The sequence below is a fragment of the Ferrovibrio sp. genome (assembly GCF_002796975.1).
Lineage (GTDB): Bacteria > Pseudomonadota > Alphaproteobacteria > Ferrovibrionales > Ferrovibrionaceae > Ferrovibrio.
The window spans coordinates 137,158-192,550 of the sequence record NZ_PEKV01000012.1; the positions used below are offsets into that span (position 1 = coordinate 137,158).

Sequence of the window (55,393 nt, forward strand, 5' to 3'; positions counted from 1 at the left end):
GGGAAGCTGCGCCAGCAGGCGCGCGCAGGTCTCGTGATCTGGATCGCCGGCGGTGATGAAGGTGACGAGGCCGGCGCGGCCTTGGGCCTTCAGGTCGGCGAAGCGTTTGTCGATGCGGCTCACAGCGTGACTCCCAGGGCTTTCGCCACCGTGTAGATATCCTTGTCGCCGCGGCCCGACAGGCAGACCGCCATCAGATGATCCTTCGGCAGCTTCGGCGCCAGCTTGATCACCTGCGCAATCGCGTGGCTGGATTCCAGCGCGGGGATAATGCCCTCCACGCGCGACAGCAGCTGGAAAGCTTCCAGTGCCTCCTTGTCGGTGGCCGATACGTAGTTCACGCGGCCCATGTCATGCAGCCAGGCATGCTCCGGACCGATGCCGGGATAATCGAGGCCTGCGGAGATGGTATGTGCCTCGGTGATCTGGCCGTCGTCGTCCTGCAACAGGAAGGTGCGGTTGCCGTGCAGCACACCGGGTACGCCCTTGGCCAGCGAGGCAGCATGGCGCGCGGTATCCAGGCCCTCGCCGGCAGCTTCGACCGCGTAGATCTGCACGCTGCGGTCATCCAGGAAGGGATGGAACAGGCCCATCGCATTCGAGCCGCCGCCGATGCAGGCGACAAGGCTGTCCGGGATGCGTCCCTCGCGCTCGATCATCTGCTCGCGGGTTTCCTCGCCGATAATGCACTGGAAGTCGCGCACCAGCTGCGGATAGGGATGCGGGCCAGCCACCGTGCCGATAATATAGAAAGTGTCGTGCACGTTGGTGACCCAGTCGCGCAGCGCCTCGTTCATCGCATCTTTCAGCGTTTTCGAGCCGGACTTCACCGCGCGCACCTCGGCGCCCAGCAGGCGCATGCGGAACACGTTCGGCTGCTGCCGTTCGATATCCACTTCGCCCATATAGATCACGCAGGGCAGGCCGAAGCGGGCCGCCACGGTGGCCGTCGCCACGCCATGCTGGCCGGCGCCGGTCTCGGCGATGATGCGCTTCTTGCCCATGCGTTTGGCCAGCAGGATCTGGCCGATGCAGTTGTTGATCTTGTGCGCGCCGGTATGGTTCAGCTCTTCGCGCTTAAGATAGATCTTGGCGCCGCCCAGATGCTTGGTCAGCGGCTCGGCGTAATACAGCGGGTTGGGCCGGCCGACATAATCCTTCAGCAGGTAGTCCATCTCGGCCTTGAAGCTCGGATCGGACTTGGCCTGCTTGTAGTGCCTTTCCAGGTCGAGGATCAGCGGCATCAGCGTCTCGGCGACGAAACGTCCGCCGAACTTGCCGAAGTGGCCTTTCTCGTCGGGGCCGGTGCGATAGGAATTGATCGCGGTCATGTGGTCAGAACCTCAATACGCATTCACAAACATTACAGGCGGCGCGCAGCATCAAGGAAGGCGCGGATTTTCGCCGGATCTTTCTTGCCCGGCGCGCTTTCCACGCCCGATGACACATCCACCGCGGTNNGCCGTTGCCGCCGGGCAGCGCGCCATCGGCAGCCGAGCGTGCGTCGAACATCAGCCAGTCGACGGCGTCCTCGTAGTCTTTCGCGGCCTTCAGGTCGGCCTTGGTCGCAACCTTGATCGCCTTGATGATCGGCAGGCCGAAATAGACGCTGATGGCGCGACAGCGTTCTGGCGTCTCGTCGCCATGCAACTGCAGCAGGTCGAGCCGCGCCTTGGCGAGAATCTGGTCGAGGAAATCGGTTTCCGGATCGACGAACAGCCCGACACGGTCGATGCCGCTCGGCACGTTGCGCAGCAGGTCTTCCGCCTGTTCAGCGCTGACATTGCGCGGCGAACGCGGATAAAAGACGAAGCCGACCATATCGGCGCCATGCTCCACTGCCGTGTCGACGGCAGTTGCATCGGTCAGGCCGCAGATCTTGGTGAACAAAGCCATCTTACGCGGCCCCCGACATGCTTTCTGTCAGTTCCTGCGCGATAGCCTGTGCGCTGGCTTCGGGATTTGGCGATTCGGTGATCGGGCGGCCAATCACCAGATGGTCGGCGCCCAGTTTCAGGGCTTCGCCGGGGGTCATCACGCGCTTCTGGTCGCCGGCCGCCGAGCCCTTGGGACGGATGCCGGGCACCACCAGCTTGAAGTCCGGGCCGCAGGCCTTGCGCAGCATGTCGATCTCGGTGGCGGCGCAGATCACGCCGTCGGCACCGTTGGCCTGCGCCATCTTAGCCAGCCGCACGACATAACTGCTGACATCTTCGTTCACACCGATCGCCTGCAGGTCGGCGGTATCCAGCGAGGTCAGGGCGGTGACGGCGAGGATCCAGGGACGCTGGCGCGCCTGATGGGCGGCATCCACGGCCTGACGGATCATGGCCGGACCGCCCGAAGCATGCACGGTCAGCATCATCGGACCCATGGCGGCGGCGGCCGAGCGCACCGCGCCGGCGGCGGTATTCGGGATGTCGTGGAATTTGAGGTCGAGGAACAGCGGCGTGCCGGCCGGCAGGATGGCGCGCACTTCCGTCGGGCCATGGGCGGTGAAGAATTCCTTGCCCAGTTTCACCCCGAAACCGGCGGCGGCGGCGGCGCGGGCGCAGCGCGCGGCGAAGGCCAGTTCAATCGTGTCGATGGCGCAGAAAACCGGAGCGATGCGGCCGGAGAGGGATGTCTTGCTCATGGGCCGGGCTTATAGCGCAAAGTGTTGCGGAAGTCTCCCCCCGGCAGTGCCGGCAATCTCCGGATTTCGGCTCAATTCCCGCGGGAAACCGCGGCTTTAATCCCGGCCCTGTCGACGGCCCGGCCCAGGGACTGCCCCAGCGCCGCCGCCCAGCAGGCATAGCCCAGATCGTTCATATGCAGGCCGTCGGGCGTGACCATATCGGCCATCTGCAGGCTTCCGTTGCGCAGCCAGCCGCGCATGATGTCGAACCGGCGGAACAGGCCGACTTTGGTTTCGGCTGCCAGTTCGGCGAGGATTTTCTGCATCGCCTTATGGTCGGGATCCTGCAGCACCTTGGGCGCATATTGCAGGTCGATCAGCACGACATCGATTCCGGCCGCCTGCAATGTCGCGATGCCCTGGCGGATATGGGCGCGATACACCTCGACGCCCTGGGAGCGCAGCACGGCATTGGTGCCGAGCTGCCACAGCACCAGATCTGGTTTCAGATCGACCGCATCGGCGTGCAGTCGCTGGTTCATCTGGATGACATCCTGGCCGTTGATGCCGCGGTTATGGATCACAGCATCGCCGCCGACCAGCTGGGTCCATCGTCTGCCAAGCTGTGCGGGATAACTATAGGCCGGATCACTGGCGCCGGCGCCGCCCGTCGAGGATGAACCGAGGGCGACCACGGTGACGGTTTCCCTGCGCGCCAGCCGCGCAGCCACGCGCGGAAGCGGCTGCCCGAGATCGATCAGCTTTGCAGACGTGACGCAGCGGTCTGTCGCGCCGGCGACAGCGGTTTGCGGTGCGGCAGCCAGCAGCGCCAGCAGGATCGCGACGACGATGGAGCGCATCACGGTCTGGTTTTTCGGGCTGCAGCGGCGATCATGTCCGCCATCTGGTTCGCCAGGCAGCGGTTCTGTGCTTCCGCCTCGTGCATCTGCTTGGCCTGGTCGGCGGTGCGGGAATCGAAGCGGTCCTCTTCCGCCCAGTGCCGCATGATCTCGAAACGCGGAAACAGCACGACATCCTCGGCCGAGGCGATCTGCTGCATCACATTGTTATAAGGCCCGACATCCACCATCACCGACAGCCGCAGGCGATATTGCGGTGCCACCAGCAGGATGTCGGCGCCATAACTCTGCAGATGCGCCAGTCCGTCTTTCAGCGCCTCGGAGAAGCTGTTGATATCGACCTTCTGGGCGGCATCGACATTGCCGGTCTGCCAGATCACCAGGTCCGGCTGTTTCGATGGCAGGCTCTGGATGATGTCGGCCATCTGTGCCGCCGTCAGTGTCCGCTGCGACAGATTCTCGATCTGCAGCTGGGCGCCGTCGAGGCGGACGGCCAATGCGTCGTGCAGTCCGGCCGCATAAGAGCGCGGCAGGCCCTTGGCGTTTTGCAGGGATGACGAGCTGCCGAGCACCACGATGCGCAGCGGCTGGCTGGCCGCAAGCTTGCGCGCCACGCGCGGCATCGCCTGCTCGGTATACAGCATGTCGCCGGGCACATTGCAGCGCTCGTCGGCGGCACGGGCACTCGCCGTCCAGAGCAGCAGCATGGCGATGCCGGTCAGAAGCCGACGGGATATCATGCTTTCACCTCGCCGGCCTTTCGGCCGCTTTCCACCGCCTTGTACCATGTCATCAGCGCGGCCAGCCCGACCAGCAGGGCCATGCCGGCCAGGCTCACGGCAAATTGCGCCGCCAGTCCGGGGGCGATTTCGCTCAGCACGAAATGGCCGGCGAAAGACAGGAAGATGCCGGCGCAGAAGACATGCAGGGAATGCTGGCCGCACAGGATCAGCAGGCTGCTCGCGCGCCAGCGTAAGAATCCCGCATCGGGCGGCACCAGCTGTACGACCAGCCAGGCCAGGGCCAGGAAATGCAGCAGCCGCCAGGTGTCCATCTCGGTCTTGTCGATCGGGTAGAGCAGGCGCTCGATCACATCCGGCACGCGGCTCGACCATTCCGGCCGCAGCCAGCTCAGCACGATCACCAGGGCAAAGATCACATACAGGATGGCGGCGGCGGTAATGGCTTTCCGCGGCAGACGCCGCCACGGCGCCTGCTGGCGATGCATGGCGCACCAGGCGCCCAGCACGAACAGGAACTGCCAGGCCAGCGGGTTGAAGAACCAGCGTCCGGCCGGATAGGCCGGCAGATTCCAGTGCGTGAACTGCACGGCGCACCACAGCGCAAAGGACGCCGCCAGCACGATATGAGGGCGCCTCTGCATCAGCCACATCACCGGCGGGAAGGCGCCCATCAGCGCGATATACATCGGCAGCACGTCCATGTTGACCGGCCGGAATTTCAGCAGCAGCGCCTGCAGCATCAGGATATGCGGCTCCTCGAACAGCGAACCGATATTCATTTCCTCGGCGAGGTCGAGATTGTAGCGCGTGGCGAGCCAGGCGATCTGCGCGATGAAGATGATGAACAGGAAGACATGCGCGGTGTAGATCTGCCACACGCGCCGCCAGATCCGCGCCGTGCCGATCACAAAGCCCTGGCTCTGCATGGCGGCGCCGTAGGCCAGCAGCACCGAATAGCCGGAGATGAAGACGAAGGTCTCGGTGGCGTCGGAAAAGCCGTAATTGCGGTTCGACAGCCAGCTGACGGCGTTATTGGGAATATGGTTCAGGAAGATGAACAGCAGCGCCAGGCCGCGGAAGAAATCCAGCCGCAGGTCGCGCAGCTTGGCCGCCGGTTTGCCGACAGCAGAAATTCGATCCGTCGCGGTCATCGCAGGCGCCATCCTCCTGTTCCCCATTATCGGGAGCCGCTAGGATCGGGGCAATCCCTCCCAACGCCTGTCCGAGCGCTCATGTCCCGTTCCCGACGCCTCCTTCCTTTTGCCGGGCTCCTTCTCGCCCTCTCGGCCGGCCCGGCCGTGGCCCAGGACGCCGCTTCCCTGACCGGTGCCGGCATCCTGATGTACCACCGCTTCGGCGAGAATACGGTGCCGAGCACCAATATCCGGCTCGAACAGTTCGATGCCCATATCGCCGAGCTGAAATCCGGGCCCTACCATGTGATGGGCCTGCCCGAGATCGTGGCCAAACTGAAATCCGGCGAGAAACTGCCCGACCGTGCCGTCGCCGTCACTGCCGACGATGCCTATATCTCCGCCTTCACCGAGGGCTGGCCGCGGCTGAAAAAGGCCGGCATTCCCTTCACGCTGTTTGTCGCCACCGAGCCGGTGACGTCGAAACTCCGGGGCTACCTGACCTGGGACCAGATCCGCCAGATGAAGGCGGAAGGCGTCACCATCGGCGCGCACAGCCATCGCCATCCCTCGCTGCCCGCCCTCGGCCCCGACAAGGCGCGCGAGGATCTCGAAACCTCGATGGCGCTGTTCGAGAAGGAACTGGGCGAGAAGCCCAAACTGTTCGCCTGGCCCTTCGGCGAATGGGATGCGCCGACGCTGAAGCTGGTGAGGCAGTTCGGCTACAGCGCAGCCTTCGGCCAGCATTCCGGCGTGGCGCACAGCCAGCACGACATGTTCTGGCTGCCGCGCTTTCCGATGAACGAGCATTTCGGCAGCGTCGAGCGCGTGCGCCAGGCGCTGAACTCCCTGCCGCTGCCGGTCAGCGATATCGAGCCGGCCGACGTGCTGGTGAAGCTGGGGCAGACGCAAAACCCGCCAGTTTTACGCTTTACTGTGGCGCCGGGCGTCGAACGGCTGAACCAGATGGTCTGCTACACCGGTGAGGGCAGGCAGCTGACGCCGAAGCCGATCGGCGAGCGCCGTTACGAGATGCACGCGCCCGAAGCGCTGAAACCGCCGCGCGACCGCATTTCCTGCTCGGTGCCGTCCAGCCAGCAGGGCCGGTTCCGCTGGTTCGGCATCCAGTTCACCGTGGCGAAATAGACTGGGCTGCCTAAAGCCCTGTTCGCCAAGGACTGTTGAACGTTCGGCTGGATTTTGGCGGGCCAGTTCGCGCCCGTTCGAGCCCATTCAGGGGCCAGTTTAGTCCCATTCAGAACCTGTTTCGTCCTGTTCCGTCCCGTTAGAGCCTGTTTGAGCCTGTCAGAGCCCGTTACAGCCAGGCACGGCACATACAAAGGTATTCACATTGTCCAACAACAAATGAGAACATATAGTGTACATGAGGCGTGGCCGAATGTCCACCGGCTTGCTAAAAGCGCGGGGCCTGCGCATGGAAAGACATGACCCCGCTCCGAAAAACCTATCGCATCAACGGTTACGACCTCTCGGTGCTGGAGGCCGGCGAGGCCAGCGCCATCCCGCTGCTGCTGGTGCATGGCTCGCTCTGCGACCAGCGGATCTGGACCGCGCAGCTGGCGGCCTTCGCCGGGCACGCCCGCGTGCTGGCGCTCAGCCTGCGCCATTGCTGGCCCGAGACATGGGACGGTCGCGGCGATGGCTATGATATCCGGCAGCATGCCGAGGATATCGCGGCGCTGATCCGGCAACTCGATGTCGGTCCGGTGCATCTGCTCGGCCATTCGCGCGGCGGCCATGTCTGCTTCCGTGTTGCCCAGCATCACCCCGACAGTCTTCGCACGCTCATCCTGGCCGAGCCGGGCGGTCAGCTCGATCCGGTGCTGGCCGATCATGGCGCGCCGCCGCCGGGTGCTGACCTCGGCCAGATGTTCGAAGACTCCGCCAGGCTGATAGCAGGCGGCGAAACCGATGCCGGGCTGGAGCTGTTCGTGACGGCCGTCGGCGGGCCGAAGGCGTGGAAATATGCCAGCGAGGGCTTCAAGGCGATGGCGCGCGACAATGCCGCCACCATCATCGGTCAGGCGCGCGAGGCGCGGCTCACTTTCATGAAAGCGGAAATCGAAAGCATCGATCTGCCAGTGCTGCTGATCGGCGGCGCGCTGACGCGCGGGCATTTCCCCAAAGTGCTGGACGCGATGCAGCGGCTGATGCCCGATGCCGAGCGTGTCACCATCGCCGGCGCCGCCCATCCGATGTACGAGCAGCGCCCGCAGCCGTTCAACGATGCAGTGCTGGGGTTTCTGGCGTTGCGCTAACCAGATTCAGCCCGAGGAAATTTATTCGGAATTTCAAATTCTATCGGCAGTTCGGGCGGATTGCGATTGTTGGCTACGGCAAGGTAATAAAAGTGAATTTCGTGAAGGAAGGATGTGAGCTGCAATATATTGTGCTCAATTTTGACTAGATCAGCAACGCTAGCTAACGATCCCGTATGTCCACTTGGGCCTTTTGAGGCGGTACGACGCCACTCAAACATCTTGTTGTCGCGCTGTTCTATGCTGTGAGAGTGCATCAATATATTTCTAATTTCGCGTAAACGATTAAATGCCTTGGTCGCAAATTCAATCTTCTTGATGATGGCTTTGTTTTCTTCAAATTTATTTACCAAATCCATCAATAAGTCAGCGCGCGATTGATTTCCCAAATTCGCAGTGACGGCCATGCCTTTTTTGTAGTCGCCAAAATGAGGCCAGATCAATACCCCTAAAATATGCTCGCAATAATTCCAGACTAAAGAAATCTTTCCCAATTGATAAACAGCAAACATTGCCTCTTCAGTGTTGTGAAAATCGATGTGTGGATTGTGCGATGCTAAAGGCAAGCCCGATTTTCCAAGCTTAACTTTGGTTGGTTTTTTCATAGAATCCCCCCGCGGACTATATTCTCCAGCGATGGGAAGTTTTTACCCCCGCGTCACATGCGCAGCAACGCAGAGCCAGCTGCCATTCGACTGCTTCATCCAGATATCGGTATAGCGCCCGCCGCCGCGCTGGCCGTCGGGTCTGGTATAAGCCGTGCGGGCATGGATCAGCGCTGTGTCGTTGAGGATGCGGATCTGCACATCCTCGCAGACGAGATCTGGCACCGTGGTCGGCCTGGCGATCTGCGCCAGAAAGCCGGTGCGGTCGACCAGCGTGCCATCCGGGTTGGAATTGAGGAAATCCGTCGAGAGATATTGCTCGAACCAGCCGGTGTCCGACTCCCGCACGGCGCGGATGTAATTCTCGTTCAGGGTCTTAAGCGCGGCGTGGTCGGATGTGGTCATGCAGTTTCCTCCGTTTGGCCGGTTGATCCTCGGGCCGCGCCTGCGGTTCCGCAAGATTTATCAAATCGCCCCATGCTAGCGTCCGTCTTGTCAGAAACAGACAGTATCCCGGACCCGCAATGGCCAACGTCCACAGTACCGACTCTCTCAGCCAGGCGAGCTATCTGCGCCGCTTCACGCGCGTGATCGAATATATCTATGCCCATCTCGACGAGGCGCCCGATCTCAACACGCTGGCCGAGGTGGCGGCGCTGTCGCCCTGGCACTGGCATCGCACCTGGCAGGCCGTCTATGGCGAGTCCGTCGTCAACACCGTGAAGCGCCTCCGGTTACAGCGCGCCGCCGCCGATCTGGCGCATGGCGACCTGGCGCTGGAGGCAATCTGGCCGCGTGCCGGTTATGGCAGCCTTGCCGCCTTCAGCCGCAGCTTCAAGGACTCTTACGGCATGACGCCGAGCGACTATCGCAAGGCCGGCAGCCATACGCATTTCAGATCATCCCAGACCGCAAAGGAGGGCGCAGCGATGCCCGAGGTCACCATCCGTCATATCCCGGCCGCCGCAATGGCCGTGGTGCCGCATCGCGGCTCGTATATGGAAATCGGCAAGGCCTTCGAGACGCTGTTCGGCACGCTCGGCGCCCGCGGCCTGCTGCGCCCGGGCCTCTGCATGAAGGGTATCTATTATTCCGACCCCACCGCGACTCCGGAAACCGAATTGCGCTCGGCCGCCGGTATCCTATTGCCTGATGCCGATTTCCCGGTCGCGCCGCCGCTGGAACGCGCTGAACTGCGCGGCGGCGATTATGCCGTGTTGCGCCACAAGGGGCCGTATACCGACATGCGGCCGGCCTATGACTGGCTCTATGGCGAATGGCTGGTGCAGTCGGGCCGTGAAGCCGCCGATGCGCCATGCTTCGAGGATTACCTGAACAATCCGCGCGAAGTGGCGCCGAGCGAATTGCTGACCGACATCTGCCTGCCGCTCAAATGATATCGTGACGCTTGCCTGCCAGCCGGAGGCGCGCGTTAGGATAAGCTGTCGCCATCAGACATCAGCGAGGACATATGGAATTCCGCACCGCCACAGAACTGGTCGCCGCGCTACGGTCCCGGCAGGTTTCCTCGGTCGAGCTGACGGAGGCGGCGATTGCCGCCATCGAAGCCGGTGATGGCGTGCTGAATGCCGTGGTGGTGCGTGATTTCGACCGTGCCCGTGCTGCGGCCAAGGCAGCCGATGCGGCGCTGGCGAAGGGCAGCGAGAAGAGGGCGCTGCTCGGCCTGCCGATCACGGTGAAGGAAAGCTTCAACGTGGCAGGCCTGCCTACGACCTGGGGCATCCCGAACACGCAAAAGATTCCGGTGACGCAGGATGCCGTCACCGTGGCGCGGCTGAAAGATGCCGGCGCAGTCGTGCTCGGCAAGACGAATGTGTCCTACCTGCTGGCCGACTGGCAGTCCTTCAACGATGTCTATGGCACCAGCAACAATCCGTGGAGCGCCGGCCATACGCCCGGCGGATCGTCGGGCGGTTCGGCAGCGGCGCTGGCGGCCGGCTTCGTCTCGCTCGAACTCGGTTCGGACCTCGCCGGATCGTTGCGCGTGCCGGCACATTTCTGCGGCATCTATGCGCACAAGCCGAGCAGCGACATCATCCCCCGCCGCGGCCAGAATCCGCCGGGTGTGCCGGCGCTGTCGCTGGCGCCACGGCTCGATCTTGCGGTCTGCGGCCCGATGGCGCGATCCGCGCAGGATCTCATGCTCGGCCTCGACGTGCTGGCCGGACCCGACGATTACGAGGCTGCGGCCTGGCAACTGAAACTGCCGGCGCCACGTCATGCGGCGCTGAAGGACTATCGCGTCCTGGTGATCGACCGGCATCCGCTGACGCCCACCGACGCTTCGGTGCGTGATCCGCTCAATGATCTTGCCGAACGCCTGGCGGCGGCGGGTTGCAGGGTGGGGCGCAGCAGTGAGGCATTGCCCGATCTCGCGCTGATCGGCCGCATGTATCTGCAGGCACTGATGGCTTTCATCGGCAGTAATATGCCGCAGCCGGATTACGAAACGGCCGTGGCGCGTGCCGCTGCCCTGCCTGAAGGCGCAGATGATCTGCGCAGTCTGACCCAGCGCAGCCTGGTGACGAGCCATCGCGGCTGGGTGCAGGCCGACTTTATCCGCACCGGCATCGCCGATGGCTGGCGGCGGTTCTTCCGCGACTGGGACATTCTGCTTTGTCCGGTGATGCCGACCCCGGCGCTGGCGCATGACCATCGTCCGGTGGCCGAACGTACGGTCATGATAGATGGCCGCGCAGTGCCCTATGGCGAGCTGCCGCTATGGTCCAGCATTGCCACACTCACCGGCCTCCCATCGACGGCGTTTCCGGTCGGGATCAGCGCGCAGGGCCTGCCGGTCGGCGCGCAGGCCATCGGGCCCTTCCTGGAAGACCGCACGACGATCACCTTCGCCGATCTGGTGGCGCAGGCTTTCGGCGGGTTCAAACCGCCGCCGGCCGGATGATGACACGGCGATGACGAGCTGGTCCGACAAACTGCGCGACGGCAAACCGCATCAGGTGAAGCCGGTGCCGGTGAATATCGCCGGCATGAAGAAAGGCCAGGTGATGCTGGTGCCCTCGACGCGCATCGTCGCCGCCTTTATCCGGCGCCTGCCGAAAGGCCGGCTGCTGGAGACCCGCGAATTGCGCACACGGCTGGCGCGCCGCTACCGCGCCGAAGTGACCTGTCCGATTACGATGGGCTTTATCCTGCGCAGCCTGGCCGAAGCGGCCTGGGAGGCACGGCAGGCCGGTGCGGCCGAGGCCGTCATCCCGCCGGTCTGGCGTGTGCTGGAGGACGACAGCCTGACCTTGAAGAAGTTGCCGCGTGCGGCGGTGGCTTTCTTCAGGGCGAGGCGGGCAGCGGAGGCGAGAGACTAAACCCCTCCGTCATGGCCGGACTTGTTCCGGCCATCCACGTCTTACGCCTTGCTGTCTGAAAGGCGTGGATACCCGGGACAAGCCCGGGTATGACGACTTTGGTGTGGGCGTGGTTATGCGCAAATTGCACCCCGCCAAATTTCCGGTTGACCGATCACCGGCCCCGCATTACCGTCCGCGTCACCATGCAGAGCATTATTCTCACCGTAGCTACCATTAAGGTTACCGTCGTCGGCGGTGCCCTGGGTCGTTGCGCGTAGAAAGATAACGCAAAGCAGACAAACCCAGAGGCCCCGCCGGCGACGGACGGGGCCTCGGTGTTTCTGGGGCTTCGTTCATCGCCGGTCGCTTCGCAGACCGGAGAGCGACATGAACAGTTTCAGTCCCAGATTGAACGCCGAAGCCGACCCTTATGACCATCGCGTGCTGGGCACGCGGCTGGACCTCTTCCACCAGCAGGAGGAGGGCCCCGGCATGGTGTTCTGGCATCCGCGCGGCTTTGCGCTGTATCGCGTGATCGAGGATTACGTGCGCCGGCGCATGCGCGAGGTCGGTTTCGCGGAAATCCGCACGCCGCAGCTGCTCAGCTACAGCCTGTGGGAACAGAGCGGCCATGCCGACAAGTTCGCCAACGAGATGTACCGGCTCGACAGCCGCTCGTCGGGCGGCAACCGCCAGTTCGCGCTCAAGCCGATGAGCTGTCCCTGCCATGTGCAGGTGTTTTCCAAGAGCTTGCGCTCTATACGCGACTTGCCATTACGCTACTGCGAATTCGGCGCCTGCCATCGCGACGAACCCTCGGGCGCGCTGCAGGGCCTGATGCGGACCAAGAGCTTCACGCAGGACGATGCGCATATCTTCTGCACGGAGGCTCAGGTCGAGGGCGAGGTGCAGCGCTTCTGCGAGCTGCTGCGCAGCATCTACAGCGATTTCGGCTTCGGTGCGCCGCTGGTGTTCTTCTCGACGCGGCCGGCCAAGCGTGCCGGCGACGATGCCACCTGGGACCGCGCCGAGGCGGCTCTGGCGATGGCGGCGCGCCGTGCCGGGCTCGATTTCGGCATCAAGAGCGGCGATGGCGCCTTCTATGGCCCGAAGCTGGAATTCCACCTGCGCGACAGCCATGGCCGGGCCTGGCAGTGCGGCACGATCCAGCTCGATTTCGTGCTGCCCGAGCGGCTGGGTGCCGATTACGTGGCCAGCGACGGCAGCCGCCAGCGGCCGGTGATGATCCATCATGCCGTGCTGGGCAGCATGGAACGCTTCATCGGCATGCTGCTGGAGCATCACAAGGGCCAGCTGCCGCTCTGGCTGGCGCCGGAGCAGATCACGGTGGCGAGCGTGACCGATGCGCAGGAGGCTTATGCCCGCAAGGCGGCGGCCGCGCTGGGTCGTGAGGGCTATCGTGTTGCCGTCGATGGCCGGACGGAACGGATCGGCCGCAAGATCGCCGAGGCGCATGACCAGGGCCTGCCGCTGCTGGCGATTGCCGGCGAGCGCGAGGCTGAGCGCGGCACGCTCACCTTCCGTCGCAGCAATGGCCGGCAGGAAGAGCTGACGCTGGCCGATGCGGCACGGCGCTACCGCGAGGAGGCGTTCCGGTAGGGCACGTAAAAATTGTCATGCCCGGACTTGATCCGGGCATGACGGATGAGGTGATGCCAGATGTTCCGCGATGTTCTCCCCGAATCGCTGAACATCGCGATAAATGCATCTGCGTTCGGTTGCGTCACCGGACAGCGCGCCCTATTTAGAAAGTATACGAGAATTTTATTCTGAGGGGACCCCGCCGGGATGCCGCATCACACGCCGCTGATCGCTATGATCGTCATGGGGCTCGTCCTCGCTTTCGCCTTCGGCGCTGTCGCCAACCGGCTGCGGATCTCGCCTCTGGTGGGTTATCTGCTGGCGGGTGTGCTGGTCGGTCCGTTCACGCCGGGCTTTGTCGGCGACCAGAATCTGGCCAACGAACTGGCCGAGATTGGCGTCATCCTGCTGATGTTCGGCGTGGGCCTGCATTTCTCGCTGAAAGACCTGATGTCGGTGAAGGCGATCGCCATTCCCGGCGCGGTCGGCCAGATCGGCGTCGCCACCCTGCTCGGCCTCGGCATGGGCTGGGCGCTGGGCTGGCCGGTCTTCACCGGTTTCATCTTCGGCCTTGCGCTCTCGACTGCCTCCACCGTCGTGCTGCTGCGCGCCATGCAGGAACGACGCCTGATCGAGACCGAACGCGGTCGCATCGCGGTCGGCTGGCTGATCGTGGAAGATATTGCCATGGTGCTGGCGCTGGTGCTGCTGCCGGCCATTGGTGGCCTGTTTGCGAGCGAAGGCGGTGACGCCGCCGCATCGATGTCGCTGCCCGACTTGCTGATCGCGCTGGGCATCACGCTGGGCAAGGTGGCTGCCTTCATGGTGCTGATGGTGGTGATCGGGCGCCGCGTCATTCCATGGGTATTGCATTACATCGTCCATACCGGTTCGCGCGAATTGTTCCGTCTCGCGGTGCTGGCGATTGCGCTGGGCGTGGCTTTCGGCGCGGCCAAGCTGTTTGGCGTGTCGTTTGCGCTCGGCGCCTTCTTCGCCGGCATGATCATGAGCGAGTCGGAACTGAGCCATGAGGCGGCCAATGAGACCCTGCCGCTGCGCGACGCTTTCGCCGTGCTGTTCTTCGTCTCGGTCGGCATGCTGGTCGATCCCAAGATCATTATCGAAAATCCGCTGCCGGTTTTCGCCACGCTCTTCATCATCGTGATCGGAAAGTCGCTCGCCGCTTTCGCGATCGTCCTGCTGTTCCGCCATCCGGTGGGCACGGCGCTGCTGATTTCCGCATCGCTGGCGCAGATCGGCGAATTCTCCTTCATCCTGGCGGCACTCGGCACCGACCTGAAGCTGCTGCCGGCAGAAGGCCGCGACCTGATCCTGGCCGGCGCCATCCTGTCGATTATGCTCAATCCGCTGGTCTTCGTCGGCGTCGACCGGGTCAGACCCTGGTTCGAACGGCATTTCGACAAGAAGCGCAGCAGTGCAGCTGGCCTGACGACTCCGGTGCCGGATGCTTCGATGAATGTGAGCGCGGCGGTCCCTGACGACGACGCCACGCCGCATCCCACAACACTGACAGATCATGTCGTGCTGGTCGGTTACGGCCGGGTCGGCAGCCTGGTCGGGGCGGCGCTGCGCGCGCGCGGCCTGCCTTTCCTGGTGATCGAGGACGTCGACAAGCGCGTGGCCGAACTGCGCAGCCAGGGCATCGAGGTGATCGCCGGCAACGCCACGCGCGGCGGCGTGCTGGCGGCGGCGAAGCCGGGCGAGGCGCGGCAGCTGATTATCGCGATTCCGAATGTGTTCGAATCCGGCGTGATCCTCGATCTGGCGCGCAAGGCCAATCCCGGCCTCGAGATCATCGCCCGGGCCCATGCCGATGCCGAGGTCGACCATCTGATGACTCACGGCGCCACCACCGTGATCATGGGTGAGCGCGAAATCGCCCGCGCCATGATCGAACGTTTTCCGCAGGCACCGGCACCGGCCAACCCGACCCCGGCTGCGCCGGCAGCCTGAGCGACGACAACCGGCACCGCCCGGCGATCCGGGCGGTGCCGGCGCTGCCTTACGCTCTGCCGAGATACGGAATGGTGCCGGCCAGATCAGTGTTGTCGATCATCTGGAAGCGGCTTTCGCTGCCGGCCCGGCGCGCGGCGAGATGCGGCGCATAGTGCGGGTCGGCTATGAAGGCCTCGGCGAAATCCGCGGATGGAAAGGCGATGATTGCGATCAGGCTGGTTTCCAGCGGCTTGCCCTCAAGAGTCTTCACATTGCCGCTGCGCGCGAGATACTGGCCGCCGTGCTTGTGCACAAGTTCGTGAACGGATGCAGCATAGGCGGGAACCCAGGCATCGTTCGTCACCTTGATGTCGGCAATTACATAAACAGTCATAGCGTTGACTCTCCTGACAGATTGACCGGCCGGGTGGATTCCTGCGGCCGGGGCGCAATCTGGCCGGGACGGCCCGGCTGTCTCTAGTCCGCCGGCTGTAGCGGACCATACAGATTCTGTACTTGTTGCCGGACCGGCGCGCGTCTAAGGCTCGCGCGCCACCGATGGAAAGCCACAAGCATGACCCAGCCCGGATATAAACAATTCTGCCCGCTCGCCATGGCTGCCGAACAGCTATGCACGCGATGGACCATGGTGCTGCTGCGCGAACTCGTCGCCGGCACGACACGGTTCAACGATCTGCGTCGCGGCGTCCCGAAAATGTCGCCGACCCTGCTGTCGCAGCGCCTGAAGGAACTGGCGGCGGCCGGCATCGTCGAACGCCGGATGCTGAAGGCGGAAAAGGGGGTATACGAGTATCACCTCACGGATGCCGGCCGCGATCTGCGCAGCGTGGTCGAAGCCATGGGCTTCTGGGGGCAGAAATGGGTGGAGGCCAGGCTGTCGCTGCAGAATCTCGACGTGTCGCTGCTGATGTGGGACATGCGGCGCAATCTCAATCCGTCGCCGCTGCCGGCCAGGCGCACCGTGATCCAGTTCATCTATGTCGATCTTCCGGCATCGAAGCGGGTTTGGTGGCTGGTGGTTGAGGCCGACGGCTGCGTCGACCTGTGCTGGTCAGATCCGGGTTTCGAGGTGGATCTCTATGTGTCGACCGACCTGTGCACCATGACGGCCATCTGGATGGGGCTGACAACGGTCGAGAAGGAGGGTCGGAAGATCGAGTTGAGCGGAACCCGCGGTATTGCCCGCAGCATGCAGACCTGGCTTGGACTCAGCCCCTTTGCGGTAGAACGCAAACGCGCGGCGGCGTAGAGCCGGGCGCAGGCCCTCTCAGTAGCTGTAGCTAAACACCATCTGGCCGAGCCAGGTGGTGCGGTCGGTGGCATCAGCCGTGCCGAGCGACTGGCGCAGCCCGCGGCCGGCGCGCGCTGCACCCAGCACCGCGGCGATCTCCAGCCCGGGCAGCGGCGTGGACCACACGGCATAGAAATTGACTTCATCCTGCAGGCGGTCGGACGTCACGCCATTGACGGCATCGGGTTTGTCGTAGCTGTGACGGTAGAGAATGGCGCCCAGGCTGAGCGCATCGTCGGGCTGCAGCTTCAGATGCACCATATGGCTGTTCAGGTTCGAATTGCCGCCGACATAGCGGGCGTAGATTTCGCCCAGATCCCAGGTTCCGTAGCCGCGCGGGCCGCCGGCGGTGAACAGCGGATCCCAGCCGCAGCTGATAGTGTCGCCGGTATTGCCGTCGCCGCTGAAATGCATGTAGCGGTACGAGAGGCGCGGCTGCCAGGGCAGGGCGGAGAAAGTGTATTGCGGCTCGACATACCAGGCCTCGGCGCGCAATTGCCGGCCGGCTGTGTCGTTGCGCTGGCGGGCGAATTCGCTGTAGAGCGCGGCATCCTGCCAGCCGTCGCCCAATGTACTCAGCAAGGCGCCGCCGCTGCGGATGGCATAGACGTTCATGCCGTCGCGTGTCGGGCTGATCGCCTCGTCGGCATCGGTGATGTTCAGCAGAGTGGCGCCGAGATACCACTGGCGCGCTTCGTAGTTCTGGCGCCCGTCATCGCGCTGGGTCGAGGCAAACCATTCGACATTGGCGCCGTGCAGCGCCGTCGCTGCACTGTCCTTGCCGCGCATGTAATTCTGGTCGGTATTGCTTTCGAGACGGAACAGGTCGGCGCGCACCGGTTCGGTATTCAGCCGCAGGATGGCAGTGCGGTCGAAGGCTGCGCGCGGCCCGACGACATGATTATTGCGGCGGAAACTGTCGAGCGTGCCGTCGGCGATCAGGAAGCCGTCGCCAATGACAAAACCCTGCCGTCCGGCGGAGAGGTCGACGGCATCTTCGCCCAGTGCGCCAAAGCTCTGGCCGGAGCGCCAGCCGAGATAGGCCTCGCTCAATGACAGCGATTCAGGGCGCATGTCGGTGACGGAATTGCGTTGCGCCTCGCCGTCGCCGCGCGTGGCGCTGGCGGTGGCACGCACGGCGCCATACAGCGCGCCAGCGTTCAGCAGGTAATCGGCTTCCAGGCCGGGCGTGACAAAACCTTCTGCCCAGCGGCGACCGCCCTGGCGTACGCCATGCGAGGACAGGCTGCCCAAACCATTCTGCGCATTGGTCACGCCGAACAGGCCAAGTCCGGCATCCAGCGTCAGGCCAAGTTCAAGATCGCCGAAAGTCTGGCGCTGTCCTGGTTTCTCGGGTTCGTCGTTACCAGCGAACGCGGCTGGCGCGGCAAGCCAGACCGCAACAAGAAGGCAAAGCGGACGACGCATGGTATTTCCCCTCACCCGCAGGCGGCCGGTTGCTGGCCCGGTCAGTCGCCTTGGGGTATCCTGCCGGTGTATTGCATTGTCGGTATCAGTCAAGCGCGTGCCTTGTCGGGTATCAGGATTTCAATTAGAAAAGCCGCTGCTTTTCAGACTTATTCGCGAGGATAGCCATGCGCCCCAGTGGCCGCAAACCCGACCAGCTGCGCCCGATCCGTCTTGAGCCGGGTTTTGCCAAATATGCCGAGGGCTCCTGCCTGATCAAATTCGGCGAGACCCATGTGCTCTGCGCCGCGACCGTCGAGGAAAAGGTGCCGCCTTTCCTGCGCAACACCGGCCGCGGCTGGGTGACGGCGGAATACGGCATGCTGCCGCGCTCCACCCATACCCGCACCGATCGCGAAGCGTCACGCGGCAAGCAGTCGGGCCGCACGCAGGAGATCCAGCGTCTGGTCGGCCGCAGCTTGCGCGCCGTTACTGACCTGACCGGTTTCGGCGAACGCCAGATCCGTCTCGACTGCGATGTGCTGCAGGCCGATGGCGGCACGCGCACTGCCGCCATCACCGGCAGCTGGGTGGCGTTGCATCTCGCCTTTGCCAAGCTGGTCAAGGACGGCGCCATTGCCAAGATCCCGCTGATCGGCCAGGTCGGCGCGGTCAGCTGCGGGCTGTGCGACGGTGTTGCCGTACTCGATCTCGACTATCCGGAAGACAGCACGGCGCAGGCCGATGCCAATTTCGTGCTGACCGATACCGGCGCCATCGTCGAAGTGCAGGGCACCGCCGAGAAGGAGCCGTTCTCGGAAGCGCAGTTTGCCGCCATGCTCGGCCTCGCCAAGCAGGGCGTGAACGAGCTGATGGTGCATCAGCGCAAGGCGGTAGGGCTGTAACGATGACGCGGCGTCGCTTCGCCGGCGACACCCTGGTGATCGCCAGCCACAATGCCGGCAAAGTGCGCGAGATCGGCGACCTGATTGCGCCCTTCAAGGTCCGCGCCGTTTCGGCGGGCGAACTCGGCCTGCCCGAACCGGAAGAGACCGGACTGACGTTTGTCGCCAATGCCGAGCTGAAGGCGCTGGCGGCGGCGCAGGCCGCACAACTTCCGGCGCTGGCCGACGATTCCGGCATGAGCGTCGATGCGCTGGATGGTGCGCCGGGGATTTACTCCGCGCGCTGGGCCGGTGCATCGAAGGATTTCGGCAAGGCGATGGAGAAGGTCTGGAAAGCCGTGGCAGAGAAGGGCGCCGAGCCGCCCTTCGGTGCGCAGTTTGTCTGTGCGCTCAGCCTCGCCTGGCCCGATGGTCATGTCGAAAGCTTTGAAGGCATCATCCCGGGCGATCTGGTCTGGCCGCCACGGGGCGATCAGGGCTTCGGCTACGATCCGATGTTCCTGCCGCGCGTGAACAGCGAGACGCGGACTTTCGGCGAAATGCCGGCTAGCGAAAAGCATGCGATCAGCCATCGCGCGCTCGCCTTCCGGCAACTGATCGATGCCTGTTTCGGCTGAGATGAAAATCCCGCGACGCGGTTTCGGCCTGTATGTGCACTGGCCCTTCTGCGTCTCGAAATGTCCCTATTGCGACTTCAATTCCCATGTGCGTGAGCGGGTCGATGCCGCACGCTGGCAGGCAGCCTACCTGCGCGAGATGGAACACTACGCAACCGTGGGCACAGGGCAGGGTGAAACCGTCACCTCGGTCTTTTTCGGCGGCGGTACGCCCTCGCTGATGCCGCCCGACACCGCCGCCGCGATCCTGGAAGCGGCGCGGAAATACTGGCGCTTCAGCGACGATGTCGAGATCACGCTGGAGGCCAATCCCAATTCCGCCGAAGCCGGCAAATTCGCTGCCTTCGCCCAGGCCGGCATCAACCGGCTCTCCATCGGCGTGCAGAGTTTCGAGGCCGATGTGCTGAAATTTCTTGGCCGCGCGCATGATGCCGGTGAAGCGCGTGCTGCCATTGAAGCCGCGCGCAAGGCGGTGCCGCGCTACAGTTTCGACCTGATCTATGCGCGACCAGAGCAGGCAGCCGAACAGTGGCGCGCTGAGTTGCGCGAGGCGCTGGCGCTCGCCGGCGATCATCTGTCGCTCTATACGCTGACCATCGAGCCCAATACCGGCTTTGCCGGCGCGGTGGCGCGTGGCGCGCTGCATCCGATGCCATCGGATGATCAGGCTGCGCTCTACGATTTGACGCAGGAGATTCTCGACGAGGCCGGGTTGCTGGCTTACGAGATTTCCAACCACGCCCGCCCTTCTTCCGAAGGAATGGCCGGCGGTGAGAGTCGGCACAATCTGGTCTACTGGCGCAGCGGCGAATATCTCGGCCTCGGCCCCGGTGCGCATGGCCGCATTCTTCGGGACGATGCCTGGCTGGCGACGCAGACCCGCCGCAAGCCCGAAGTCTGGCTCGAACAGGTTGAAACTGAAGGCCACGGCCGGGAGAGTGAAACGCCGGTGGCATCTTCCGAGCGCGCCGAGGAAGCCCTGATGATGGGACTGCGGCTGGCCGAGGGTGTCTATGCCGCGAATTTCCGCGCCGCCACCGGGCTGGATCTCGATATCTTCGTGCCGCGTGAGCGCAGTGCGCCGCTGGAAGCCGCCGGCCTATTGTATCGGGACAATACACGGATGGTTGCCACTCGGGAGGGCCGTGCAGTTCTGGACGGATTGCTGGCCAGACTGCTCGCATAGCTGGCTGCTTGCATAGCCGTCTGGCCCCGGTATGCTGGGCAAAATTCCTGAGGAAACCCGAGCCAAATCCGATGTCTGAATCCGCTTTCCCCGGCCTGTCGCTTGGCGTGCAGGAACTGCGCGCCTCCGAAATCCGCGAACTGCTCAAACTGATCGCCCGGCCGGAAATCATCTCCTTCGCCGGCGGTATTCCAGATCCGGCAATCTTCCCGCTGGATGCCATCGGCGCGTCGTATCAGCGCGTGCTGGCCGATCCGGTGCAGGCCAGGGAAGCCTTCCAGTATTCGATCAGCGAAGGCTATGTGCCGCTGCGCGAATGGATCGCCGGTTATCTGCAGACGCACAATATCGAGACCGGGATCGAGCGTATCCTGATCACCTCGGGCGCGCAGCAGGCCATCGACTTCCTCGGTCGCGCGCTGATCAATCCGGGTGACAGTGTGGTGGTGACCTCGCCCAGCTATCTCGGCGCCATCCAGGTCTTCAACACCTATCAGCCGAAATTCCTCTCGGTGCCGATGGACAACGAGGGCGTGCTGCTCGACCAGCTCGAAGCCGCGTTTAAACAGAAGCCGAAATTCTTCTACCTCACACCGGATTTCTGCAATCCGGCCGGCATCACCACCTCGCTTAAGCGCCGCGAAGCGATTCTCAGGCTGGCGCATCAGTATGGCGTGGCCATCCTGGAAGATTCGCCCTACGAGGAACTGCGCTACGAGAATGCGCGCATCCCGAGTTTTGCAGCGCTGGAGCAGCAGTATCTCGCGCAGCCTGACAGCGACGGCAAGCGGCTGGTGGTCTATATCGGCAGCCTGTCGAAAGTGCTGACGCCGGCGTTGCGGATCGGCTGGATCAACGCCGATCCGTCGCTGATCAACAAACTGGTCCTGCTCAAGCAGGCCTCCGATCTGCATTGCAGCACGATCAACCAGATGGTCGCCTGCGATATCGCGAAAGCCTCGCATGCCGGTCAGGTGCAGAAACTGCGCAAGGCCTATAAGGAGCGCCGCGACGTGATGCTGGAGGCGCTGGAGCGTTGCCTGCCCAAGGAAGTGCGGTTCACGCATCCCGATGGCGGCATGTTCATCTGGCTGGAATTCCCCGACGGCATCGACGGCGCCGAGCTGCTGGCCGAAGCGGTGAAGGACATCCATGTCGCCTTTGTGCCGGGCTCGGCCTTCTTTGCCACGGATGCAAAACGCAACACGGCGCGATTGAGTTTCTCGCTGGGCGAACCGGCGCGCATCCGCGAAGGCATCGAGCGGCTGGCGGCGCTGCTGCAGAACAAGCTGCGCGCCAACCGTGCGGCTTAATCTGGGCGTGGCTTAACCGGCATCACCCGCAGCACCAGCGTCAGGAGGCCGGCCAGCGGCAGCAGCCAGAAGGCTGGTGCCTTCATGGTCCATAACGTTGCGCCATCGATGGCGCACCATGCGAGCGGCAGCACCAGCAGCAGCCAGTGTGCGCGCAAGGCCAGGAGAAGGCCGAGCGTGGCGACCACGGTCGGTCCCGGCATCAGGGCAAAAACCTCGCCCTGCTGCCATGGCCGGCCCAGCATCCAGGGCAGCAGCGGTTGCAGGGCCAGCGCGCAGACCACCAGCATGAAACCGAAGGCGCGGCTGCGGCTGTCGGTCGGTTGAAGTTCGCGGTCGAAAGCGAAGAACCAGAGCAGCAGTCCCTGCAAGGCAAAGCCGTAGGCGAGGTATTCCGCGGCCCAATTGATCGTGGCGTAACGTTCGTACAGCCAGAGCCAGGCGGTCAGCAGCCAGGCGGCGCCGGCGAACAGCAGCGCCAGCGGCTGGCCCGTCACGGCCAGCATGGCAAGACCGGCGATCACCGCCGCGACCTGCCAGGGCCATAGCGTTTCGTTGTGCAGCTCGAACAGCCGGAAATAGGTCTCGGGCGAGAACAGCAGGAAATCCGACAGGCGGTATGTCGACCATGCGGCCATCAGAGCGCCTCGACGTGAGAAATGATGCGCCGGCGGATCGCCGCATCCGGCAGCGGCCCGTGGCCGGCGCCCATATTTTCGGCCAGATGCTGGGTCCGTGTGGTAGCCGGGATTACACAGGTGACGTCCGAGTGGGCCACGATGAATTTCAGCAGCAGCTGTGCCCAGTTCGCAGCACCGATCTCAGCAGCCCAGACGGGCAGGGGATGGCGCCGCACGGCGTCGATCAGGTCGCCCTGGCGGAACGGCCGGTTGACGATGACGCCGATCCTGCGCTCGCGTGCCAGAGGCAGGATGCGCTGCTCGATCTCGCGGTCCAGCACGTTGTAGCTGATCTGCAGGAAATCGACCGGCTGGCTCTGCATGATACGCTCGATCTCGTCATGGCGGCGGCCTTCGGACGTGGTAATCCCGATATAGCGGATACGGCCCTCGGCCTTCATGGCGTGCAGCGTTTCCAGATGCGCTTCCCAGCCCAGCAGGTTATGCACCTGCAGCAGGTCGAATTTTTCCACGCCCCAGTGGCGGCGCGTGATTTCGATCTGCTGCGGCCCGCTGCGGCCGGATGAGGTCCAGACTTTCTCGGCCGAGAAAACCTGCTGCTTCGCGGCCAGCGTTTTCAGGCCTTCGCCGATCACGCCTTGCGACGAGCCATACATCGGCGAGGAATCGACCATGCGACCGCCGGCGTTGAAGAACTCGCGCATTACGGCAATGCTGGCGGCGCGTCCGCGCGGATCGTTGCCGACATTGAAGGTGATCCAGCTGCCCAGTCCTATCACTGGCAGTTTCTCACCAGTCGAGGGAATGGCGCGCGTGACGCCCGCGCCCTGCCCGAAACTTATATTGAAGGGCAGCGCCGTTGCGGCCAACCCGCCCAGCAGCGCGCGCCGCGAAACAGGAATGCCTGCCGGCAAACCTAATCCCACAGGCTCAGGATGTGGCCTTCATCGGGCTTCACGCCACCGGCCAGCATGCTGCGATAAGCCGCTTCCACGGCACTGCGACCGCTGCCGCGGATCACCTTGATCCAGCCTTGCAGCATCGGTACGAATTCGGTCCAGGCGGCATTCAGCCGGGTTTCCAATCCGCCGCGACCCCATTCCTTGCTGCGCTTGACGATGCGGTTCGGCGCGAAAAAGAAGATCGGCTTCGCACCGGGCAGACCCTTACCCGGCGGATTCAACTCGCGGTGCGACATGCCGACGGCGCAACTGTATTTCAGATGGCCGCCGTAATGCTCGTGCACGGCGCGGCGCACCTCGGCGCTGCCGGCGAAATCGACATAGACGGCGTCTTCCTCCGGCTGTTGGCCGATCTCGTCATAGGTCACCACACGGTCGTAGCAGCCGAGCCCCTCGACGAAAGCGCGATTGGAGGCCGAGGTCAGTCCGACCACGGTGGTGCCCTTGTGTTTGTGCAGCAGATACGCCAGACCGAAGGCGGTTTTCGATGAGGCGCTGGAGAGCACGACCGTCTGCGCGCCGAAGAATTTCTCGTCGGTCAGGAAGTCATCGATCAGGAACGACGTGATGAACAGCGGCCGCAGCAGGGCCTGATAAGCCTCGAAGGCTTCGGAGAAAGTCGGATCGGTGGTGATGCGCAGGTAGCTGTTATAGGCCGGCGGCAGCTCGCTGCGATGCGGCGCTGCCTCGATGAAGTTGCTGTCGGTCAGCTTGCCCGGCGTCATCACCAGATGCGTCGCCATCGGGAAGAAGCCGTAGATACGCTCATCGACTGCGATGGTCGGATGCCGCGAGGCGATCACGTCGGCGAATCCCCAGACCGGGATGATGCCCCACGTCTCATCCGCAGCAGGGAAAAACCCCCAATACCGCATCTGCTCGCCGAGCTGGCCGTAGGTGATATTGTTGGCGGTCAGCGCGAAGCTGTCGATCTTGACCAGAATCTGATCCGTCTGCAGGTCGTCGGCATGCAGGGTGACATCGGCAAAGCGCGTCTTGCTCAGATCGTCCTTGTGTACCTGGAACTGCGCGCCCGCCAGATCGGATTTGGCGGTGGCGGTGAGGATCTGCGACATGGAAACCTCCAGGTGCGGGGGTGCTGTTTGTCAGTCTTATATAGCGTCCAATCTAGAATGCGGATGATAGCTGCAATGTGACAAGGATTGGACAAAAACCACGGAAAACGCGATCAGCAGCGGGAGCTATTCGCCCGGCTGGCGTGCTGCAGGTTCGCCGTGTGCATCGGTTGCCGCACCACGCAGCTTGCGGCTGGCCCAGACACCCAGATCATCCAGATAGGTGAAGATCACCGGCGTGACGATCAGCGTCAGCAGGGTGGACGAGATCAGGCCGCCGATCACCGCATGGGCCATGCCGGCGGTCTGCTTGGCGCCTTCGCCGATGGCCATGGCGAGCGGCAGCATGCCGAAGATCATGGCGAGCGTGGTCATCATGATCGGACGCAGGCGGATTTCGCCGGCTTCCAGAATGGCTTCGCTGCGCGACATGCCATCGCGGCGGGCATGATTGACGAAGTCGATCAGCAGGATGGCGTTCTTGGTCACCAGCCCCATCAGCATGATGAAGCCGATCACGGCAAACATGCTGAAGGTGGAACCCCAGGCCCAGAGCCCCACCACAACGCCGAACAGCGACAGCGGCAGTGAGGCCATGATGGCAATCGGCTGCAGGAAGCTGGCGAACTGCGAGGCCAGGATCAGGTAGATCAGGATCACCGCCAGCAGCAGCGCCGCGGCAGCGTAACCAGCGGATTCCTTCATGTCCTTCGATGCGCCGCCGAACCAGAAGCGATAGCCCGGCGGCAGCTTCATCTGCTCCAGCTTCGCCTGGATGGCGCGGCCCACTTCGCCCACGGGACGCCCGTCGGTGGTGGCGGTCAGCAGAACTTCACGGGCGAGGTCGCGACGGTTGATCTGTGTCGAGCCGGTCGAGGGCTGGATGCTCACCACCTGGGCCAGCGCCACCATGCGCGGATTGCCGTCGGCATTCATCTGGCTGGAGGTGATGTAGATACGTTCCAGATCCGGCATGCCGGTACGATCGTCGCGCGGCAGGCGCACGAAGACGTCGTAATCCTCCGAGTCCGGTGCCTTCCAGGTGCCGGCTTCTTCGCCGGCCAGCAGCGGGCGCAGCGTGCTGGCAATCGTCGTCGTGCCGACGCCGAGATCGGCGGCGAGCTGGCGGTCGACTTCCAGCGCCACGGTCGGCTTGTTCGCTTTCAGGCTGGATTCGATATCTACCACGCCGGGCACGGTGCGCATTTGCGCCATGGCCTCCTGCGACAGGCGGTCGAGCTCGGCGATATCCTGGCCCTTGATCGCGATCATGATCGGCTTGTTCAACCCGCCGCCCAGATTGGCCTGGCCGATATTCACATTGTCGATGCCGGCAATATGCGCGATGCGCTGGCGGAAGAAGCCAGCCATCTGCTGCGGCGAATATTTGCGCTGGTCGATCGGCACGAAACGCACATACAGCGTGCCGACATTGCGGCGCCCGAAGCTGCCGGCATTGATCGAGGCGAAGGAATAATCGACTTCGGGGAATTCCTTCAGCGCATCCTGCACCTGGCGGATCTTGGCCTCGGTATAGTCGATGGCCGAACCCGGCGGCGCCGTGATCTCAACCAGGATTTCCGACAGATCCGGCTCCGGCAGGAATTCCGAACCGATCTTGCCCGAGGCCAGAATGCCGATGGTGGCAACGAAGCTGGCCACCGCAATCGTCAGCACCAGCCAGCGCAGGCGCAGACTCCAGGCGAGGATGCGGCGATAGACGCGGCCGAGCCGCTCCATGCCCTTGTCGACCAGGCCGACCATGCGGCCGACGGGGCCGCGCTTGGCATTGGGCAGGCTGTCCGGGTCATGCCAGACGCTGGACAGCATCGGATCGAGCGTGAAGCTGACGAACAGCGAGATCAGCACCGCCACTGTGACGGTGATGCCGAACTGCAGGAAGAAGCGGCCGATGATGCCGTCCATGAAGGCAACCGGCAGGAAGACGGCGACGATGCAGAAGGTGGTGGCCAGCACCGCCAGGCCGATTTCGTTGGTGCCGTCCAGCGCCGCCTGCCGGTGGCTTTTGCCCATCGCGACATGGCGCGTGATGTTCTCGCGCACCACGATGGCGTCGTCGATCAGGATGCCGATCGCCAGCGACAGCGCCATCAGGGTCAGCTTGTTCAGCGTGAAGCCGGCGGCGTTGACTGCCGCGAGCGTGCCGATCACGGCAATCGGCAACGTGAGCCCGGTAATGATGGTGCTGCGCCAGGAATTCAGGAACAGGAAGACGATCAGCACGGTCAGTGCGGCGCCTTCGATCAGGGTGCGCTGCACGCTGTTGACCGAATTCAGGATGGCGCGGCTGTCGTCGCGCATGAACTGGAGCGAAATATCAGACGGCAGGTCGGGCTGCATTTCCTTGATTGCGGCTTTCAAGCCAGTGATCACTTCCAGCGTGTTGGAGCCCTGCACCTTCACGAAGCTGATCGCCAGCTGGCGGTCGCCGTTGAACAGCGCGACGGCTTCCTTTTCCTCGGAACCGTCTTCCACCGTGGCAATATCGCCGACCGTGACCGAGGCGCCGCCGCGGCGTGCCACCACCAGCTCGCCCAGGCGGCGCGGATCGGTGACACGGCCTTCGATCTGCACCACGAACTCGGTCTGCGGCCGGGTCAGCGTGCCGAGCGGAATCTGCTGGTTCTCGGCTTTCAGCACGTGGATCAGCTGATCCATGCCGACGCCGTAGGACTGCATCTTCTCGGGATTGGGCAGCACATTGATGCGGCGCTTCAGGCCGCCGACGATATAGGCCTGCCCGACGCCGCGCACGGTCTGCAATCGCTTGAGCACCACCTGGTCGGCCAAGGTGGTCAGTTCGCGCAGGTCGCGGCGCTCGCTGCGGATGGTGATCGAGGCGACCGGCTGGTTGTCGGGCGAGAAACGCGAAATCTCCGGCATCTTGATTTCGTCGCGGAAGCGCGGCGTCACCAGCGCGATCTTTTCGCGCACATCCTGCGTGGCGGCGACGGCATTCACCGTCAGTTCGAATTCGATGATGACGGTGGAGCGGCCTTCGAGCGAACGCGAGGTCAGCGTGCGCACGCCGCTGATCGTGTTGACGGCATCCTCAATCGGGCGCGTGACTTCGCTTTCCACGCTTTCCGGGGTGGCGCCCGGATAGCTGGTATTGACCAGCACGATGGGGAATTCGACGTCGGGGAACTGCTCGACGCTCAGCTTGAAATAGGCGAACAGCCCCACCACCAGCAGGGAGGCCATCATCATGGTCGCGAAGACCGGATTGTTGACGCTGATGCGGGTCAGCCACATGGCGCGGACTCCCTTTTGCGATCAGCGGCCGGCGATGCGCGCGGCCAGCCCGTCATTCAGGCGCAGGCCCGGCGTTGCCACCACGGTCTCGTTCTCGGCCACCCCCTCGGCGATGCCGATGCGGCCATCGGCACTGCCCTGCAGCGCCACTTTCACCGCGCGACGCTCCAGCTTGCCGTCCTTCAGCACATAGACAACACGCGTACCGTTCTCCTCGCGCAGCGCCTCGCCCGGGATGGCGATCACGCCCGGCGCCTCGACCAGCACGGCCTCGCCGGCGCCGAACATGCCGCCGCGCAGCACATGCTCCGGATTCTGCAGCAGCACATAGACCGGGATCGAACGCGAACCGCTCTGCGCGGTTGGATTGATACGTTCGATGTGAGCGTCGAAACGACGGTCGCCGAAACCTTCGACATGCAGCACGACCTTCTGGCCGGCGCGCAACTGCGGGACGTCGCGCGCGGGCACCAGGGCCTCGACCTCCATCAGGTCGAGATCGGCGATGGAAAACAGCTTGGCATCGATGGCGACGCGTTCGCCCGGATTGACGAATCGTTCAGCCACCAGGCCGTCGAGCGGGGCATAGATGGCGGCGTCGTGCACGCTCTTGCGCGCCACGCTGAGCTGCTGCTCCATGGCGGCGACATTGGCGCGGGCATTGCGCCAGGCATTCTCGGCTTCATCCAGCGCAGTCTGCGATTTTACACCGCGCTGCGTCAGCGTAATCGCCTTCTCGCGATTGATCTCGGCCAGCTTGAGCGCCGAGCGTGCACTTTCGAGGTTGCTCTGCTTTTCGCGCATGCGGGCGCCGACATCGCTGGTGTCGAGGCGCGCCAGTAACTGACCCTTCTTCACGCTTTCGCCGCGACGCACGGAAATCTCGTTCACCACTGCGGCGACTTCGGCACGCAGCAGGCTCTGGTTGAAGGGCTGGATGGTGCCGTTCAGCCGCACCACCTGGCGCAGATCGGCGCGTTTCGCCTGCGCGAGATCGGCAGGCGAAAATTCCAGTCCGCTGAATTTCGTTGTTTCGGCGGTGGCTACCGCCCTGGCGGGCTGGCGGCCCTTCAGGACATAGAGTCCGCCGCCGGCCAGCACGACCAGCACCGCAACCGACAGACCGATCTTCACCGCACGTTTCATCTTGTCCCCCACCGGCGGCTGCAGCCTGCCAGATCGCGCCGTATATATAAGGACGCACGAAACCCGTCCATCCTGCGAGTGTTACCGCTGGGTAACTGTGATTTCCGTCACAGGGCCGGTTACAGGGCCTGCGCGTGCAGTCGTTCGCACCAGTGCTGCAGCCGGTCTTTCAGCACCCGCTCGCGCACATAACTCAGCTCTTCGTCCGCGATCCGCTCCAGTTCCTCGAACTGGAAAGCCTCGGCGCCATGGGCATTCCAGGCTGCCTGCAGGTCGCGACGGGTATGGCCGTTATGGCGCAAACTGAACCAGACCCGGTTCTGGATCTTGGCGAGATCGGGTGCGCGGCCGGCCCAGCGCTGGCCGGTCGGCCGGCAGAGCAGGGCGTAGATCCCGGCCACGGTCTTACGTTCCTTGTAGGCGGCCTGCGCCGCCTTGCGATCCTGGGTTTTCATAATGGGCTCCAAATTTTACCCGGATATATATCTGGCGAACGTTTGACGCAAGAATTTTATCCGGGTAAATATTTGATATGGCCCTCTGCACCGCTTTTACCGGCACCGACCGCCTGGCCCACGGCCCTCTGACCGAAGTGGCTTTGGCGGTGAAGGCCGCGCTCGACCGCGATCCCGCCGCCAGCATCCTGACCTTCGACGACGCCACCGGCCGGGTGATCGATCTCGACCTGCGCGGCAGCGATGCCGACGTGCTGGCGCGCCTTGCCCCGGCAGCGGAGGAGCAGCCCGCGCGCGGCCGCGGCAGGCCGAAGCTCGGCGTGGTGGCGCGCGAAGTCACCCTGCTGCCGCGACACTGGGACTGGCTGAGTGCCCAGCCCGGTGGCGCATCGCATGTCTTGCGTCGTCTGGTCGACGAGGCCCGTCGCCGCGATGGCGGGCAATCTGATCTGAGGACGGCGCAGGAAACCGCTTATCGCTTCATGTCGGCGATGGCGGGCAACCTGCCGGGTTTCGAGGAAGCTACGCGCGCGCTGTTTGCCAATGATGCTGCGCGCTTTGTGCTGCACAGCGCGACCTGGCCGGCAGATATCCGCCATCATGCGCAGAAATTGGCTTGGCCCGGGACATGACCGCGATCTTCACCATCGGCCATTCCAACCAGACGGCGGAGCAGTTTGTCGCATTGCTGCAAAAGCACGGGGTTCGCCTGCTGGCCGATGTGCGCTCGGCGCCGGTCTCGCGCTTTTCGCCGCAATTCAATCGCGCCGCATTGATGCGCAGCCTGCAGGAGGCCGGGATCGACTATCGCTGGTTCGGTCAGGCGCTGGGCGGCAAGCCGCGTGCGGCGGAGCCGGTTTTCAGCGCTGGCATAAGCGAGCTGCTGAAAGCGGCGAACAGCCAATGTACAGCGATCATGTGCGCCGAGCGCGATCCCCGCATGTGCCATCGCACACATCTGGTGACGCCCGCCCTGCTCAAAAATGGCGTAACTGTCACGCATATTCTGGGCGACGGGTCTCTGCTGCCAAATGATGCGCTGCAGCAAGCGCCGCGGCAAACCAATTTGTTCGATTGATCTCCGCTTGACCTGACGGCGACGTATACGCAGACTTTGCCTCCATAAAAATCCAACGGGAGGAACGTCATGCGCTATCGCACCATTGCCAGTATCGGAATTCTAGCCGCCGGCGTCGCGGCATTCGCAGGCGCAGATGCGCAGGCGCAAACCTACAAGCTGATGACCGGTCCGCAGGGTGGCGTCTGGGTACCGCTGGGCGGCACGCTGAAGGCCATGTTCGAGAAGACCCTGCCGGGTTCTTCCGTGCAGACCCTGCCGGGTGCCGGCATCGCCAACGTCAAGGGCGTCGAGGAAGGCAAGGCCGATTTCGGCTTCGGCAACTCGACTTCGACGGTGGATGCGATTGAAGGCCGCAAGCCCTTCGAGAAGAAGGCAACCAACGTCTGCCAGATCGCCAATCTCTATCCGCAGTATTTCCAGATCGTCAGCCTGGCCGATGCCAAGGTCGGCAAAGTCGCCGATATGAAGGGCAAGACGATCGCCGTGCAGACCCGCGGCAATACCGCCGAAGCAATCTCCGCCGACATCCTGAAGGCCAACAGCCTGTCATATAACGACATGGGCAAGGTCAACTTCATGGCCTCCTACAACGATGCTGCCGCCCTGCTGCAGGACGGCCACGCTCAGATCTTCACGCTGGGTACCACCATTCCGGCCTCGTCGGTGATGGATCTGGCCTCGTCGCGCGGCATCACGATGGTACCGGTATCGGATGCCGAAGTGGCGGCGATGAAAAAGATCAATGCCGGCTATGTGAAGGGCACCATTCCGGCCGGCACCTATCCGAAGCAGGACAAGGATGTGCCGGCGATTGCCTATTCGGCGCATTTCATCGCCTCCTGCAAGCTGCCGGCGGACAAGGTCTACGCTGTGACCAAGGCGATGGCGGGCCATATTGCCGATATGGCGGCGATCAACAAGGCGATGGCGAAGATGACGCCGAAGGACATGGCTGAGGATATCGGCGTGCCCTTCCATCCGGGTGCCGCGAAATACTATCGCGAAGTCGGCGCCCTGAAGTGAGCGTCAGCGTAGTTTACTGAGGCGACTAACCGGCGTCGTCTGCCGCAAGAAGCGGACGACGCCGGTATTTTTTCAGTACGGGGGAGAGTGACATGGAAGGCAAGACCCTGATCGGGCGGATCGTGATGCCCATCGGCGTCGCTATGGCGGTGTTCCACATGTGGGTCATCGCCATGGGGCCGCCGGAAGCGATGATCTTCCGTGGCACGCATCTGGCCTTCGCGCTGGCGCTGGTCTACCTGCTCTATCCCTTTGTCGAGAGTAAGGATGGCCGGCGGCGCCTGGTCTGGCTCGATGCCGTTCTGTTTGCCGCTGCCGCGTTCGGCCTTTCCTATATGTTTGTGAACTACGACTACTTCATCAACCGCATCATCTATATCGACGATCTCAGGCCATTGGACATCGTGGCCAGCCTCAGCCTCATCTTCGTGGTGCTGGATGCAACGCGCCGGGTGATCGGCTGGGCATTGCCGATCACAGCGCTGCTGTTCATGGGGTGGGCGCTATTCATTACCAAGGTCGACCCTCTGACGCTGCTGGACCAGCTTTACATGACGACTGAAGGCATTTTCGGCTCGACGCTGGGTGTCTCGGCAGCCTATGTGACCATCTTTGTGGTGTTCGGCAGCGTGATGGAGCGCACCGGCACCGGCAAGCTGTTCATGGATTTCGCGCTGGCCCTGACCGGCCGGCAGGCCGGTGGGCCGGGCAAGGTTTCGGTCGTGTCGTCGTCGCTGTTCGGCACCATTTCGGGTTCGGCCGTCGCCAACGTGATGGTTGACGGGCCGATCACGATTCCGCTGATGAAGCGGACCGGCTTCACCAAGCATTTTGCGGCCGGCGTCGAAGCTGTCGCCTCGACCGGCGGGCAGATCATGCCGCCGATCATGGGGGCTGCTGCCTTCGTGATGGCCGAGTTCCTGGCGGTACCCTACCTGCAGGTCGTCGCCTGGGCGCTGATCCCCAGCATTCTGTATTACGTCGCCTGCTTCGGCGCGGTGCATTTCGAGGCCAAGCGCATGGGGCTGGTCGGCCTGCCATCGCATGAGGTGCCGCGCCTGCTCATCGTGCTGAAGGAGCGCGGCCATCTGTTCATTCCGGTCGCCATCATCCTGGGTGGCATGACGATGGGATATTCCGCGCCCTATTGCGCGCTGGCTGGCACACTGGCCTGTTTTCCGGTGGCGCTGCTGCGCGCCAGCACGCGCGAAGGCCTGCATTGGGGACTGATCCCCGAAGCGCTGGAAGACGGTGCGCGCAACACGCTGGCGGTGGCTTTGGCCTGCGCCTGCGCCGGTCTGGTGATCGGTTCGATCACGCTGACCGGCCTTGGCATTACCTTTACCAACTGGATCATCGGTCTGTCGCAGAGCAGTCTCATTCTGGCGCTGGTGCTGACCGCAGTGGCCGGCATCATCCTCGGCATGGGCATGCCGACCACGCCGGCCTATATCGTGATGGTGTCGCTGATGGTGCCGGCGATCATGAAGCTGGGCGTGATCGAACCCGCCGCGCATATGTTCGCCTTCTATTTCGCCATTCTCTCGGCGATCACGCCGCCGGTGGCGCTGGCGGTCTATGCCGCGGCAAGTCTGGCCAAGGCTGATCTATGGAAATCGGGTGTGGCGGCGGTGAAGATCGGCGCCGCCGGCTTCATCGTGCCCTTCATGTTCGTGTTCCAGCCTGCACTGCTGATGATCGGCGACTGGATTGAAATCGTCCATGCCTCCGTGTCGGCTTGCGTGGGTATCGGCATGCTGGCCGCGGGCCTGCATGGCTTCCTGCGCTTCCATCTGCGCAGCTACGAACGCGCTATGCTGATCGCTGGCGCGCTGGCGATGACACTGGTGCCGGGCTGGATCGGCGACGCTGTCGGCATCCTGCTGCTGGTGGTGGTGCTGGTCGGGCAGAAATTTATGCCGAACCAGGCGGTTCAGACCACGTCGTAGGCCAGCTTCACCACACCACGGGTCAGCGTCTCGCTCTCACGCAGGGCGAGACGCACTTCCTGGGCCTTGGGCAGCAGCGGCATGCCCTGGCCGAGCAGGATGGGAACCACGTAAAGCTCGAAACGGTCGACGGCGCCGGCTGACAGGAAGCCGGTCCAGAGCCGCGCACCGCCAAACAGCCAGACATCGCCGCTCTGAGTCGTCCGGCGCAACTCCTGCGCCAGCGCCGCGAAATCAGCCGTATGGGTGCGTACGCCGGCGGGCAGGCCGGACAGCGCCTGCGACGTCACCACCGTGCAGGGCTTGCCGGCATAGTGCCAGTCCGGGCCGAAGGCGCGTGCCTGCTCGTAACTGGCGCGGCCCATCACGATATGGCCGAGGCCGGCATAGAAATCGTTGTAACCGAATTCGACCGGATTGTAGTCGTGCAGCCACTCGACGCTGCCGTCGGCGCGCGCGATGTAGCCATCGGCGCTGACCGCCATATACGCACGGAACAGAGGTCTGGCCATGTTACGGCCAGACCACCTTGCCGGGATTGAGGATGTTGTCGGGGTCGAAAGCGCGCTTGATCTTGCGCATCATCTCGATCTCCACCGGCGACTTGTAATGCACGATCTCGTCGATCTTCATGCGGCCGACGCCGTGTTCGGCCGAGATCGAACCCTGCATGTCATGGGTGATGTCATGCACGATCTGGTGTACGGCATCCCAGTGTTTGAGGAATTCGAGGCGATCCCAGCCGACCGGCTGCGAGCAGTTAAAATGCACATTTCCGTCGCCGATATGGCCGAAGGCCACGACCCGGATGCCGGGCAGGTACTCCTCCACGGCTTTCGAAGCCTTCTCGATGAAATCCGGCATTTTCGATACCGGCACCGAGATATCGCATTTGATCGAGCCACCCTCGGGCTTCTGCGAACTGGACAGCAGTTCGCGGATTTTCCAGAACGCCGCGCGCTGGGTGTCGGACTGCGCGATGGCGGCATCCTGCACCAGGCCCTTTTCAAAACCCTCGGCGAGCAGTGCTTCCATCGTCTCGCCGATATTGCCGTCGTCGCGGCCCGAGGAAAATTCCATCAGCACATACCAGGGATGCGGCTCGGCGACCGGATCAAGGGTGCCGGGATTGTGCTTGAGCGCGAAGTCGAGCGAGCGCCGCGAGATGATTTCAAAGCCGGTGACCTGGCCGCCGGTCGCGGCTTTGGCCATGGCCAGCAGCTCGATGGCGGCTGAGGGGTTCGGGATCGCCGTAAATGCCGTCGCCATCGCGCGCGGCATCGGATGCAGTTTCATCACGGCGGCGGTGATAATCCCCAGCGTGCCTTCGCCGCCGATGAACAGGTCTTTCAGATCGTAGCCGGTATTGTCCTTGCGCAAACCGCGCAACCCGTTCCAGACCTGGCCATCGGGCAGTACCACTTCCAGGCCCAGCGCCAGTTCGCGGGTATTGCCGTAGCGCAGCACGGCATTGCCGCCGGCATTGGTGGAGAGATTGCCGCCGATGGTGCAACTGCCCTCCGAACCGATGGAGAGCGGGAACAGCCGGTCGGCCTCGCGGGCGGCCTGCTGCACCTGCTGCAGGATGCAGCCGGCTTCCACGGTGATGGTGTCGTTCAGCGGATCGAGCTCGCGGATCCGGTTCATGCGCTGCAGCGACAGGATGATCTCGTCGTTGCTCATGAAGGGGATGTTGCCGCCGACCAATCCGGTATTGCCGCCCTGCGGCACCAGCTTAGTCTTTGTTTCGCGTGCCAGCTTGATGATGGCGACCACTTCCTCGGTATTGGCCGGGCGCAGCAGCATCGGCGAGGCGCCCACGTAAAGGTCGCGCTGTTCGCGCAGATGCGGCGCCAGGACGTCGGGATCGGTGACCCAGCCTTTGGGACCGACCAGATCCTTGAAACGGTCGAGCAGGGTGGCGGAGAGGGGTGAGGCGAGCGGTGCGTTCATGGCGGTGATTGTAGCTCTCCGGCGGCTAACGTCCACGCCTAGCGACCTCTGGCGGCGCGGGTCAGACGGTCGTTGATCGCAGCACCGAGGCCCTGCTGTGGAATCGGCATGACGGCGATGCCGTCGAGTCCGGGGATCTGATCGAGCGCATGCAGGCCTGCGTAAAGCCGCGCAGCAGCCTCGGCCAGGTCGCCGCTTTCGCTCAAGGGATAGACCGTGGCGAAACCGGACAGCGGCCTGCCGAAGCTGAGCAGACCTTCCCGGCCCAGGTTTGGATTTTCATGGGCTCCGGCGGCATCCAGCCGCACCGGCAGGCGCGGGGCGTAATGCTTCAGCAGCATGCCGGGCGACTGGAGTCTGCTGTCCGTGGGCTGCACCAGTGTTTCACCGAGCACGGCCTCGATGGCTTCAGCGGCGATGCCGCCCGGCCGCAGCAATGTCGGCCTGTCGCCGGTCAGCCCGATCACGGTGGATTCCAGCCCCACTTTGCAGGCCCCGCCATCTAGTACCGCGATTTCCGGTCCGAGGCTGTCGCGCACATGCTGCGCCGTGCTGGACGAAACATGGCCGGATCGATTGGCCGAGGGTGCCGCCACCGGACGGCCGACGCGGGCCAGCAATTCGCGGGCAAGCGGATGTGCCGGCATGCGCAGCGCCAGCGAGGGCAGTCCGGCCGACACCGCCGGCGCCACCGGGCAGTCGTCGCGGCGCGGCAGCACCAGGGTCAGCGCGCCTGGCCAGAAGGCCTCGGCGAGCCGGCGTGCAGGCGCATCCACGATGACCAGCGCATCGAGCTGGGCGAAATCGGCGACATGGCTGATCAGCGGGTTGAAATCCGGCCTACCCTTGGCGGCGAAAATCTTTGCCACCGCCGACGCATTGGTGGCATCGGCGGCCAGGCCATAGACCGTCTCGGTCGGGATGGCCACCACCTCGCCGCGCAGCAGGCGCTCGACCGCTTCTGAAATCGTTACGTCAACCATAGCGATCCGAGTCTTAACCCGCAGGCCTTGGCCTTGCTAGGCATCCCGGACCATAATATCCCTGCGCCCCAAGAAGTGTTTCTGGGAGCTTTTGGTCAGGGAGACCGAGATGGAATACGTCGCCCCCGTCAAGGATATGCGTTTCACGCTGGAGCATGTTGCCGGCCTGGCCGATCTGGCCCAGCTGCCCGGCCTGGAGACTGCCGAAGCGGAAACCGTGGCCGCCGTTCTGGAAGAGGCGGCCAGGTTCGCCGCCGGCGTGCTCTCGCCTCTCAACCGTGGCGGCGACCAGCATGGCGCCAAGGCCGAAAACGGCGTGGTGCGCACCGCCCCGGGCTTTGCCGATGCCTACAAGAAATTCGTCGCGGGCGGCTGGAACGGCATGCCTTTCCCCGAACACCTCGGTGGCGGCGCGATGCCCTGGGCGGTCACCATGGCGGCGCAGGAAATGGTGCAGTCGGCCAATCTGTCGTTTTCGCTCTGCCCGCTGCTGACCCAGGGCGCCATCGACGCGATCATCGCGCATGGCACCGACGAACAGCGCGCCACCTACCTGCCCAAGATGGTGTCGGGCGAATGGACCGGCTCGATGAATCTGACCGAACCGCAGGCAGGTTCCGACGTCGGCGCACTGAAGTCGAAAGCCGTGCCGGTGGGCGACGGCACCTACAGGATCAGCGGCAGCAAGATCTTCATCACCTATGGCGAACACGACATGGCGGATAACATCATCCACCTCGTACTCGCCCGCCTGCCCGATGCGCCGCCCGGCACCAAGGGTATCTCGCTGTTCATCGTGCCGAAGGTGTTGGTCAACAAGGACGGCAGCCTGGGTAAGCGCAACGATCTGCGTGTGGTGTCGCTGGAGCACAAGCTGGGCATCCATGCCAGTCCGACCTGCGTGATGAGCTATGGCGACAACGGCGACTGCGTCGGCTATCTGCTCGGCGCAGAAAACCAGGGCATGCGCTGTATGTTCACCATGATGAACAATGCGCGGCTGTCGGTCGGCTGCCAGGGTTTGGCGATTGCCGAACGCGCTTACCAGCAGGCGCTGGATTACGCCGAGCAGCGCAAGCAGGGCCGCCATCCCGGCATGAATGCCGAACAGCATGTCTCGATCATCGAACATGCCGACGTGCGCCGTACCCTGATGCTGATGCGCAGCCTGACCGAAGCTTGCCGCGGTCTGATCTATCTGAATGCCGCCGCCATCGACCGCGCGCATCATCTGCCGGACGAAGCAGCGCGCAAGGAGGCTAAGGCGCTGGTGGAACTGCTGACGCCGCTGTCGAAATCCTGGTCCACCGACATCGGCTGCGAAGTGGCTTCGATGGGTGTGCAGATCCATGGCGGCATGGGCTTCATCGAGGAAACCGGTGCGGCCCAGCATTACCGCGATGCGCGCATCCTGCCGATCTATGAAGGCACCAACGGTATCCAGGCCATTGATCTGGTCACCCGCAAGCTGCCGCAGAATGGCGGCGAGACGGTGAAGGCACTGTTCGCGCAGATCGCGGGTATCGTGGCCGAGACCGCGAAAGCGGGTGAGGGATTTGCCACCATCCATGCGAATCTGGATGCGGCGCTGAAGTCGCTGGCCAAGGCCAGCCAGTGGATTGGCGGGCAGCTTGCCAAAAATCCCGAGGTCGCGCTGGCTGGCGCCACACCCTATCTGAGGGCTTTCGCCACCACGGTGGGCGGCTGGTTGCTGGCCAAGCAGGCGCTCGCCGCGAAGGCGGAAATCGCCAAGGGTGGCACCGATCCGTATTTCACGGCGAAAATCGTATCGGCACGGCTGTTTGCCGATCAGGTTCTGACCAGTGTGGATGGCCTGTGCCGTTCTGCCACCGAAGGCAGCGCCAGCCTGGCCGATGTGACGCCGGAACTGCTGCGCGCGTGAATGGAAAAATGGGATGCCCGGCCAAGAGACTCCTCCTGGGTCCCGGACATGACAAATACTCAAGATTCCTCGTCATCCGCGGGCTTGACCCGCGGATCCCATTTTTTGACTTCCGTAACGTCAGCGCTGGACTTGGCTTGTCTGAGGCCTAGCTAAGCGTCAGACTGTGACGCAATCAGCCCCAGAAATCATAATCAGGACCAGCAATCGTGTCCGATGCCTCTGCATCTGAAAGTAAAGCCGTTCCCGGCATCGACGGCACCGCCGTCTCCGATCAGGGCAGCCTGACTTATCCGTTTGACGGCCGTCCCGGCGACGGCGAAGTGATGGAGATGCGGCCCGGTGTGCTATGGCTGCGCATGCCGGTGCCCATTCCGGGCCTGGACTACATCAATCTCTGGCTCATCGAGGAAGACGATGGCTGGATGCTGATCGATACCGGCTTCAAATCGTCGAAGCTGCAGAAGATCTGGGACGAAGTGGTCGAGCACCACCTCAAGGGCAAGCCGATCACCCGCATCCTGTGCACGCATTTCCATCCCGATCATCTCGGCCTCGCCGGCTGGCTGCAGCAGAAATTCGATGCGCCGCTGTGGATGACGCTGGGCGAATGGACCTTCGGCCGCATGCTGGCGCTGGAGGAACAGCCCGACGTGCCGCAGGAGGTCATCGCCTTCTACGAGCGGCTCGGTTTCAGCGAAGAGCAGATCGCCGCCATCAAGGCGCGCGGCTACGGCAATTTCTCAAAAGCCGTGACGCCGATCCCGCGGCATTTCCATCGCATCAGCGAAGGCGATGTGATCCGCATCGGCGGGCATGACTGGCGCATCATCGTCGGCTGCGGCCATTCGCCCGAACATGCCTGCCTGTTCAGCGCCGAGCTCAACCTGCTGATCTCGGGCGACCAGGTGCTGCCGCGTATCTCGCCGCATATCGGCGTCTATCCGGGCGAGCCGGAAGCCAGGCCGCTGACGCAGTATCTCGACTCCTTTGCCAAATTCGCCGATCTGCCGGGCGATGTGCTGGTGCTGCCGGCACATGGCGATCCTTTCGTCGGCCTGCATGTGCGCATCGGTATGCTGCAGCGTCATCACGAAACCCGACTGGATGCGCTGGTGGCCGCACTTCGGCAGCGACCCCATACGGTGATCGAAACGCTGCCGCTGCTGTTCCGCCGCGACATCAAGGATCATATGACGCTGGCCGCCGGCGAGGCGCTGGCACACCTGCATCATCTGATGCATCAGGGCCGCATCGTGCGCCGCCGCAGCCCGGCTGGCGTGTTCGAGTTCAGCCATAGTGACACTGAGGCCCAGGCAGCGCAGTAACGGGCGGCGCAGTGCGCACGCCTTACAAATACCGCATTCCCTCCGCAGGTTGATCCTGGTCGTAGTGCATTGCGCCGGACCGGCCGTTCCTCAGACGACGGGATATTCCATGAAATCCGTTTTTGTCCTGGCCGTTTTCGGGCTGGGCCTCGCCGTATTGTTCATGCCGTCCAGCGGTTCCGCACAAGCCTGCAAGCAGACGCTGGACATGACTCCGAATGGCGGCCCGAAGGTCGTGCAGTGCCACGAAGTCACCGACATGCCGCAGAGTACGATCACCGCCATGTGTCGCCCGGCCGGCGCCCAGGTCCGCACCGTGCCGGAACGGCTGGAGAAGTGCCCTGCCGCCTATGTCGGCCTCTGCATCACGCCGCTGCGCACTATCCAGGCCAATCTGCGTCGCATGCAGGGCTTGCCGGATGCACCGGATCCGAATGTGCCGGAAACGGCACTGATCAAGGCGTATTTCTACGAAGGCATGCCGGCCAATGCGTCCGAGGCCTGTGCGCGCGGTGGCGGCAAATGGACGACTGCGAAGGCACCAGCGAAAAAGCGCTAAGCCCCTTGGTCCCTCTGCCTTCCCAGCGCTAGACTGGCGCAAATAATAAGGGGAGGCACGCCATGGCCGAAGTTATCAGGACCGGTTCGCTCAAGGGCAAAACGCTGTTCATCACGGGTGCCAGCCGCGGCATCGGTCTGGCCATCGGCCTGCGCGCCGCGAAAGACGGCGCCAATGTCGCCATCGCCGCCAAGACCACCGAACCGCATCCCAAACTGGCCGGCACCATCTACACCGCCGCTGAAGCCATCGAGAAAGCCGGCGGCAAGGCGCTGCCGCTAGTGGTCGATGTACGCGAGGAAGCCGTGGTAGAAGACGCGGTCGCCAGGACGGTCGAGGCCTTCGGCGGCATCGATATCCTGGTCAACAACGCTTCCGCCATTTCGCTGACCGGCACGCTGGAAACGCCGATGAAGCGCTACGACCTGATGCATCAGATCAATACGCGCGGCACCTATCTGTGCAGCCAGAAATGCCTGCCGCATCTGATGAAGGCCGAGAACCCGCATATCCTCAATCTGTCGCCGCCGCTGAATATGAAGGAGCACTGGTTCGCGCCTCATGTCGCCTACACAATGGCGAAATTCGGCATGAGCATGTGCGTGCTTGGTATGGCCGGTGAATTCAAGAAGAAGGGTGTCGGCGTCAATGCGCTGTGGCCGCGCACCGCCATCGATACCGATGCGATGAACGTGATCACTGGGCCTGAGCTGCGCAAGAAATGCCGCAAGGTCGAGATCATGTCGGATGCGGCGCATGTGGTGCTGACCAGGCCGGCGAAAGAGACCACCGGCAATTTCTTCATTGATGACGAAGTCTTGCGCGAGGCCGGCCTGACGCATTTCGAACGCTACCGCTATCCCGGCACTGCCGAGACCGATCTGATTCCCGACTTCTTCGTCTGAGGAGTGGCGCTGCGAGTCGCTCAAATTTATAGCTGTTCGATACCCAGCAGAAATCTGTGAAAGCGGTGTGAGATTTCTGGGGTTGGCCGCGAGACAGGCGCGATTTTCTGCGCCTTTCCGGCGATTTCGCACCTGCCACACCAGCGTGGCAGTGGAACCTCCGCAGTCCAAACCCGTTGTTTGCGCAGAAGTGCAGAGCGGTGTGCGAATGCGGGCCGGTCTGCCGAACCGGAGCCATCGGGCTCCAAGGAGGCGACCATGAACCATCTTGCGAAAACCCGTCTGATGGCCGCGGCTGCGGCCATAGCCCTGATTGCTGCCAGTGCGTCGCTGGGCGCCTGCGGCCAGTCGAAATCCGATCGTGCGCTGTCGGGCGGTGCCATCGGTGCCGGTGTCGGTGCCGTGGGCGGCGCGCTGACCGGCAATGCCGTTGGCGGCGCAGTGATCGGCGGTGCGGCCGGTGCGGCCACTGGCGCGCTGACCGACGAAGATCAGATCAACCTCGGCAAGCCGGCCTGGCGCTAACGCGTCTGCCTTCCGTACAGGAAGGGGCTGTCGGGGATTGCCACGGCCGCCGGTGGCTTTGACCTGAAGTCGCCGGCGGGCCGACCAACCCAAGGGTTTTCATTACTCACTCACCAACCAACCACAGAAAAGGACGATGTCATGTTGACCCTCTCCCAGTTCTCCCGCAGCCTCGCCGTCGTTGCCATGCTGGGCGGCGCCGTGGCGGTTTCCGCCTGCAGCTCCACCTCGAAGCAGGAATCGACCGGCGAATATGTCGACTCTGCCGCCATCACCACCAAAGTGAAGGCTGAACTGATCCGCGACCCGGTCACCAAGGCCGGCCAGATCAGCGTTGAAACCTTCAAGGACACCGTGCAGCTGAGTGGCTTCGTCGATACCGCGGCGTCCAAGTCGCGTGCCGAGCAGATCGCCCGCAACGTGCAGGGCGTGCGCGCGGTCAAAAACGATCTCGTTGTGAAGTAAGGCTGCGCCGCCATGCCGATGGGACGCGTGTTGGGCGTGATCGCGCTGGTTGCCGGCGCCATCCTGCTCGGCTTCGGCCTTAACGCATCGGATGCGCCGATGGAACAGTTGCAGGAAACTTTCACCGGCAGCTACAGCGATCGCACCATGTGGTATCTGATCGGCGGCGCAGCTGCGGCCTGCGGCGGCCTGGTGCTGCTCCTGCTTGGTCGCAAGGCCTGAGTCAGTTTCGGCGCCGGGTCATTCGCGATCCGGCGCCGGCTCTCCTGATTTTAGTTTATCTGTTCAGCCCAAGGGAGGTGTGCCATGGGTATAGGCACGATTCTGCTGATTATCCTGATCATTCTGCTCATCGGCGCGGTGCCGAGCTGGCCATACAGCAGCGGCTGGGGCTACTACCCCAGCGGCGGCATCGGCATCATCCTGCTCGTGGTGATCGTCTTGCTGTTGATGGGACGTATATAGCGTTCAGGCAATGGCAGTTTAATGCGGCGTCCGGCCCGAAAGGTCCGGGCGCCGTTTTTTTAAGATTCGTGGCCCGGCGTTTCGCTGGCCCGGCTTTCACTGGCAATCGCTTCGTGATGCCGGATCACTTCCCGGACGATGAAGGCGAGGAATTTCTCGGCAAAATCCGGGTCCAGCTTGGCGGTTTCGGCCAGCTGGCGCAGGCGGGCGATCTGACGCGCTTCACGCGTCGGGTCGGCCGGCGGCAGCTTCTCGGTGGCCTTGAGGCGACCGACCTGCTGGGTGCATTTGAATCGCTCGGCCAGCAGATGGATCAGGGCCGCATCGATATTGTCGATGCTGTCGCGCAGGCGCAGCAGCTCGGGATGCACGGTCGTGGGGGTATCGGAAGCCATGGAGAAACCTGCCGGGAGGGACGTCAGAGAAACAGGGCGCCCATGATGCTGCCGCTGGGGCGGGGGTCAAGCCTCCCGCCGCCGGCCGCTCACTGCAGGTGGATGTCGGCCTTGTAGCGTTCGACGCCGTCTTCATCGGCGCGGTCGATGCCGATCACCGTAACGTCCTCGCGCGTGACCAGCGCCGGCAGCTGCGTCAGCAGGGTGGCATGGCCGTAGGTGGCGTTGGGCAGGCCATCGAAAGCGATGCCGATGGCGGTCATATGGCAATCGAAGCAGTAGCCGGCTTTCAGGTAGTCATGCGGCGAGGCCAGATCGTGGAACAGGATGCCGGCAGTCTTCTCGATGGCGGCCTGGCGGATCTGCGCCGTCGTCATGTCCTGGCCGTCGATCCGGAACGGCCGGCGATAGGCCTGGAAGAACGTCCAGGCCAGCAGCAGCGCCGCCTTGGTCTTACCGCCGCCGGCCGGGCCGGAAATGTAGAGGAATTGCGGCCGCACCATGCGGGCCTGAAGTTGCCGCACCTGGTCGATACTGAAGCCGAAATCGGGAAGGGATTGGAAATTGCGCGACGACATCCTGGACCCGGAAAGGCTGGGCAGGATTTAGTACTATCAGGGGTAGTCTTTGCAGGAGTTTAAATCTGGTAACCTGGACCGCCAGATTATGCCGCTTCGCGACGTAGCCCCAGGCGCTGCCAGACATCCAGCAGGGCATTGGTCAGGGCCTGCATCATCGCATCGGTATGGACCGGGGTCGGCGTGATGCGCAGCCGCTCGGTGCCGCGCGGCACCGTCGGGTAATTGATCGGCTGGATATAGATGCCGTGATCGGCCAGCAGCATGTCGGACGCGGCCTTGCACAGGGCGGCATCGCCCACCATGACCGGCACGATATGGCTCTGGTTGACCAGCACGGGCAGGCCGGCATTCAGCAGCATGCGGCGCAGCGTCGCGGCGCGCTCCTGGTGGCGGGCGCGCTCGACCTGACTGCGCTTGAGATAGCGCACGCTGGCAGCAGCAGCCGCGGCAATGGCTGGCGGCATCGCGGTGGAGAAGATGAAGCCCGGCGCGTAGGAGCGTACGGCATCGATCATCATGGCGCTGCCGGCGATATAGCCGCCCACCACGCCGAAAGCCTTGCCCAGCGTGCCCTGGATGATGTGGATGCGGTGCATCGCCTCGTCGCGATCGGCGATACCGCCGCCGCGATTGCCGTACAGGCCGACGGCATGCACCTCGTCGAGATAGGTCATGGCATCGTATTTGTCGGCGAGGTCGCAGATCGCATGGATGGGCGCAATGTCGCCATCCATCGAATAGACGCTCTCAAAGGCGATCATCTTCGGCCGGTCGGCCGGAATCGCCTGCAGCAGTTCTTCCAGATGCGCGACATCGTTGTGGCGCCAGATCTGCCGTTCGCAGCCGGCCTGGCGAATACCCTCGATCATCGAATTGTGGTTGTCCGCATCCGACAGGATCACGCAGCCGGGCATCAGCTTGGCAAGCGTGGACAGCGAGGTCTGGTTGGCGATGTAGCCCGACATGAAGGCGAGCGCGGCCTGCTTGCCGTGCAGGTCGGCCAGTTCGCGTTCGAGTTCAACGATCGCGTGGCTGTTGCCGGAAATGTTGCGGGTGCCGCCAGCGCCGGCGCCGAATTCCTGGGCCGCCTGCTGCATGGCTTCGATCACCACGGGATTCTGGCCCATGGCGAGATAATCGTTCGAGCACCACATGGTGATTTTTGCCGGCCCGATGCCGCTGTGGTTATCGGCCACAGGGAAGCTGCCGCAGTTCCGGGCGAGTTCAGTGAACACCCGGTAGCGCTTCTCGCTGTGCAGCCTTTCGACTGCCTGGCTGAAGAGAGCTTCGTAATCCATGGGACCTTACGCTACATCCTTGCTGGTGGCCGGATACTAGGCCCCGGCGGACCGGCTGGCTAGACCCTCTGCCGGGGCTTGGGCGCGGCGAGGGGTCGCAGGCGGCACTTCACGCAGATGCTACTGCGGCGCAAAAAAACGTCAGGCAGGACGGCTCATGCGGAACATGGTTTCCGGCGTGGCCTCGAAATAGTCGGCCAGATAACCCGAACGCATGATGGGGCGCGCGGCGCCGGCATCGAACAGGCCGTCCTTGATGTAGGCCCGGTTGATATGCACGCCGACCACCTGGCCCAGCGCCATCCAGGCCTGCAGCGGACGGCCTTCCAGATCATGCTGCTGGATCACCTGCAGCAGTTTGCATTCCAGTGCGGTGGGGCTCTCGGCCACGCGCGGCACGGCCACGTTCCGGCAGTTCGCCGGCGTCAGACCGGCGAGCGCGAATTCGTCGACATCGGCATCCACCGTGGCCGAGGTTTTATTCATCGCCTCGGCCAGCGGACGGGTGGCGAGATTGGCGACGAACTCGCCGGTGTCCTGGATGTTGCGGATGCTGTCTTTCCAGCCGGTACTGCCAAACGCCACGATCGGCGGTTTGTCGTGAAAGGCGTTGAAATAGCTGTAGGGCGCCAGATTGACGCGGCCGTTGCCATCGCGCGACGAAATCCAGCCGATCGGCCGCGGGCCGACGATGGCCTTGAACGGATCATGCGCGAGGCCGTGACCTTTCGCGGGTTCGTAATAATGAAAATCGGCGCTGGCGGTGGTCTCGTTCGGCATCGTGAATCTCACTGGCGGCCCGGCTGCATGTCGCGGCTGGAAGATATCGATGATAAAGTGAGGCAAACAGGCGCCGCCGTCCACCGGCGCCGATCATAATCCCCGGAGTTTGCCCGAACGGGCCCAGGATGCCTTACGACCTCAATCGACTGGAACTGCTGGTTGTCGAGCCGGATCCGGATGTCGCATCGACCTGGCGCCGACTGATGTCGACTCTGCGCATCAAGACGCCGAATATCGTGTCGGATGCGACGCAGGCCTGGACCCTGCTGAAGGGCGTTCCGCAGGCGAATGGCAGCGTGACGGGCCTGCGCGTCGATGCCGTCATCGTCCGCTGGGAACTCGTCGGCGAGGACGGGCTCGAGCTGATCGCACGCCTGCGACGTGCCCCGGACTCGCCGGCGCCATTCCTGCCTGCCGTGATTGTTACCGGCACCGTCACGCGCGAGCGTATCCGGCGCGCGCTGGATGCCGGGGTCAACGAAGTGCTGGCACTGCCACTGGCGCCGAAGGCAGTCGAAGCCCGGCTGCGCGAAATGGTCGAGCGGCCGCGCAAGTTCATCAAGGATGGTGGCTATTTCGGCCCTGACCGGCGTCGCCAGGTGCGTGCCGATTATGCTGGGCCATTCCGTCGTGCGGCGGACCGTGCTGCCCGCTGAGGGCGGATTTTAAGCGAAGCTGCGTTCGGCGACGCCCTTGAGGGCGTCGATGATTTCCCGGCCGAGCTCGCCGGCCGGGCCCTGGATGCGATTGTCGACCACGGTGCGCAGCGCTTCGACATGGGCATCGATCACCGCGCGTTCGACCTTCTTGTGCTCGATGGCGCGTTCGGTGTAGCGGCAGAGCAGCTGGCCGATATCCGTGATCAGGTGATAGCCGAAAGTGCTACCCTGGCCTTTGATGTCGTGTGCGACACCATAGACTGCACGCAGCGCGTCGGCATTGGCGCCGTCGGTCACGCCGGCAATCGCAGCGTCGAGCCGCTTCAGATCGTCATTCACCCAGCCGATATACTTGTCGGACAGCCCCGCCACTGCCGCCTGGGCACTGGCAACCGCAACCCCGAACTCCTTATCGGAGGTGGTACCGGGAGGCTTACTGTTACTCTGGGTCATTATCGACAGGGCTTCTTTTAAGAATGATTCTAGGTGGCCGGATATAAGGCAGCCCCCCGAGCCCCAAAGTCTAGGTTATCAACTGGTAACCTCTCCCTTAGAACAGGCTACTCTGCGGGCTCGGCCTTGCCGGCCTCCACGTCGGGGGTCTTTTCCAGTTCGCTCAGCTTGCGGGCGATGAAGCCGGCCGGCTTGGTGAAGCGGGCCAGCAGCAGGTACAGCACCGGAACCACGAACAGGCTGAGCAGGGTAGCAAAGGTCATGCCGCCGACGATCACCCAGCCCAGGGCGGCGCGCGACTCGGCGCCCGCGCCGCTGGCGAAGGCGAGCGGAACAGCGCCGAACACGGTGGCGATGGTGGTCATCAGAATCGGCCGCAGGCGGGCGATCGAGGCATTCACCACGGCATCGTAGATGCCCTGGCCCTCGTCGCGCAGCTGGTTGGAGAACTCCACGATCAGGATGCCGTTCTTGGCGATCAGGCCGACCAGCATGATGATGCCGATCTGGCTGTATACGTTCAGCGTCTGCCCCGCCAGCAGCAGGCCGGCCAGCGCGCCGGTCACCGCCAGCGGCACCGACAGGATGATGATGATGGGGTGGATCCAGCTCTCGAACTGGCCGGCCAGCACCAGGAACACCACGATCAGCGCCAGGCCGAAGGTGATGAAGATGGCCGCCGAGGATTCCTTATACTCGCGGCTCTGGCCGGAATAGGAGATGCGGACCTCTGGCGGCAGCACTTCGGCCGCCACGCCGTCGAGATAGTCGAGCGCCTGGCCGAGCGTATAGCCCGGCACCATCGAGGCTTCGATCATCACCGAACGCAGACGGTCGGTGCGGTTCAGTTCACGGGCACTCGCGCCTTCCTGGATGGAGACCAGACTGGCCAGCGGCACCAGCTTGCCGCCGGTGTTGCTGCCGCGCACATAGATGTTGTTCAGGTCGTTCGGCGTCACGCGCTGATCGACCGGGGCCTGTACCAGCACCTTGTACTGCTTGCCGTCACGCTGGAAGTTGGTGACTTCGCGCGAACCCAGCATGGTTTCCAGCGTGCGGCCGATGGTCTCGACATTCACGCCCAGATCGGCGGCGCGGTCGCGGTCGATCTGCACACGGATTTCGGGACGGGTCGGCTGGTAGTTCTTCTTCAGGCCGAGCAGGTTCGGATTTTCCTGCGCCTTGACCATGATGCGATCCGACCATTCGTCGAGCTGTGCATAGGTCGAGCCGCCGAGAATGAAGCGCACCGGCGACTGCGCACCCGGCAGGCCGAGGCTGGGCGGATTGACGACGATGGCGCGCACGCCGGTCAGGGCCTGCAGTTCGCGGAAGACCTGACGGGCGATTTCCTGCTGTTTGACATCGCGCTTGTCCCAGTCGGCCATGCGGACGACGACGAAGCCCGAATTAACCGGGGCAGGACGTCCGCCCCAGGCCGGCGCCACATTCGACATCACAATCGTTACCGCGCCGGACTTGATGTGCTTCTCGAGCACCTTCTCCATCTGGATGACATTCTTGCGCGTATAATCGTAGGACGAACCCTCCGGTCCTTCGACGATCACGAAAAAGGCGCCGCGATCTTCGATCGGGGCAAATTCGCGCGGCAATGCCTTGAACATCAGGAAGGCAGCAATCGATACTGCCACGCCGAGCCCGAGAACGACGACCGGGGTCCCGAGCGAGCGGCGTAGCAGCCGACCATAGCCGTTCCCCAGGCCGACGAAGAACTTCTCGGTCACATGGTAGAAGCGGCCTTCTTCTTTCGCTTCATGCAGCAGCTTGGAACACATCATCGGCGTCAGCGTCAGCGCGACGAAACCCGAGAACAGCACAGCCGCGGCGACCGACATGCCGAATTCGCGGAACAGGCGGCCGGTATTGCCATCCATCAGCGAGATCGGCACGAAGACGGCTATCAGCACCACGGTGGTGGCGATGACGGCGAAGCCGATCTGGCGGGCGCCGCGCAAACTGGCCAGCAGCGGCGGTTCGCCCAGCTCGATGCGCCGGTGGATGTTTTCCAGCACCACGATGGCATCGTCGACCACAAGGCCGATGGCCAGCACCAGCGCCAGCAGGGTCAGCACGTTGATCGAATAGCCGAGCGAACCGATGACGATGAAGGAGCCGATCACCGAAACCGGAATGGCGACGGCGGGGATCAGGGTGGCGCGCCAAGAGCGCAGGAACAGGAAGATCACGCCGATCACCAGCGACAGCGCCACGGTCAGCGCATGAAACACTTCGTAGATCGACTGGCTGATGAATTTCGACTGGTCGTAGGTCACTTCCATGCGCACGCCGGTCGGCAGGCTGTCCTTCAGCCGGTCGACGGTGGCGGCGACGCCGGTGGAGATTTCCATGGCATTGGCCTTGGACTGGCGGATGATGCCCAGCCCGATGGCAGTCACGCCGTTGATGCGTTGCTCGGTGCGGTCGTCCTCGGCGCCGAGTTCCACCTTGGCGACTTCGCCGAGCCGCAGCAGATAACCATCCTGTTCGCGCAGCACGACATTGCGGAACTGCTGCGCGGTACGCAGCCCAGAATCGGCGCGTACGGTAAATTCGCGCGTGTTGCTTTCGACGCGGCCGGACGGCAGCTCGACATTCTGGCGGCGGATCGCTTCTTCCACATCCTGCACGGTGACATTGCGGGCGGCCATTGCCATGCGGTCGAGATAGACGCGCATGGAATAGCGCCGCGCGCCGTAGATGTTCACCGAGGCGACGCCGTCGATGATCGACATCTGGTCGACTAGGTAGCGGTCGGCATAGTCGGTCAGTTCGAGCAGGCTCAGGCGGTCGCTGAACAGCGAGATGTAGATGATCGGCCGGGCGTCGGCCTCGGTCTTGGCGATGATCGGCTGGTCGGCTTCGTCGGGCAGCTTGGACAGGATGCGGCTGACCTTGTCGCGTACATCGTTGGCGGCTGCGTCGACATTGCGGCTCAGGTTGAACTCGATGCTGATCGAGCTGGATTCCTCGCGGCTGGCCGAAGTGATGGTGCGGATGCCTTCGATGCCGGCCACCGAATCCTCGATCACCTGGGTGATCTTGCTCTCGATGATCTCGGCCGAAGCGCCGCGATAGATCGTGCTGACATTCACTGCCGGCGGATCGATATCGGGATATTCGCGCACCGCCATGCCGCGCAGCGCGAACAGGCCGAAGATGATCAGCACGAGCGCCATCACGGTCGCGAAGACCGGGCGCTTGATCGAAATGTCGGAGAGAACCATGACGCTGCCTGCTACTGTCCGGGCTTAGCTGGAGGATTTCTGGCTGGGCGTACCCGAAGCCGGTGGCGCGCTGCCCTGGGCATTGGTCTGCCGTACGCGTGAGCCGTCGCGCAGCTGCTGCAGGCCGGTGATGGCCACATGATCGTCGGGATGCAGGCCGTTGGTGATCTGCGCCAGGCCGGGCAGGCGCTGGCCGACGGTGACGCGGGTGCGGGTGGCACGACCCTCGCGGATCACGAAGACGAACTGTTCGCCGCCCTGCGCCAGCAGCGACTCTTCCGGCACCATCATGGCATCGGGCACCTTGCCGACGCTGAGCGCCACCGTCATGAACATGCCCGGCTTCAGGGCGTCGTCAGCGTTCGGAATCTGGGCGCGGACGCGTACGGCGCGCGTGGTCGGATCGATGCGGCTGTCGATGGTGGTGACCACGCCGTCGAATTTGCGGTCCGGCATCGACGTGGCCTTGGCGCTCACGGTATTGCCGATCTTCACGCCGCCCAATACGGTTTCCGGCACTTCGAATTCCAGCTTGATCAGCGTGGTGTCGTCCAGCGTGGTGATAACGTCGCCCGGCCGCACCAGGGCGCCGAGGCTGACCTTGCGCAGGCCGAGCTTGCCGTTGAACGGCGCGCGGATCACGCTGTCGGAAAACTTCGCCTGCTCAGCGCGCAGCCGGGCCTCGGCGGCTTCGTAGGCTTTCGAGACCTCGTCAAGGCGGGCCTGCGCCACCACCTTGCTTTCGATCAGCTGCTTGGCGCGGTCATACGACATCCTGGCGGCATCGCGTGCGGCGCGCAGCGCGCCGATATTGGCGGAGCTTTCGGCAGCTTCGAGTTCGACCAGGATGACGCCGGCCTTCACCATCTGGCTGTCCTGAAAGTTCAGCCGTTCGACAATGCCGGTCGCCTTCGCCGTGATGGTGACGGCTTCGTTGGCCTGGGCGGTGCCGACGGCTTCTATGGTGCGCGTGATCTCCATGCGGCGAACCGGCACGGCTTCAATCGGCAGCGCAGGAATACTGGCAGCGGGTTTGCCTGCTGCCGTCTGCGACGAGCGCACGAACGGCAAGTTGTCCCGAAAGATGAGCGCGCCTGCAGCGCCGGCGGCGATGACGCCGACAACCAGAACTTGACTCCAGACTTTCATTGTTTCCTCTGCCAACCCTTGTAAAAGGCCCCGAGCCGACCCTTCGGCGTGCCCCCGGATGCAGCGCCAATCCCTCCCGTCAAAGAGGGGCCCTATTGCAGCGGGCTGCTGATTTCGGCGGCTGCGTGATCTATTGTATACGGCCTATTCGGCAAGGTCGTGCTTTTTTCTCCGTAACAGGCCCGGCCGGCAGCTCGCCAACGGTTTTGTGAAGACTGGGAGAAAGCGGATGGTTAAGGAGCGCGGATGGTAACCGGCCTGTACAGCCATTCCGCCTGTCTCTCCCATGACACGGGAGAAGGTCATCCCGAATGCGCGGATAGGCTGCGTGTCATCCTCGCCCGGTTGGAGGGGGAGGAATTCCTCTATCTCGATCGCCGGGAAGCGCCGCGCGCCACCCCGGCGCAGATCAGCCGGGTCCACCCCGGGGCCTATGTGGACCAGGTGATGGCCGCGATCCCGGCACGCGGGCTCAACTACGTCGATGGCGATACGGTGGTGTCTCCCGGGTCTGGTGAGGCCGCGCTGCGAGCTGCCGGCGCGGTCTGCGCCGCCGTCGACGCCGTGATGGGCGGCGAACTGCGCAACGCCTTCTGCGCCGTGCGCCCGCCGGGTCACCATGCCGAGCCCGACCAGGCGATGGGCTTCTGCCTGTTCAACAACGTTGCTATCGGTGCGACCCATGCGCGCGACCGCTGGGGCATCCAGCGCGTCGCCGTGGTCGATTTCGATGTACATCACGGCAACGGCACCCAGGCCGCGTTTGAGTCCGATGCCGGGCTGTTCTACGCCTCCACGCATCAGATGCCGCTTTATCCCGGCACCGGCGCTGCGGGCGAGCATGGGGTTGCCGGCAATATTGTCAATCTGCCGTTGCGGCCCTATGCCGGATCGAGCGAATTCCGCGCAGCCTGCGAACGCAGCCTGCTGCCGAAACTTGAACAGTTCGCGCCCGAGCTGCTGATCGTCTCGGCCGGTTTCGATGCCCATGTCGCCGACCCGCTGGCGCAGCTGCAGCTGACCGACCAGGACTATTACTGGATCACGGAAAAGCTGCTGCAGGTCGCCAGCCGGACGGCGCAGGGCCGGGTGGTCTCCGCGCTGGAAGGCGGCTACGACCTGCCGGCGCTGGCCAGCGCCACGGCGGCCCATGTCAGGGCGCTGATGCTGGCATAAACCGCCCCATTTCTATACAAATCGGCCGACTTTTCAGCCTTTCAGCCCGGAGCGAAAAATGGCGTCGTACCAGTATATTTACGTGATGAAGGACCTGGCCAAGACCTATCCGGGCGGCAAGCAGGTTCTGAAGGGTATCTGGCTCAGCTTCCTGCCGGGCGCCAAGATCGGCGTGCTGGGCTCCAACGGCGCCGGCAAGTCGACCCTGCTCAAGATCATGGCCGGCCTCGACAAGGAATTCACCGGCGAGGCCTGGGCCGCCGATGGCGTCAAGGTCGGCTACCTGCCGCAGGAGCCGCATCTGGATGCCAGCAAGGATGTGCTCGGCAACGTGATGGAAGGTGTCGCCGAAACCAAGGCGCTGCTGGATCGCTTCGAGGAAGTCTCGATGAAGTTCGGTGAAGTCACCGACGACGACGAGATGAATGCGCTGATTGCCGAACAGGCCGAGTTGCAGGAAAAGATCGACGCGGCGAATGCCTGGGATCTGCAGCGCAGTGTCGAGATCGCCATGGACGCCCTGCGCTGCCCGCCGGGCGACGCCGATGTGACCAAGCTGTCGGGTGGCGAGAAGCGCCGCGTCGCGCTGTGCCGCCTGCTGCTGTCCAAACCCGACATGCTGCTGCTCGACGAACCGACCAACCATCTCGATGCGGAATCGGTCGCCTGGCTCGAACGCTTCCTGCACGAATACGAAGGCACCGTCGTGGCCATCACCCACGACCGCTACTTCCTCGACAACGTTGCCGGCTGGATCCTCGAACTGGATCGCGGCTCGGGCATTCCGTGGGAGGGCAACTACTCCTCCTGGCTGGAGCAGAAGGAAAAGCGCCTCGCCCAGGAAGGCAAGGAAGAGGACAGCCGCCGCAAGTCGCTGGCGCAGGAACTGGAATGGGTGCGCCAGAGCCCGCGCGCGCGCCAGGCCAAGTCCAAGGCCCGCCTCAAGGCCTATGAAGAAATGCTGCAGGCGCAGAACGAGAAGGCCGCCGATGCGGTTTCGATCACCATCCCGGCCGGTCCGCGCCTGGGCAATGTGGTGATCGAGGCGGAGGGGCTTTCCAAGGGCTTCGGCGACCGCCTGCTGATCGACAACCTCGACTTCAAGCTGCCGCCCGGCGGCATCGTCGGGATCATCGGCCCGAACGGTGCCGGCAAGACCACGCTGTTCCGCATGCTCACCGGCGGCGAACAGCCCGACCAGGGCACGCTGCGCGTCGGCGACAGCGTGCAGCTCGGCTATGTCGACCAGAGCCGCGACAGCCTGAACGACAAGAAAACCGTCTGGGAAGAAGTCTCCGAAGGCAACGACATGATCACGCTGGGCAAGCGCGACGTGCCGAGCCGCGCCTATTGCTCGTGGTTCAATTTCCGCGGCGCCGACCAGCAGAAGAAGGTCGGCATGCTGTCGGGCGGCGAGCGCAACCGCCTGCATTTGGCCAAGATGCTGAAGACCGGTGCCAATGTCCTGCTGCTCGACGAACCGACCAACGATCTGGACGTCGATACGCTGCGCGCGCTGGAAGAGGCACTGGAGAATTTCGCCGGCTGCGCCATCGTGATCAGCCATGATCGCTGGTTCCTCGATCGCCTCGCCACCCATATCATGGCCTTCGAAGGCGACAGCCATGTCGTGTGGTTCGAGGGCAACTACCAGGATTACGAGGCCGACAAGAAGCGCCGCCTCGGCGCCGATGCCGACCAGCCGCACCGCATCAAATACAAGCCGCTGGAACGCCGCTAAGGCCATGAACCGCCCATGAATCGGAAAGAGCGGCGGGCGCAGAAGAAAAGCGGTGGTGGCGGCGGTCCCGTCCGCCGCCCGCCGTCCGGTTTCTCAGGCGCGAGTGCAATCAGCGACATGCTGCTCGGGCTGGGCGGCGTGCAGAAGGTGGCGCCGGCGTCAGCGCCGGTGGCTGCCGCGATCGATCCGGTGCACAGCGCACTGGCGCAACTGCGGCTGGGCGAGACACTAGCAACCCAGCTGGAGCGCCTGCAGGCGTCGCTCGCCGCGACGCCGAAGTCTGAAAGCCTGCTGCATCAGGTGGCGCGCCTGCAGGTGCGGCTGGATCGCCGCGCCGATGCGCTGATCAGTTATCGCCGCATGCTGGCGCTCGACCCCGGCCATGCCGAGGCCCGCCATATGGTGGCCGTGCTGGCCGGCGAGGCACCCGAGAAGGCCAATGAAGCCTATGTCGCCGCGCTGTTCGATGCGTTTGCCGACAGTTTCGACGAGAAGCTGGTCGGCTGGCTCGACTATCGCGCGCCGCAGCATGTGGCGGCTTCCGTCCGCGCCGCACTGGGTGAGGGCAGGACGGCCGCCCGCGCCATCGACCTTGGTTGTGGCACCGGCCTGCTGGCGCCGGAACTGCACGGGCTGGTGAAGCATCTCGATGGCATCGACCTGTCGCCGAAGATGGTGGAAAAGGCCCGTGCCCGCCGGCTGTATGACGCGCTGGCGGTCGGCGAGATCGTCGCCGAACTGCAGAAGCATCCCGCTGGCTACGATCTGGTCGCCGCCGCCGACGTGCTGTCTTATTTCGGCGATCTGCGTGCGCTGTTCGACGTCGTACGCGCCGCGCTGCCCGACAATGGCCTGTTCGTGGCCACGGTGGAGAAGGGCGTCGGTGCGCGCTATCAGGCCGGCAAGACCGGACGCTACCAGCATGGCGAAGCCTATTTGCGCAAACGCGCCGCCGAGGCCGGTTTCGTCGTGCTCAGCCTCGATGAGATCGAGCTGCGCAAGGAAGAAAATAAACCCGTGCAGGGCTATGTGTTTGCCTTGCGCGCGCAGGAAACGCCGGAATCGCAATCGGCGAAACTCTCTGCCACCTCGCTCGACGATCTCGTCGCCGGCCTGGATGCCCCGCATGCCGCCGTCGTGGCGGATGCCGCGCAGCGCATGATCGGCAAGGGCTTCAGCATCGGCTGGGCGATCGATCTGGGCGGCTGCCTCGCGTTGCATGCCACTGCATTGCGGGCACTGGCCCAGCATCTCGACATGGTGTCGGAAGATCAGGCGCGCAGCCGCCGCGCCTTCGAGACCGGGCTTTATGACGATTGCGACAGCGAGGCCGTGATCCGGTTCCTCGAGGATCGTC

Annotated in this window: 54 protein-coding genes and 1 pseudogene (1 of these 55 cut by a window edge); 28 read left to right on the top strand and 27 right to left on the bottom strand. The window is 63.8% G+C overall.

Features of this window, described 5'->3' with window-relative positions:
• Positions 1 to 119: 119 nt before the first annotated feature.
• From trpB to CTR53_RS14040, 7 genes and pseudogenes are all read right to left on the bottom strand, one after another.
• Positions 120 to 1,331 (bottom strand): tryptophan synthase subunit beta, encoded by a 1,212-nt coding sequence (gene trpB / locus CTR53_RS14015; protein WP_290814485.1) that lies wholly within the window; start codon positions 1,329 to 1,331, stop codon positions 120 to 122.
• A gap of 32 nt (positions 1,332 to 1,363) precedes the next feature.
• Positions 1,364 to 1,453: a hypothetical protein gene (locus CTR53_RS21300; protein WP_367158983.1), complete on the bottom strand. Its 90-nt coding sequence runs from the start codon at positions 1,451 to 1,453 to the stop codon at positions 1,364 to 1,366.
• Between the two features lie 89 nt (positions 1,454 to 1,542).
• Positions 1,543 to 1,896 (bottom strand): annotated as a pseudogene (locus tag CTR53_RS14020) (phosphoribosylanthranilate isomerase); the annotation flags it as partial.
• 1 nt (position 1,897) lies between these two features.
• Entirely contained in the window at positions 1,898 to 2,635 is a 738-nt protein-coding gene (gene pyrF / locus CTR53_RS14025; RefSeq protein ID WP_290814488.1) for an orotidine-5'-phosphate decarboxylase, read from the bottom strand.
• 71 nt (positions 2,636 to 2,706) lie between these two features.
• Positions 2,707 to 3,477: an SGNH/GDSL hydrolase family protein gene (locus CTR53_RS14030; protein ID WP_290815212.1), complete on the bottom strand. Its 771-nt coding sequence runs from the start codon at positions 3,475 to 3,477 to the stop codon at positions 2,707 to 2,709.
• Positions 3,477 to 4,217, bottom strand: coding sequence for an SGNH/GDSL hydrolase family protein (locus CTR53_RS14035; protein ID WP_290814491.1), 741 nt, complete (start codon positions 4,215 to 4,217; stop codon positions 3,477 to 3,479). Before CTR53_RS14035 ends, CTR53_RS14030 begins: the two co-directional genes overlap by 1 nt.
• Entirely contained in the window at positions 4,214 to 5,371 is a 1,158-nt protein-coding gene (locus tag CTR53_RS14040; protein ID WP_290814494.1) for an OpgC family protein, read from the bottom strand. Before CTR53_RS14040 ends, CTR53_RS14035 begins: the two co-directional genes overlap by 4 nt.
• Before the next feature lie 147 nt (positions 5,372 to 5,518).
• Between CTR53_RS14040 and CTR53_RS14045 the strand changes: the two genes are divergently transcribed.
• Positions 5,519 to 6,499 carry a polysaccharide deacetylase family protein gene (locus CTR53_RS14045; RefSeq protein WP_290814497.1) on the top strand — a complete coding sequence of 327 codons (981 nt, stop codon included), beginning with the start codon at positions 5,519 to 5,521 and terminating at the stop codon, positions 6,497 to 6,499.
• Between the two features lie 299 nt (positions 6,500 to 6,798).
• Positions 6,799 to 7,632, top strand: a complete 834-nt coding sequence (locus tag CTR53_RS14050) for an alpha/beta hydrolase (protein WP_290814500.1) — start codon at positions 6,799 to 6,801, stop codon at positions 7,630 to 7,632.
• Here the strand turns inward: CTR53_RS14050 and CTR53_RS14055 are convergent.
• Together CTR53_RS14055 and CTR53_RS14060 are read right to left on the bottom strand one after the other, a co-directional pair.
• The gene (locus tag CTR53_RS14055; protein WP_290814503.1) at positions 7,629 to 8,237 is read right to left on the bottom strand and encodes a hypothetical protein; all 609 of its coding nucleotides are present in this window, start codon (positions 8,235 to 8,237) and stop codon (positions 7,629 to 7,631) included. The genes CTR53_RS14050 and CTR53_RS14055 overlap by 4 nt on opposite strands.
• A gap of 42 nt (positions 8,238 to 8,279) precedes the next feature.
• Positions 8,280 to 8,642, bottom strand: a complete 363-nt coding sequence (locus CTR53_RS14060) for a nuclear transport factor 2 family protein (protein ID WP_290814506.1) — start codon at positions 8,640 to 8,642, stop codon at positions 8,280 to 8,282.
• Positions 8,643 to 8,761: 119 nt separating this feature from the next.
• Here CTR53_RS14060 and CTR53_RS14065 point away from each other — a divergent pair, with 119 nt between their 5' ends.
• The 5 genes from CTR53_RS14065 (at position 8,762) to ybaL (ending at position 15,139) form a co-directional block, all read left to right on the top strand.
• Complete coding sequence (locus CTR53_RS14065; RefSeq protein ID WP_290814509.1) at positions 8,762 to 9,634, top strand: GyrI-like domain-containing protein; 873 nt, start codon at positions 8,762 to 8,764, stop codon at positions 9,632 to 9,634.
• Positions 9,635 to 9,708: 74 nt separating this feature from the next.
• Positions 9,709 to 11,163, top strand: a complete 1,455-nt coding sequence (locus tag CTR53_RS14070; protein ID WP_290814512.1) for an amidase — start codon at positions 9,709 to 9,711, stop codon at positions 11,161 to 11,163.
• A 10-nt stretch (positions 11,164 to 11,173) separates the two neighbouring features.
• Positions 11,174 to 11,581, top strand: coding sequence for a hypothetical protein (locus CTR53_RS14075; RefSeq protein ID WP_290814515.1), 408 nt, complete (start codon positions 11,174 to 11,176; stop codon positions 11,579 to 11,581).
• Between the two features lie 369 nt (positions 11,582 to 11,950).
• On the top strand, positions 11,951 to 13,183 hold the full coding sequence (gene thrS / locus CTR53_RS14080; RefSeq protein ID WP_290814518.1) for a threonine--tRNA ligase: 1,233 nt from the start codon (positions 11,951 to 11,953) through the stop codon (positions 13,181 to 13,183).
• Between the two features lie 189 nt (positions 13,184 to 13,372).
• Complete coding sequence (ybaL, locus tag CTR53_RS14085) at positions 13,373 to 15,139, top strand: YbaL family putative K(+) efflux transporter (protein ID WP_290814521.1); 1,767 nt, start codon at positions 13,373 to 13,375, stop codon at positions 15,137 to 15,139.
• A 49-nt stretch (positions 15,140 to 15,188) separates the two neighbouring features.
• On the opposite strand, the gene CTR53_RS14090 is transcribed toward ybaL, so the two are convergent.
• Entirely contained in the window at positions 15,189 to 15,515 is a 327-nt protein-coding gene (locus CTR53_RS14090; protein ID WP_290814524.1) for a DUF1330 domain-containing protein, read from the bottom strand.
• Between the two features lie 180 nt (positions 15,516 to 15,695).
• Between CTR53_RS14090 and CTR53_RS14095 the strand changes: the two genes are divergently transcribed.
• Positions 15,696 to 16,391 (top strand): helix-turn-helix domain-containing protein, encoded by a 696-nt coding sequence (locus CTR53_RS14095; RefSeq protein WP_290814527.1) that lies wholly within the window; start codon positions 15,696 to 15,698, stop codon positions 16,389 to 16,391.
• Positions 16,392 to 16,409: 18 nt separating this feature from the next.
• Here CTR53_RS14095 and CTR53_RS14100 read toward each other — a convergent pair whose 3' ends face one another.
• Complete coding sequence (locus CTR53_RS14100) at positions 16,410 to 17,861, bottom strand: alginate export family protein (RefSeq protein WP_290814530.1); 1,452 nt, start codon at positions 17,859 to 17,861, stop codon at positions 16,410 to 16,412.
• Between the two features lie 167 nt (positions 17,862 to 18,028).
• Between CTR53_RS14100 and rph the strand changes: the two genes are divergently transcribed.
• From rph to CTR53_RS14120, 4 genes are all read left to right on the top strand, one after another.
• The gene (gene rph, locus CTR53_RS14105; protein ID WP_290814533.1) at positions 18,029 to 18,745 is read left to right on the top strand and encodes a ribonuclease PH; all 717 of its coding nucleotides are present in this window, start codon (positions 18,029 to 18,031) and stop codon (positions 18,743 to 18,745) included.
• A gap of 2 nt (positions 18,746 to 18,747) precedes the next feature.
• Positions 18,748 to 19,362, top strand: a complete 615-nt coding sequence (rdgB, locus tag CTR53_RS14110) for an RdgB/HAM1 family non-canonical purine NTP pyrophosphatase (protein ID WP_290814536.1) — start codon at positions 18,748 to 18,750, stop codon at positions 19,360 to 19,362.
• On the top strand, positions 19,346 to 20,548 hold the full coding sequence (gene hemW / locus CTR53_RS14115; protein WP_290814539.1) for a radical SAM family heme chaperone HemW: 1,203 nt from the start codon (positions 19,346 to 19,348) through the stop codon (positions 20,546 to 20,548). The genes rdgB and hemW overlap by 17 nt, the downstream gene beginning before the upstream one ends.
• A gap of 71 nt (positions 20,549 to 20,619) precedes the next feature.
• Positions 20,620 to 21,861, top strand: coding sequence for a PLP-dependent aminotransferase family protein (locus tag CTR53_RS14120; protein ID WP_290814541.1), 1,242 nt, complete (start codon positions 20,620 to 20,622; stop codon positions 21,859 to 21,861).
• Here CTR53_RS14120 and CTR53_RS14125 read toward each other — a convergent pair.
• The 6 genes from CTR53_RS14125 to CTR53_RS14150 form a co-directional block, all read right to left on the bottom strand.
• Positions 21,858 to 22,499, bottom strand: a complete 642-nt coding sequence (locus tag CTR53_RS14125; RefSeq protein ID WP_290814543.1) for a DUF6064 family protein — start codon at positions 22,497 to 22,499, stop codon at positions 21,858 to 21,860. The two genes, CTR53_RS14120 and CTR53_RS14125, sit on opposite strands and share 4 nt — an antisense overlap.
• On the bottom strand, positions 22,499 to 23,416 hold the full coding sequence (locus CTR53_RS14130; RefSeq protein WP_290814545.1) for an aldo/keto reductase: 918 nt from the start codon (positions 23,414 to 23,416) through the stop codon (positions 22,499 to 22,501). The genes CTR53_RS14125 and CTR53_RS14130 overlap by 1 nt, the downstream gene beginning before the upstream one ends.
• A 2-nt stretch (positions 23,417 to 23,418) precedes the next feature.
• Entirely contained in the window at positions 23,419 to 24,540 is a 1,122-nt protein-coding gene (locus tag CTR53_RS14135) for a DUF2855 family protein (RefSeq protein ID WP_290814547.1), read from the bottom strand.
• A gap of 126 nt (positions 24,541 to 24,666) precedes the next feature.
• Positions 24,667 to 27,816, bottom strand: coding sequence for an efflux RND transporter permease subunit (locus CTR53_RS14140; protein ID WP_290814549.1), 3,150 nt, complete (start codon positions 27,814 to 27,816; stop codon positions 24,667 to 24,669).
• A 21-nt stretch (positions 27,817 to 27,837) separates the two neighbouring features.
• Positions 27,838 to 28,962: an efflux RND transporter periplasmic adaptor subunit gene (locus CTR53_RS14145; RefSeq protein ID WP_290814551.1), complete on the bottom strand. Its 1,125-nt coding sequence runs from the start codon at positions 28,960 to 28,962 to the stop codon at positions 27,838 to 27,840.
• Positions 28,963 to 29,081: 119 nt separating this feature from the next.
• Complete coding sequence (locus CTR53_RS14150; protein WP_290814553.1) at positions 29,082 to 29,417, bottom strand: GIY-YIG nuclease family protein; 336 nt, start codon at positions 29,415 to 29,417, stop codon at positions 29,082 to 29,084.
• A 77-nt stretch (positions 29,418 to 29,494) separates the two neighbouring features.
• On the opposite strand from CTR53_RS14150, the gene CTR53_RS14155 reads away from it, so the two are divergent.
• The 4 genes from CTR53_RS14155 (at position 29,495) to CTR53_RS14170 (ending at position 33,470) form a co-directional block, all read left to right on the top strand.
• Positions 29,495 to 30,049: a DUF2239 family protein gene (locus CTR53_RS14155; RefSeq protein ID WP_290814555.1), complete on the top strand. Its 555-nt coding sequence runs from the start codon at positions 29,495 to 29,497 to the stop codon at positions 30,047 to 30,049.
• Positions 30,046 to 30,495 (top strand): DUF488 family protein, encoded by a 450-nt coding sequence (locus CTR53_RS14160; protein ID WP_290814557.1) that lies wholly within the window; start codon positions 30,046 to 30,048, stop codon positions 30,493 to 30,495. Before CTR53_RS14155 ends, CTR53_RS14160 begins: the two co-directional genes overlap by 4 nt.
• 69 nt (positions 30,496 to 30,564) lie before the next feature.
• Positions 30,565 to 31,521 carry a TAXI family TRAP transporter solute-binding subunit gene (locus CTR53_RS14165; RefSeq protein ID WP_290814559.1) on the top strand — a complete coding sequence of 319 codons (957 nt, stop codon included), beginning with the start codon at positions 30,565 to 30,567 and terminating at the stop codon, positions 31,519 to 31,521.
• Positions 31,522 to 31,613: 92 nt separating this feature from the next.
• The gene (locus CTR53_RS14170; RefSeq protein WP_290814561.1) at positions 31,614 to 33,470 is read left to right on the top strand and encodes a TRAP transporter permease; all 1,857 of its coding nucleotides are present in this window, start codon (positions 31,614 to 31,616) and stop codon (positions 33,468 to 33,470) included.
• Here the strand turns inward: CTR53_RS14170 and CTR53_RS14175 are convergent.
• The 3 genes from CTR53_RS14175 to CTR53_RS14185 are packed head-to-tail and all read right to left on the bottom strand — an operon-like array spanning position 33,455 to position 36,406.
• Positions 33,455 to 33,982 (bottom strand): dihydrofolate reductase family protein, encoded by a 528-nt coding sequence (locus CTR53_RS14175; protein WP_290814564.1) that lies wholly within the window; start codon positions 33,980 to 33,982, stop codon positions 33,455 to 33,457. The genes CTR53_RS14170 and CTR53_RS14175 overlap by 16 nt on opposite strands.
• A gap of 1 nt (position 33,983) precedes the next feature.
• Positions 33,984 to 35,423 (bottom strand): FAD-binding oxidoreductase, encoded by a 1,440-nt coding sequence (locus CTR53_RS14180; protein WP_290814567.1) that lies wholly within the window; start codon positions 35,421 to 35,423, stop codon positions 33,984 to 33,986.
• 38 nt (positions 35,424 to 35,461) lie between these two features.
• Positions 35,462 to 36,406: an L-threonylcarbamoyladenylate synthase gene (locus CTR53_RS14185; RefSeq protein ID WP_290814570.1), complete on the bottom strand. Its 945-nt coding sequence runs from the start codon at positions 36,404 to 36,406 to the stop codon at positions 35,462 to 35,464.
• A 109-nt stretch (positions 36,407 to 36,515) separates the two neighbouring features.
• Between CTR53_RS14185 and CTR53_RS14190 the strand changes: the two genes are divergently transcribed.
• The 8 genes from CTR53_RS14190 (at position 36,516) to CTR53_RS14225 (ending at position 42,556) form a co-directional block, all read left to right on the top strand.
• Positions 36,516 to 38,309, top strand: a complete 1,794-nt coding sequence (locus tag CTR53_RS14190; protein ID WP_290814573.1) for an acyl-CoA dehydrogenase — start codon at positions 36,516 to 36,518, stop codon at positions 38,307 to 38,309.
• 209 nt (positions 38,310 to 38,518) lie between these two features.
• Positions 38,519 to 39,637 carry an MBL fold metallo-hydrolase gene (locus CTR53_RS14195; RefSeq protein ID WP_290814576.1) on the top strand — a complete coding sequence of 373 codons (1,119 nt, stop codon included), beginning with the start codon at positions 38,519 to 38,521 and terminating at the stop codon, positions 39,635 to 39,637.
• 109 nt (positions 39,638 to 39,746) lie between these two features.
• Positions 39,747 to 40,196 (top strand): hypothetical protein, encoded by a 450-nt coding sequence (locus CTR53_RS14200; protein WP_290814579.1) that lies wholly within the window; start codon positions 39,747 to 39,749, stop codon positions 40,194 to 40,196.
• 62 nt (positions 40,197 to 40,258) lie between these two features.
• Complete coding sequence (locus tag CTR53_RS14205) at positions 40,259 to 41,101, top strand: NAD(P)-dependent oxidoreductase (RefSeq protein ID WP_290814582.1); 843 nt, start codon at positions 40,259 to 40,261, stop codon at positions 41,099 to 41,101.
• A 258-nt stretch (positions 41,102 to 41,359) separates the two neighbouring features.
• Entirely contained in the window at positions 41,360 to 41,626 is a 267-nt protein-coding gene (locus CTR53_RS14210) for a YMGG-like glycine zipper-containing protein (protein WP_290814585.1), read from the top strand.
• 141 nt (positions 41,627 to 41,767) lie between these two features.
• A complete protein-coding gene (locus CTR53_RS14215; RefSeq protein WP_290814588.1) occupies positions 41,768 to 42,091 on the top strand; it encodes a BON domain-containing protein in 324 nt (107 codons plus the stop codon).
• A 12-nt stretch (positions 42,092 to 42,103) separates the two neighbouring features.
• Positions 42,104 to 42,313 carry a DUF3185 family protein gene (locus CTR53_RS14220; protein ID WP_290814590.1) on the top strand — a complete coding sequence of 70 codons (210 nt, stop codon included), beginning with the start codon at positions 42,104 to 42,106 and terminating at the stop codon, positions 42,311 to 42,313.
• An 84-nt stretch (positions 42,314 to 42,397) separates the two neighbouring features.
• Positions 42,398 to 42,556, top strand: a complete 159-nt coding sequence (locus CTR53_RS14225; RefSeq protein WP_290814593.1) for a DUF3309 family protein — start codon at positions 42,398 to 42,400, stop codon at positions 42,554 to 42,556.
• A 59-nt stretch (positions 42,557 to 42,615) separates the two neighbouring features.
• Here the strand turns inward: CTR53_RS14225 and CTR53_RS14230 are convergent, their stop codons facing one another.
• The 4 genes from CTR53_RS14230 to CTR53_RS14245 all read right to left on the bottom strand — a co-directional run bounded on the left by CTR53_RS14230 (position 42,616) and on the right by CTR53_RS14245 (position 45,610).
• Positions 42,616 to 42,951, bottom strand: a complete 336-nt coding sequence (locus CTR53_RS14230; RefSeq protein WP_290814596.1) for a chorismate mutase — start codon at positions 42,949 to 42,951, stop codon at positions 42,616 to 42,618.
• Between the two features lie 89 nt (positions 42,952 to 43,040).
• Positions 43,041 to 43,529: a hypothetical protein gene (locus CTR53_RS14235; protein ID WP_290814599.1), complete on the bottom strand. Its 489-nt coding sequence runs from the start codon at positions 43,527 to 43,529 to the stop codon at positions 43,041 to 43,043.
• 86 nt (positions 43,530 to 43,615) lie between these two features.
• The gene (hemA, locus tag CTR53_RS14240; protein ID WP_290814603.1) at positions 43,616 to 44,830 is read right to left on the bottom strand and encodes a 5-aminolevulinate synthase; all 1,215 of its coding nucleotides are present in this window, start codon (positions 44,828 to 44,830) and stop codon (positions 43,616 to 43,618) included.
• 141 nt (positions 44,831 to 44,971) lie between these two features.
• The gene (locus CTR53_RS14245; protein WP_290814606.1) at positions 44,972 to 45,610 is read right to left on the bottom strand and encodes a flavin reductase family protein; all 639 of its coding nucleotides are present in this window, start codon (positions 45,608 to 45,610) and stop codon (positions 44,972 to 44,974) included.
• Positions 45,611 to 45,738: 128 nt separating this feature from the next.
• Between CTR53_RS14245 and CTR53_RS14250 the strand changes: the two genes are divergently transcribed.
• Positions 45,739 to 46,269, top strand: a complete 531-nt coding sequence (locus tag CTR53_RS14250) for a response regulator (RefSeq protein ID WP_290814609.1) — start codon at positions 45,739 to 45,741, stop codon at positions 46,267 to 46,269.
• Positions 46,270 to 46,278: 9 nt separating this feature from the next.
• Here CTR53_RS14250 and CTR53_RS14255 read toward each other — a convergent pair whose 3' ends face one another.
• The 3 genes from CTR53_RS14255 to CTR53_RS14265 form a co-directional block, all read right to left on the bottom strand.
• Positions 46,279 to 46,725 (bottom strand): Hpt domain-containing protein, encoded by a 447-nt coding sequence (locus CTR53_RS14255; RefSeq protein ID WP_290814612.1) that lies wholly within the window; start codon positions 46,723 to 46,725, stop codon positions 46,279 to 46,281.
• A 107-nt stretch (positions 46,726 to 46,832) separates the two neighbouring features.
• A complete protein-coding gene (locus CTR53_RS14260; protein WP_290814615.1) occupies positions 46,833 to 49,970 on the bottom strand; it encodes an efflux RND transporter permease subunit in 3,138 nt (1,045 codons plus the stop codon).
• 24 nt (positions 49,971 to 49,994) lie between these two features.
• Entirely contained in the window at positions 49,995 to 51,119 is a 1,125-nt protein-coding gene (locus tag CTR53_RS14265) for an efflux RND transporter periplasmic adaptor subunit (RefSeq protein WP_290814618.1), read from the bottom strand.
• Between the two features lie 246 nt (positions 51,120 to 51,365).
• On the opposite strand from CTR53_RS14265, the gene CTR53_RS14270 reads away from it, so the two are divergent.
• The 3 genes in view from CTR53_RS14270 to CTR53_RS14280 are tightly spaced (at most 58 nt apart) and all read left to right on the top strand, a layout consistent with a single transcriptional unit that may run on beyond the window.
• A complete protein-coding gene (locus CTR53_RS14270) occupies positions 51,366 to 52,295 on the top strand; it encodes a histone deacetylase family protein (protein WP_290814621.1) in 930 nt (309 codons plus the stop codon).
• A 58-nt stretch (positions 52,296 to 52,353) separates the two neighbouring features.
• On the top strand, positions 52,354 to 54,036 hold the full coding sequence (gene ettA / locus CTR53_RS14275; RefSeq protein ID WP_290814624.1) for an energy-dependent translational throttle protein EttA: 1,683 nt from the start codon (positions 52,354 to 52,356) through the stop codon (positions 54,034 to 54,036).
• Between the two features lie 15 nt (positions 54,037 to 54,051).
• Positions 54,052 to 55,393 carry the 5' portion of a methyltransferase gene (locus CTR53_RS14280; RefSeq protein ID WP_290814627.1) on the top strand. The gene runs 227 nt beyond the window's last position, so only the first 1,342 of its 1,569 coding nucleotides appear in the window; it begins with the start codon at positions 54,052 to 54,054; its stop codon lies off the right edge, out of view.

What these genes read in the sequence shown, in the direction of transcription:
- trpB (WP_290814485.1), bottom strand. Translation starts at nt 1,331, where the DNA reads ATGACCGCGATCAATTCCTATCGCACCGGCCCCGACGAGAAAGGCCAC.
- pyrF (WP_290814488.1), bottom strand. Translation starts at nt 2,635, where the DNA reads ATGAGCAAGACATCCCTCTCCGGCCGCATCGCTCCGGTTTTCTGCGCC.
- CTR53_RS14030 (WP_290815212.1), bottom strand. Translation starts at nt 3,477, where the DNA reads ATGCGCTCCATCGTCGTCGCGATCCTGCTGGCGCTGCTGGCTGCCGCA.
- CTR53_RS14035 (WP_290814491.1), bottom strand. Translation starts at nt 4,217, where the DNA reads ATGATATCCCGTCGGCTTCTGACCGGCATCGCCATGCTGCTGCTCTGG.
- CTR53_RS14040 (WP_290814494.1), bottom strand. Translation starts at nt 5,371, where the DNA reads ATGACCGCGACGGATCGAATTTCTGCTGTCGGCAAACCGGCGGCCAAG.
- CTR53_RS14050 (WP_290814500.1), top strand. Translation starts at nt 6,799, where the DNA reads ATGACCCCGCTCCGAAAAACCTATCGCATCAACGGTTACGACCTCTCG.
- CTR53_RS14055 (WP_290814503.1), bottom strand. Translation starts at nt 8,237, where the DNA reads ATGAAAAAACCAACCAAAGTTAAGCTTGGAAAATCGGGCTTGCCTTTA.
- CTR53_RS14060 (WP_290814506.1), bottom strand. Translation starts at nt 8,642, where the DNA reads ATGACCACATCCGACCACGCCGCGCTTAAGACCCTGAACGAGAATTAC.
- CTR53_RS14065 (WP_290814509.1), top strand. Translation starts at nt 8,762, where the DNA reads ATGGCCAACGTCCACAGTACCGACTCTCTCAGCCAGGCGAGCTATCTG.
- CTR53_RS14070 (WP_290814512.1), top strand. Translation starts at nt 9,709, where the DNA reads ATGGAATTCCGCACCGCCACAGAACTGGTCGCCGCGCTACGGTCCCGG.
- CTR53_RS14075 (WP_290814515.1), top strand. Translation starts at nt 11,174, where the DNA reads ATGACGAGCTGGTCCGACAAACTGCGCGACGGCAAACCGCATCAGGTG.
- thrS (WP_290814518.1), top strand. Translation starts at nt 11,951, where the DNA reads ATGAACAGTTTCAGTCCCAGATTGAACGCCGAAGCCGACCCTTATGAC.
- ybaL (WP_290814521.1), top strand. Translation starts at nt 13,373, where the DNA reads ATGCCGCATCACACGCCGCTGATCGCTATGATCGTCATGGGGCTCGTC.
- CTR53_RS14090 (WP_290814524.1), bottom strand. Translation starts at nt 15,515, where the DNA reads ATGACTGTTTATGTAATTGCCGACATCAAGGTGACGAACGATGCCTGG.
- CTR53_RS14095 (WP_290814527.1), top strand. Translation starts at nt 15,696, where the DNA reads ATGACCCAGCCCGGATATAAACAATTCTGCCCGCTCGCCATGGCTGCC.
- CTR53_RS14100 (WP_290814530.1), bottom strand. Translation starts at nt 17,861, where the DNA reads ATGCGTCGTCCGCTTTGCCTTCTTGTTGCGGTCTGGCTTGCCGCGCCA.
- rph (WP_290814533.1), top strand. Translation starts at nt 18,029, where the DNA reads ATGCGCCCCAGTGGCCGCAAACCCGACCAGCTGCGCCCGATCCGTCTT.
- rdgB (WP_290814536.1), top strand. Translation starts at nt 18,748, where the DNA reads ATGACGCGGCGTCGCTTCGCCGGCGACACCCTGGTGATCGCCAGCCAC.
- hemW (WP_290814539.1), top strand. Translation starts at nt 19,346, where the DNA reads ATGCCTGTTTCGGCTGAGATGAAAATCCCGCGACGCGGTTTCGGCCTG.
- CTR53_RS14120 (WP_290814541.1), top strand. Translation starts at nt 20,620, where the DNA reads ATGTCTGAATCCGCTTTCCCCGGCCTGTCGCTTGGCGTGCAGGAACTG.
- CTR53_RS14125 (WP_290814543.1), bottom strand. Translation starts at nt 22,499, where the DNA reads ATGGCCGCATGGTCGACATACCGCCTGTCGGATTTCCTGCTGTTCTCG.
- CTR53_RS14135 (WP_290814547.1), bottom strand. Translation starts at nt 24,540, where the DNA reads ATGTCGCAGATCCTCACCGCCACCGCCAAATCCGATCTGGCGGGCGCG.
- CTR53_RS14140 (WP_290814549.1), bottom strand. Translation starts at nt 27,816, where the DNA reads ATGTGGCTGACCCGCATCAGCGTCAACAATCCGGTCTTCGCGACCATG.
- CTR53_RS14145 (WP_290814551.1), bottom strand. Translation starts at nt 28,962, where the DNA reads ATGAAACGTGCGGTGAAGATCGGTCTGTCGGTTGCGGTGCTGGTCGTG.
- CTR53_RS14150 (WP_290814553.1), bottom strand. Translation starts at nt 29,417, where the DNA reads ATGAAAACCCAGGATCGCAAGGCGGCGCAGGCCGCCTACAAGGAACGT.
- CTR53_RS14155 (WP_290814555.1), top strand. Translation starts at nt 29,495, where the DNA reads ATGGCCCTCTGCACCGCTTTTACCGGCACCGACCGCCTGGCCCACGGC.
- CTR53_RS14160 (WP_290814557.1), top strand. Translation starts at nt 30,046, where the DNA reads ATGACCGCGATCTTCACCATCGGCCATTCCAACCAGACGGCGGAGCAG.
- CTR53_RS14165 (WP_290814559.1), top strand. Translation starts at nt 30,565, where the DNA reads ATGCGCTATCGCACCATTGCCAGTATCGGAATTCTAGCCGCCGGCGTC.
- CTR53_RS14170 (WP_290814561.1), top strand. Translation starts at nt 31,614, where the DNA reads ATGGAAGGCAAGACCCTGATCGGGCGGATCGTGATGCCCATCGGCGTC.
- CTR53_RS14175 (WP_290814564.1), bottom strand. Translation starts at nt 33,982, where the DNA reads ATGGCCAGACCTCTGTTCCGTGCGTATATGGCGGTCAGCGCCGATGGC.
- CTR53_RS14180 (WP_290814567.1), bottom strand. Translation starts at nt 35,423, where the DNA reads ATGAACGCACCGCTCGCCTCACCCCTCTCCGCCACCCTGCTCGACCGT.
- CTR53_RS14185 (WP_290814570.1), bottom strand. Translation starts at nt 36,406, where the DNA reads ATGGTTGACGTAACGATTTCAGAAGCGGTCGAGCGCCTGCTGCGCGGC.
- CTR53_RS14190 (WP_290814573.1), top strand. Translation starts at nt 36,516, where the DNA reads ATGGAATACGTCGCCCCCGTCAAGGATATGCGTTTCACGCTGGAGCAT.
- CTR53_RS14200 (WP_290814579.1), top strand. Translation starts at nt 39,747, where the DNA reads ATGAAATCCGTTTTTGTCCTGGCCGTTTTCGGGCTGGGCCTCGCCGTA.
- CTR53_RS14205 (WP_290814582.1), top strand. Translation starts at nt 40,259, where the DNA reads ATGGCCGAAGTTATCAGGACCGGTTCGCTCAAGGGCAAAACGCTGTTC.
- CTR53_RS14210 (WP_290814585.1), top strand. Translation starts at nt 41,360, where the DNA reads ATGAACCATCTTGCGAAAACCCGTCTGATGGCCGCGGCTGCGGCCATA.
- CTR53_RS14215 (WP_290814588.1), top strand. Translation starts at nt 41,768, where the DNA reads ATGTTGACCCTCTCCCAGTTCTCCCGCAGCCTCGCCGTCGTTGCCATG.
- CTR53_RS14220 (WP_290814590.1), top strand. Translation starts at nt 42,104, where the DNA reads ATGCCGATGGGACGCGTGTTGGGCGTGATCGCGCTGGTTGCCGGCGCC.
- CTR53_RS14225 (WP_290814593.1), top strand. Translation starts at nt 42,398, where the DNA reads ATGGGTATAGGCACGATTCTGCTGATTATCCTGATCATTCTGCTCATC.
- CTR53_RS14230 (WP_290814596.1), bottom strand. Translation starts at nt 42,951, where the DNA reads ATGGCTTCCGATACCCCCACGACCGTGCATCCCGAGCTGCTGCGCCTG.
- CTR53_RS14235 (WP_290814599.1), bottom strand. Translation starts at nt 43,529, where the DNA reads ATGTCGTCGCGCAATTTCCAATCCCTTCCCGATTTCGGCTTCAGTATC.
- hemA (WP_290814603.1), bottom strand. Translation starts at nt 44,830, where the DNA reads ATGGATTACGAAGCTCTCTTCAGCCAGGCAGTCGAAAGGCTGCACAGC.
- CTR53_RS14245 (WP_290814606.1), bottom strand. Translation starts at nt 45,610, where the DNA reads ATGCCGAACGAGACCACCGCCAGCGCCGATTTTCATTATTACGAACCC.
- CTR53_RS14250 (WP_290814609.1), top strand. Translation starts at nt 45,739, where the DNA reads ATGCCTTACGACCTCAATCGACTGGAACTGCTGGTTGTCGAGCCGGAT.
- CTR53_RS14255 (WP_290814612.1), bottom strand. Translation starts at nt 46,725, where the DNA reads ATGACCCAGAGTAACAGTAAGCCTCCCGGTACCACCTCCGATAAGGAG.
- CTR53_RS14260 (WP_290814615.1), bottom strand. Translation starts at nt 49,970, where the DNA reads ATGGTTCTCTCCGACATTTCGATCAAGCGCCCGGTCTTCGCGACCGTG.
- CTR53_RS14265 (WP_290814618.1), bottom strand. Translation starts at nt 51,119, where the DNA reads ATGAAAGTCTGGAGTCAAGTTCTGGTTGTCGGCGTCATCGCCGCCGGC.
- CTR53_RS14270 (WP_290814621.1), top strand. Translation starts at nt 51,366, where the DNA reads ATGGTAACCGGCCTGTACAGCCATTCCGCCTGTCTCTCCCATGACACG.
- ettA (WP_290814624.1), top strand. Translation starts at nt 52,354, where the DNA reads ATGGCGTCGTACCAGTATATTTACGTGATGAAGGACCTGGCCAAGACC.